At 72.4% G+C, this 52,366-nt stretch carries 52 protein-coding genes and 1 pseudogene; 20 read left to right on the forward strand and 33 right to left on the reverse strand.

Annotated features, from left to right (window positions below; translation table 11 throughout):
- Positions 1-702 (forward strand): annotated as a pseudogene (locus ACFC0G_RS36770) (DEAD/DEAH box helicase); the annotation flags it as partial.
- A gap of 113 nt (positions 703-815) precedes the next feature.
- On the forward strand, positions 816-1,706 hold the full coding sequence (locus ACFC0G_RS36775; RefSeq protein WP_376412553.1) for an alpha/beta fold hydrolase: 891 nt from the start codon (positions 816-818) through the stop codon (positions 1,704-1,706).
- Between the two features lie 31 nt (positions 1,707-1,737).
- Here the strand turns inward: ACFC0G_RS36775 and ACFC0G_RS36780 are convergent, their stop codons facing one another.
- Positions 1,738-2,571, reverse strand: a complete 834-nt coding sequence (locus ACFC0G_RS36780; protein WP_376412680.1) for an NYN domain-containing protein — start codon at positions 2,569-2,571, stop codon at positions 1,738-1,740.
- A gap of 361 nt (positions 2,572-2,932) precedes the next feature.
- On the opposite strand from ACFC0G_RS36780, the gene ACFC0G_RS36785 reads away from it, so the two are divergent.
- On the forward strand, positions 2,933-3,085 hold the full coding sequence (locus ACFC0G_RS36785) for a hypothetical protein (RefSeq protein WP_086823662.1): 153 nt from the start codon (positions 2,933-2,935) through the stop codon (positions 3,083-3,085).
- Positions 3,086-3,217: 132 nt separating this feature from the next.
- On the opposite strand, the gene ACFC0G_RS36790 is transcribed toward ACFC0G_RS36785, so the two are convergent.
- From ACFC0G_RS36790 to ACFC0G_RS36805, 4 genes are all read right to left on the reverse strand, one after another.
- Positions 3,218-3,823 (reverse strand): MarC family protein, encoded by a 606-nt coding sequence (locus tag ACFC0G_RS36790; protein WP_351823479.1) that lies wholly within the window; start codon positions 3,821-3,823, stop codon positions 3,218-3,220.
- A 367-nt stretch (positions 3,824-4,190) separates the two neighbouring features.
- The gene (locus tag ACFC0G_RS36795) at positions 4,191-5,051 is read right to left on the reverse strand and encodes a PHP domain-containing protein (RefSeq protein ID WP_376412558.1); all 861 of its coding nucleotides are present in this window, start codon (positions 5,049-5,051) and stop codon (positions 4,191-4,193) included.
- Positions 5,052-5,147: 96 nt separating this feature from the next.
- Entirely contained in the window at positions 5,148-5,786 is a 639-nt protein-coding gene (locus tag ACFC0G_RS36800) for a DUF6758 family protein (protein ID WP_376412561.1), read from the reverse strand.
- 135 nt (positions 5,787-5,921) lie between these two features.
- Positions 5,922-6,506: a suppressor of fused domain protein gene (locus tag ACFC0G_RS36805; protein ID WP_376412564.1), complete on the reverse strand. Its 585-nt coding sequence runs from the start codon at positions 6,504-6,506 to the stop codon at positions 5,922-5,924.
- A 440-nt stretch (positions 6,507-6,946) separates the two neighbouring features.
- Between ACFC0G_RS36805 and ACFC0G_RS36810 the strand changes: the two genes are divergently transcribed.
- Together ACFC0G_RS36810 and ACFC0G_RS36815 are read left to right on the forward strand one after the other, a co-directional pair.
- Entirely contained in the window at positions 6,947-8,074 is a 1,128-nt protein-coding gene (locus ACFC0G_RS36810) for a magnesium and cobalt transport protein CorA (protein WP_376412568.1), read from the forward strand.
- A 59-nt stretch (positions 8,075-8,133) separates the two neighbouring features.
- Positions 8,134-8,646 carry a hypothetical protein gene (locus tag ACFC0G_RS36815; RefSeq protein WP_376412570.1) on the forward strand — a complete coding sequence of 171 codons (513 nt, stop codon included), beginning with the start codon at positions 8,134-8,136 and terminating at the stop codon, positions 8,644-8,646.
- Here ACFC0G_RS36815 and ACFC0G_RS36820 read toward each other — a convergent pair whose 3' ends face one another.
- Complete coding sequence (locus ACFC0G_RS36820; protein WP_376412573.1) at positions 8,647-9,405, reverse strand: hypothetical protein; 759 nt, start codon at positions 9,403-9,405, stop codon at positions 8,647-8,649.
- A 294-nt stretch (positions 9,406-9,699) separates the two neighbouring features.
- Between ACFC0G_RS36820 and ACFC0G_RS36825 the strand changes: the two genes are divergently transcribed.
- The 3 genes from ACFC0G_RS36825 to ACFC0G_RS36835 are packed head-to-tail and all read left to right on the forward strand — an operon-like array spanning position 9,700 to position 12,723.
- Positions 9,700-10,983 carry a magnesium transporter MgtE N-terminal domain-containing protein gene (locus ACFC0G_RS36825; RefSeq protein ID WP_376412576.1) on the forward strand — a complete coding sequence of 428 codons (1,284 nt, stop codon included), beginning with the start codon at positions 9,700-9,702 and terminating at the stop codon, positions 10,981-10,983.
- Positions 10,973-11,545 (forward strand): DUF1003 domain-containing protein, encoded by a 573-nt coding sequence (locus ACFC0G_RS36830; protein ID WP_376412579.1) that lies wholly within the window; start codon positions 10,973-10,975, stop codon positions 11,543-11,545. The genes ACFC0G_RS36825 and ACFC0G_RS36830 overlap by 11 nt, the downstream gene beginning before the upstream one ends.
- 44 nt (positions 11,546-11,589) lie before the next feature.
- Positions 11,590-12,723, forward strand: a complete 1,134-nt coding sequence (locus tag ACFC0G_RS36835; protein WP_376412581.1) for an Mrp/NBP35 family ATP-binding protein — start codon at positions 11,590-11,592, stop codon at positions 12,721-12,723.
- Between the two features lie 46 nt (positions 12,724-12,769).
- Here the strand turns inward: ACFC0G_RS36835 and ACFC0G_RS36840 are convergent, their stop codons facing one another.
- From ACFC0G_RS36840 to sigE, 5 genes are all read right to left on the reverse strand, one after another.
- Positions 12,770-13,396 carry a hypothetical protein gene (locus tag ACFC0G_RS36840; RefSeq protein WP_376412584.1) on the reverse strand — a complete coding sequence of 209 codons (627 nt, stop codon included), beginning with the start codon at positions 13,394-13,396 and terminating at the stop codon, positions 12,770-12,772.
- Positions 13,397-13,470: 74 nt separating this feature from the next.
- Entirely contained in the window at positions 13,471-13,914 is a 444-nt protein-coding gene (locus tag ACFC0G_RS36845; protein ID WP_376412587.1) for a sec-independent translocase, read from the reverse strand.
- Positions 13,915-14,005: 91 nt separating this feature from the next.
- Positions 14,006-15,781, reverse strand: coding sequence for a S1C family serine protease (locus ACFC0G_RS36850; protein WP_376412590.1), 1,776 nt, complete (start codon positions 15,779-15,781; stop codon positions 14,006-14,008).
- Positions 15,782-15,856: 75 nt separating this feature from the next.
- Positions 15,857-16,792, reverse strand: a complete 936-nt coding sequence (locus ACFC0G_RS36855; RefSeq protein WP_376412593.1) for an anti-sigma factor family protein — start codon at positions 16,790-16,792, stop codon at positions 15,857-15,859.
- Positions 16,789-17,547 (reverse strand): RNA polymerase sigma factor SigE, encoded by a 759-nt coding sequence (gene sigE / locus ACFC0G_RS36860; RefSeq protein ID WP_125745465.1) that lies wholly within the window; start codon positions 17,545-17,547, stop codon positions 16,789-16,791. Before sigE ends, ACFC0G_RS36855 begins: the two co-directional genes overlap by 4 nt.
- A gap of 142 nt (positions 17,548-17,689) precedes the next feature.
- Here sigE and ACFC0G_RS36865 point away from each other — a divergent pair, with 142 nt between their 5' ends.
- A complete protein-coding gene (locus tag ACFC0G_RS36865; RefSeq protein WP_024759307.1) occupies positions 17,690-18,355 on the forward strand; it encodes an O-methyltransferase in 666 nt (221 codons plus the stop codon).
- Between the two features lie 136 nt (positions 18,356-18,491).
- Here the strand turns inward: ACFC0G_RS36865 and ACFC0G_RS36870 are convergent, their stop codons facing one another.
- Positions 18,492-18,659, reverse strand: a complete 168-nt coding sequence (locus ACFC0G_RS36870; RefSeq protein WP_017239934.1) for a DUF3117 domain-containing protein — start codon at positions 18,657-18,659, stop codon at positions 18,492-18,494.
- A 312-nt stretch (positions 18,660-18,971) separates the two neighbouring features.
- Between ACFC0G_RS36870 and ACFC0G_RS36875 the strand changes: the two genes are divergently transcribed.
- The 3 genes from ACFC0G_RS36875 to ACFC0G_RS36885 all read left to right on the forward strand — a co-directional run bounded on the left by ACFC0G_RS36875 (position 18,972) and on the right by ACFC0G_RS36885 (position 22,110).
- Positions 18,972-19,775, forward strand: a complete 804-nt coding sequence (locus ACFC0G_RS36875; protein WP_376412599.1) for an enoyl-CoA hydratase/isomerase family protein — start codon at positions 18,972-18,974, stop codon at positions 19,773-19,775.
- 110 nt (positions 19,776-19,885) lie between these two features.
- Positions 19,886-21,127, forward strand: a complete 1,242-nt coding sequence (locus ACFC0G_RS36880; protein WP_376412602.1) for an FG-GAP-like repeat-containing protein — start codon at positions 19,886-19,888, stop codon at positions 21,125-21,127.
- A gap of 41 nt (positions 21,128-21,168) precedes the next feature.
- Complete coding sequence (locus ACFC0G_RS36885) at positions 21,169-22,110, forward strand: FG-GAP repeat domain-containing protein (RefSeq protein WP_376412604.1); 942 nt, start codon at positions 21,169-21,171, stop codon at positions 22,108-22,110.
- Between the two features lie 34 nt (positions 22,111-22,144).
- Here the strand turns inward: ACFC0G_RS36885 and ACFC0G_RS36890 are convergent, their stop codons facing one another.
- Together ACFC0G_RS36890 and ACFC0G_RS36895 are read right to left on the reverse strand one after the other, a co-directional pair.
- Entirely contained in the window at positions 22,145-22,732 is a 588-nt protein-coding gene (locus tag ACFC0G_RS36890) for a DNA-3-methyladenine glycosylase I (RefSeq protein WP_376412607.1), read from the reverse strand.
- The gene (locus ACFC0G_RS36895) at positions 22,729-23,052 is read right to left on the reverse strand and encodes a hypothetical protein (protein ID WP_317598843.1); all 324 of its coding nucleotides are present in this window, start codon (positions 23,050-23,052) and stop codon (positions 22,729-22,731) included. The genes ACFC0G_RS36890 and ACFC0G_RS36895 overlap by 4 nt, the downstream gene beginning before the upstream one ends.
- A 102-nt stretch (positions 23,053-23,154) precedes the next feature.
- On the opposite strand from ACFC0G_RS36895, the gene folP reads away from it, so the two are divergent.
- Positions 23,155-24,015 (forward strand): dihydropteroate synthase, encoded by an 861-nt coding sequence (folP, locus tag ACFC0G_RS36900; RefSeq protein WP_376412610.1) that lies wholly within the window; start codon positions 23,155-23,157, stop codon positions 24,013-24,015.
- Positions 24,016-24,168: 153 nt separating this feature from the next.
- Here folP and ACFC0G_RS36905 read toward each other — a convergent pair whose 3' ends face one another.
- A complete protein-coding gene (locus ACFC0G_RS36905; RefSeq protein ID WP_376412613.1) occupies positions 24,169-24,918 on the reverse strand; it encodes a TIGR00730 family Rossman fold protein in 750 nt (249 codons plus the stop codon).
- An 85-nt stretch (positions 24,919-25,003) separates the two neighbouring features.
- Positions 25,004-26,098: a succinyl-diaminopimelate desuccinylase gene (gene dapE, locus ACFC0G_RS36910; protein ID WP_376412615.1), complete on the reverse strand. Its 1,095-nt coding sequence runs from the start codon at positions 26,096-26,098 to the stop codon at positions 25,004-25,006.
- A gap of 37 nt (positions 26,099-26,135) precedes the next feature.
- On the opposite strand from dapE, the gene ACFC0G_RS36915 reads away from it, so the two are divergent.
- Positions 26,136-27,125: a hypothetical protein gene (locus ACFC0G_RS36915; protein WP_376412618.1), complete on the forward strand. Its 990-nt coding sequence runs from the start codon at positions 26,136-26,138 to the stop codon at positions 27,123-27,125.
- Positions 27,126-27,428: 303 nt separating this feature from the next.
- A complete protein-coding gene (locus ACFC0G_RS36920; protein WP_376412620.1) occupies positions 27,429-27,878 on the forward strand; it encodes an ATP-binding protein in 450 nt (149 codons plus the stop codon).
- A gap of 134 nt (positions 27,879-28,012) precedes the next feature.
- Here the strand turns inward: ACFC0G_RS36920 and ACFC0G_RS36925 are convergent, their stop codons facing one another.
- Together ACFC0G_RS36925 and fdxA are read right to left on the reverse strand one after the other, a co-directional pair.
- Complete coding sequence (locus ACFC0G_RS36925; RefSeq protein WP_376412623.1) at positions 28,013-29,107, reverse strand: bifunctional succinyldiaminopimelate transaminase/glutamate-prephenate aminotransferase; 1,095 nt, start codon at positions 29,105-29,107, stop codon at positions 28,013-28,015.
- Positions 29,108-29,192: 85 nt separating this feature from the next.
- Positions 29,193-29,513 carry a ferredoxin gene (gene fdxA, locus ACFC0G_RS36930; protein ID WP_015035968.1) on the reverse strand — a complete coding sequence of 107 codons (321 nt, stop codon included), beginning with the start codon at positions 29,511-29,513 and terminating at the stop codon, positions 29,193-29,195.
- Positions 29,514-29,625: 112 nt separating this feature from the next.
- On the opposite strand from fdxA, the gene ACFC0G_RS36935 reads away from it, so the two are divergent.
- From ACFC0G_RS36935 to ACFC0G_RS36950, 4 genes are all read left to right on the forward strand, one after another.
- Complete coding sequence (locus ACFC0G_RS36935) at positions 29,626-30,627, forward strand: GNAT family N-acetyltransferase (RefSeq protein ID WP_376412626.1); 1,002 nt, start codon at positions 29,626-29,628, stop codon at positions 30,625-30,627.
- A 64-nt stretch (positions 30,628-30,691) separates the two neighbouring features.
- Positions 30,692-31,519 (forward strand): transglutaminase-like domain-containing protein, encoded by an 828-nt coding sequence (locus ACFC0G_RS36940; RefSeq protein WP_376412683.1) that lies wholly within the window; start codon positions 30,692-30,694, stop codon positions 31,517-31,519.
- 100 nt (positions 31,520-31,619) lie between these two features.
- On the forward strand, positions 31,620-33,188 hold the full coding sequence (locus ACFC0G_RS36945) for a serine/threonine-protein kinase (protein ID WP_376412629.1): 1,569 nt from the start codon (positions 31,620-31,622) through the stop codon (positions 33,186-33,188).
- The gene (locus tag ACFC0G_RS36950; protein WP_376412631.1) at positions 33,185-34,759 is read left to right on the forward strand and encodes a protein kinase; all 1,575 of its coding nucleotides are present in this window, start codon (positions 33,185-33,187) and stop codon (positions 34,757-34,759) included. Before ACFC0G_RS36945 ends, ACFC0G_RS36950 begins: the two co-directional genes overlap by 4 nt.
- Before the next feature lie 73 nt (positions 34,760-34,832).
- On the opposite strand, the gene ACFC0G_RS36955 is transcribed toward ACFC0G_RS36950, so the two are convergent.
- The 4 genes from ACFC0G_RS36955 to ACFC0G_RS36970 all read right to left on the reverse strand — a co-directional run bounded on the left by ACFC0G_RS36955 (position 34,833) and on the right by ACFC0G_RS36970 (position 38,763).
- Positions 34,833-37,145: a hypothetical protein gene (locus ACFC0G_RS36955; protein WP_376412634.1), complete on the reverse strand. Its 2,313-nt coding sequence runs from the start codon at positions 37,143-37,145 to the stop codon at positions 34,833-34,835.
- Between the two features lie 73 nt (positions 37,146-37,218).
- Complete coding sequence (locus ACFC0G_RS36960) at positions 37,219-37,644, reverse strand: DUF6113 family protein (protein WP_376412636.1); 426 nt, start codon at positions 37,642-37,644, stop codon at positions 37,219-37,221.
- Positions 37,641-38,531 carry an N-acetyl-1-D-myo-inositol-2-amino-2-deoxy-alpha-D-glucopyranoside deacetylase gene (gene mshB, locus ACFC0G_RS36965; RefSeq protein WP_376412639.1) on the reverse strand — a complete coding sequence of 297 codons (891 nt, stop codon included), beginning with the start codon at positions 38,529-38,531 and terminating at the stop codon, positions 37,641-37,643. Before mshB ends, ACFC0G_RS36960 begins: the two co-directional genes overlap by 4 nt.
- A gap of 37 nt (positions 38,532-38,568) precedes the next feature.
- Complete coding sequence (locus ACFC0G_RS36970) at positions 38,569-38,763, reverse strand: hypothetical protein (RefSeq protein WP_024756440.1); 195 nt, start codon at positions 38,761-38,763, stop codon at positions 38,569-38,571.
- Positions 38,764-38,932: 169 nt separating this feature from the next.
- Between ACFC0G_RS36970 and ACFC0G_RS36975 the strand changes: the two genes are divergently transcribed.
- Positions 38,933-41,122 (forward strand): prolyl oligopeptidase family serine peptidase, encoded by a 2,190-nt coding sequence (locus tag ACFC0G_RS36975; protein WP_376412642.1) that lies wholly within the window; start codon positions 38,933-38,935, stop codon positions 41,120-41,122.
- Position 41,123: 1 nt separating this feature from the next.
- Here the strand turns inward: ACFC0G_RS36975 and ACFC0G_RS36980 are convergent, their stop codons facing one another.
- The 11 genes from ACFC0G_RS36980 to ACFC0G_RS37030 all read right to left on the reverse strand — a co-directional run bounded on the left by ACFC0G_RS36980 (position 41,124) and on the right by ACFC0G_RS37030 (position 52,210).
- Positions 41,124-42,086, reverse strand: coding sequence for a hypothetical protein (locus tag ACFC0G_RS36980; RefSeq protein WP_376412645.1), 963 nt, complete (start codon positions 42,084-42,086; stop codon positions 41,124-41,126).
- Positions 42,087-42,277: 191 nt separating this feature from the next.
- Positions 42,278-43,366, reverse strand: coding sequence for an ABC transporter ATP-binding protein (locus tag ACFC0G_RS36985; RefSeq protein WP_376412648.1), 1,089 nt, complete (start codon positions 43,364-43,366; stop codon positions 42,278-42,280).
- On the reverse strand, positions 43,359-44,342 hold the full coding sequence (locus tag ACFC0G_RS36990) for an ABC transporter ATP-binding protein (RefSeq protein WP_376412651.1): 984 nt from the start codon (positions 44,340-44,342) through the stop codon (positions 43,359-43,361). The genes ACFC0G_RS36985 and ACFC0G_RS36990 overlap by 8 nt, the downstream gene beginning before the upstream one ends.
- 6 nt (positions 44,343-44,348) lie before the next feature.
- Positions 44,349-45,335, reverse strand: a complete 987-nt coding sequence (locus ACFC0G_RS36995) for an ABC transporter permease (protein ID WP_376412654.1) — start codon at positions 45,333-45,335, stop codon at positions 44,349-44,351.
- Entirely contained in the window at positions 45,328-46,251 is a 924-nt protein-coding gene (locus ACFC0G_RS37000) for an ABC transporter permease (RefSeq protein WP_376412657.1), read from the reverse strand. Before ACFC0G_RS37000 ends, ACFC0G_RS36995 begins: the two co-directional genes overlap by 8 nt.
- 122 nt (positions 46,252-46,373) lie before the next feature.
- Positions 46,374-48,002 carry an ABC transporter substrate-binding protein gene (locus tag ACFC0G_RS37005; RefSeq protein ID WP_376412660.1) on the reverse strand — a complete coding sequence of 543 codons (1,629 nt, stop codon included), beginning with the start codon at positions 48,000-48,002 and terminating at the stop codon, positions 46,374-46,376.
- 245 nt (positions 48,003-48,247) lie between these two features.
- Positions 48,248-49,153 carry a peptidoglycan-binding protein gene (locus ACFC0G_RS37010; protein ID WP_376412663.1) on the reverse strand — a complete coding sequence of 302 codons (906 nt, stop codon included), beginning with the start codon at positions 49,151-49,153 and terminating at the stop codon, positions 48,248-48,250.
- 61 nt (positions 49,154-49,214) lie between these two features.
- The gene (locus ACFC0G_RS37015) at positions 49,215-50,204 is read right to left on the reverse strand and encodes a penicillin-insensitive murein endopeptidase (protein WP_376412666.1); all 990 of its coding nucleotides are present in this window, start codon (positions 50,202-50,204) and stop codon (positions 49,215-49,217) included.
- A 47-nt stretch (positions 50,205-50,251) separates the two neighbouring features.
- The gene (locus ACFC0G_RS37020; RefSeq protein WP_376412669.1) at positions 50,252-51,328 is read right to left on the reverse strand and encodes an N-acetylmuramoyl-L-alanine amidase; all 1,077 of its coding nucleotides are present in this window, start codon (positions 51,326-51,328) and stop codon (positions 50,252-50,254) included.
- 12 nt (positions 51,329-51,340) lie between these two features.
- Positions 51,341-51,766, reverse strand: a complete 426-nt coding sequence (locus tag ACFC0G_RS37025) for a DUF2690 domain-containing protein (protein ID WP_376412672.1) — start codon at positions 51,764-51,766, stop codon at positions 51,341-51,343.
- Positions 51,767-51,796: 30 nt separating this feature from the next.
- Entirely contained in the window at positions 51,797-52,210 is a 414-nt protein-coding gene (locus tag ACFC0G_RS37030; protein WP_376412674.1) for a DUF2690 domain-containing protein, read from the reverse strand.
- Positions 52,211-52,366 lie beyond the last annotated feature (156 nt).

The following is a 52,366-nucleotide window of genomic DNA, read 5'->3' on the forward strand; positions in this document are numbered from 1 at the left end:
GAGCCGGTCGCCGAGCCGGTCGTCGAGGAGGCCCCCAAGGCCCCTCGTGCCCGCCGCACGGCCCGCAGGCCCGCCGGATCGCCGGTGACCGCCGAGGCGCCGGTGGCCGAGGCCCCCGTCGCCGAGCCGGTCGCCGAGCCGGTCGTCGAGGAGGCCCCCAAGGCCCCTCGTGCCCGCCGCACGGCCCGCAGGCCCGCCGGATCGCCGGTGACCGCCGAAGCACCGGTGGCCGAGGCCCCGGTCGCCGAGCCGGTCGTCGAGGAAGCCCCCAAGGCCCCCCGCGCCCGCCGCACCGCCCGCAGGCCCGCAGGCTCCCCGGTCACCGCCGAAACGCCGGTGGCCGAGGCCCCCGTCGCCGAGCCGGCCGCCGAGCCGGTCGTCGAGGAAGCCCCCAAGGCCGCCAAGGCCCCCGCGCGTCGCCGTACGACCAAGAAGGCCGCGGCCGCCGAGGCCGTCGTCGAGGCCGTCGAGGCTCCGGTCGCCGAGGAGGCCCCGAAGGCTCCGCGTCGCCGCGCCACGAAGAAGGCGGTCGCCGCCGAGGCGCCCGACGCCTCGGAGCCGAAGACGCCGACGCGTCGCCGTACGACGAAGAAGGCCGCGGCCGCCGAGGCTCCGGCCGTCGACGCCCCGGCCGTCGAGGAGGCCCCCAAGGCTCCGCGTCGCCGCACCACGAAGAAGGCGGCGGCTCAGCCCGAGAGCTGATCCCCGCCCCGTCACACAGCCGTGCGGCCCGGTCCCTCCCCAGGGACCGGGCCGCACGGCTGTCGGGGCAAGGCCCCCGGGCCGGGCCCCGCTCACGCCGTTACAGTCCAGATATGAGCAAGCCCCGTTCCCTCGCACTGCCGCCCCGCACCCGAGCCCGCCGCCTGACGACCGCGCGGGGCGACTTCGCCGTCCTCGACGCGATACCCGAGGGCGAGCGGCGCGGGACGGTGCTGCTGCTGCCCGGGTACACCGGCAGCAAGGAGGACTTCCTGGCGCTGCTCGGCCCGCTGAGCGAGGCCGGCTACCGGGCCGTGGCGGTGGACGGACGGGGACAGAACGAGACCCCGGGCCCCCGCGGCCGGGCCGCCTACCGGCGCAGGCCGCTCGCGCTCGACGCGGTCGCTCAGGCCGCCGCCCTCGGCGACGGACCCGTCCATCTGCTCGGCCACTCCTTCGGCGGCCTCGTGGCCCGCGCCGCGGCCACGCTCGCGCCGGGCGCCTTCCGCTCGCTCACCCTGCTCTCCTCGGGGCCCGGCCGGGTCGCGCGACCGCAGCGGATCCGGATCCGGGTGCTGCGCGGCGCGCTGGCGCTGCTGCCGAAGGAGCGGGTCTGGCAGGCGATGTGCTGGCTGGACAGCCGGGGCGAGGAACCGGACACGGACGACGCTCCGGCCCTCGCGGGCTTCCTGCGGCGGCGCTGGATGCGGACCCGGATCGCCCAGCTCGCGGGCGCCGGGCGGCTCCTCCTGAACGACCCGGACGGCACGCCGGAGCTGCGTGGGCTGCGGATGCCGCTGCACATCGCGTACGGGGCCGACGAGATGGTCTGGCCGCCGGCGGAGCTGGCCGCGGCGGCGGCCCGCACCGGCGCGCACCGCACGGTGGTCGAGGGCGCGGGTCACTCTCCGAACGTGTCGCACCCGCGCGAGCTGGCGGACCGGCTCACCGGCTTCTGGGAGCGGGTCGCCGCCGGCAGCGAGGCCGGTGCGGCAGCCTCGTAGGACCGTCGGTCGCGGCAGCCCCGCGAGCCCGTCAGTACTGCGTCTTGAGGTGCTGCCAGAAGCCGTCCCGCAGGGCGCGCCGCAGGGCGGCGTGTCCGCGCAGGGAGCGGCTGAGCAGGCGTTCCGCCTCGACGAGCAGGTCCTGGTCGACGGGCCCGGGGAGGTAGGGCGCGCCGGGCAGGAGCTCGGCGAGCCGGTCCCGGCCGCGCTCGGCGAGCCAGGTCGCGGCGATCTGGGCGCCGACGAAGCGGACCTCCTCGCGGGAGGGCGGCGGCTCGCCCTCGTTCTCGTACGTCGTGACCGGGCGGCGGGTGACGTACGGGCGGCAGAAGTCGAGCTCGAAGGTGCGCTGGCTGTCGACCTCCCAGAGGAGCGCCTCGGCCTGGTTGCGGCCCTCGGCGGCCTCGATGCCCCAGAGGTGGACGCGGGCGCCGTAGCCCTGGGCCGCCTCGACGGCCGAGACGAGGTCCTCGTCGCCGCCGACGAGGGCGGCGTCGCTGATGGCGCGGTGGCGGGCGAGGGACTCCAGATCGGTGCGGATCAGGGAGTCGACGCCCTTCTGCTGGTTGTTGGCGTTGAGGTTGCCGAGGCGCACCTTGACGTCGGGGAGCTCGGCGATGGCCTGCTGTTCGGGGGTGTGGATGCGGCGCCTGGCGCCGTCGTACCAGTAGACGCGGAGCAGTCTGCTGTCCGCGAAGATCGTGCGGGCCTTGTCGATGAAGGCCTCGATCAGGCCCTCGGCGTCGAGGTCGAAGGAGCGCCGGTCCTCGGTGCCCGTCACCAGCAACCCGGCCGCAGCATGGACGTAACCTGCGTCGACGAAGATGGCGTGGGTGGAAGGGGTTTTGGCTACCTCGGCCAGCATCCGCTGGAGGAGCTCATTGGTGCGCTCCACGCGGGCGTCGAGCGCGCTCAGGCGGGCGTCGAGCGACTGCGCGTCGGCTTCGGTGGCGGCGTCCGTGCTCGCTTCGGCGGTCGCTTCGGTGGCGGCGTCCGTGCTCGCTTCGGCGGGCGCTTCGGTGGGTGCGTCGGTGGTCTCTGCGTCGTTCATACGGGGCTCATTCTCCGCCGCCGGCGACCGTGCCGCCACACCCCCCTACCCGCCGGTAGTTAGACATCCGAAAATTTTCCTTAGCGTAAGGAATGTTTGCAGGATGCACTTCGTTGGACAGCTACGTAACCCAGTTCTCCTTCAGGAGGATCAACTCAGACGAAGGGAGAAGCCCATGCGCTTCGAAATCCTGCGCCTCGACGACATCGACGGAACGCCCGTCGACCGTACGGTCGTGGACGCCGCCTCCGTCAATCGGATCGTGCAGCAGGCCGCCGCGATCGGCCAGCGCATCTGGATCCGCCCCGCCGAGACCTCGGCCTCGTAACAGGTCAGGTCCACACCACGCACCGCGCCCCCGCACGGACTTCGCAGAGCGGAATCCGTACGGGGGCGCAGTGGTGTCCGGAGCCGGGACTGCAGAGCCCTGGACACCAGGCCGGCAGGACACCTCTGAGGGTCAAGCTCCCTGGATCACCTGGGTGACGCCGTTGATGATCTGCTGCACCGCGATGGCGGAGAGCATCATGCCGGCGAGGCGGGTCACGAGGACCACGCCGCCGTCCTTGATGACCCGGATGATCAGCAGCGAGTAGCGCATGGTCAGCCAGAGCACGACGTGCATGGCGACGATGGCGGCCCAGACGGAGACCTGCGCGGCGGCGCTGTCGGCGTGCTGCACCGCGAGGATGACCGAGACGATCGCACCCGGCCCGGCGAGCAGCGGCATGCCGAGCGGCACCAGGGCGACGTTCACGTCCTTGGTCTGCTTCGGCTCGTCGGTCTTGCCGGTGAGCAGGTCGAGCGCGATGAGCAGCAGGAGCAGACCGCCCGCGATCATCAGCGCGGGCACGGAGACGTGCAGATACGCGAGGATCTGCTGCCCCAGGATGCCGAAGACGGTGATGACGCCGAAGGCCACGGCGACGGCCTGCCAGGCCATCCGGCGCTGGACCTTGGCCGGGCGGCCGGAGGTGAGGGCGAGGAAGATCGGCGTGATCCCGGGGGGATCCATGATCACGAAGAGGGTCAGGAACAGCGAGCCGAAGACGGCGACGTCGAACACGGTGGGGTGCCTTGCGGGAGAGTCGAACGGTGGGGTGTGGGCTCGCGCTGCCGGAATGTGGAGTTCCGCCAGCGGGCCGACGTGGGTACGTCCCCCGCGCGGCGCGGAGCCGCGCGGGGTGACGTGGACGGATGCGGGTGGGGGCGGGCCGTACGGGTGCGGTCCCGCCGACGGAGACCGGCAGGATTCCCTGCCGCCCTGCGCGCGCGGGACGAGCACGGGTGCGGATCGGCGGATCGCGGTGTCCGTCCCGGCCGGTTCGGCCGCTGCGGCTCCCTCCGTCCCGTCCGCTCCGGACGGCCGCCGAAGGGCCGTGGGCGTCGGGCCTCGGGCGTCGCGCCTCGGGCCTCGGGCCGCCCCCCAGGGGCTAGACGGCTCCCCCCGTGCCGGGGACCGCGAAGGCCCCTGTGGCACGGCGGATGATCTCGCCGTAGATCTCGGGGTCGGTGGTGCAGTCGCCGAGGCGACAGGTCTTGCGGCTGCCGTGGTAGTCGCTGGAGCCCGTGGCGAGCAGCCCGAGCTCCTTCGCGAGCCCGCGCAGCCGTGCGCGCGTCGCCTCGTCGTGGTCCATGTGGTCGACCTCGATGCCGTCGAGTCCGGCGTCGGCCAGCCGGGCTATCGCCGCCTCCGGCACGACCTCGCCGCGCTTGACGGCGAGCGGGTGCGCGAAGACGGTGACCCCGCCGGCGGCCTTGACCAGGCGGATCGCCTCGACGGGATCCAGCTCGTGCTTCCCGACGTACGCGCGGCCGCCGTCGGCGAGCCAGTCGGGCGTGAAGGCCCCGGACACGTCCGGTACGACCCCGAGCTCGACGAGTGCCTCGGCGACGTGCGGGCGGCCGAGGGAGCCGTCGCCGGCGATCCGGGCGACCTGGTCCCAGGTGACGGGGACGCCGAGCTCCTGGAGCTTGCCGACCATGGCCCGGGCGCGCGGCACGCGGTCGTCCCGGACGAGCTCCCGCTCGGCGAGGAGCGTGGGCTCCGCCGGATCGAAGAGGTAGGCGAGCATGTGCAGGCCGACGCCGTCGAGCCGGCAGGACAGCTCGGCGCCGGTGACGAGGGTCAGCCCCTCGGGCAGCGCGGCGATCGCCTCGGCGTGGCCCCGGGTGGTGTCGTGGTCCGTCAGCGCGACGACGTCGAGCCCGGCCGCGGCCGCGTTCCTGACGAGTTCGGCCGGCGAGTCCGTGCCGTCGGACGCCGTGGAGTGGGTGTGCAGATCGATGCGCACGACGCGGTACTCCGGGGGCTCGACACGGACGAGGGACGCTTCAGCATAACGGGCGAATCGAACAGTCCTGTACGGATCCGGTCGCCCGGTCGCCCGTTACTTCAGCAGCCTCGGGGTGAGCGCGCCGCACGGCAGGAGCTCGACCTCGGCGCCCGCGTCCCGGAGGTCCGTCAGGACCAGCTCGTCGTACATCAGGAGGCCGGACTGCTCGGGCCAGACGATCGCCCAGAGCCAGAGGCCGCGCGCCTCCCCCGCGAAGACCGCCCGGTCCTGCGGGGCGCCGGTGACGTGCCACAGCGGCGTGGGACGCCCGGCGGCGAGGACCTTCGTCTGGGGCGGCTTCTCGATGGCCATGCCGGAGCCGGGATCGAGGCCGTCGATGCCGGCGTACCGCGCGCCGAGGCCGACGCCGAGCTCCTCGGCGACCAGGATCAGCTCGCCGAGCCCGCCGAGCGGGCCGGGACCGGAGCACGCGACGGCCGTCGCACGGCCGCCGCTGCGATCGTCGCCGGCGCACGCGATACCGGTGAAGAGCCAGCCGACGGGCAGGGGCCACGGCATCCACACCGGCACCTGGGACCGGTGCACCACGACACCGAGAGCCTCGACGCTGGGGGGGATGACGGGCTGGAGCGGGTGCACCGAGCCGTGCACGTCACACTGCCAGGAGTCGGCGAAGAGACCGGGCGCTCTGACCCTGCCACCGCACTTCGGACAACTGGGTTCGCCCCTCATAGGGCTCAACGGTCCTACCCCTCGGGCCCCGCGTCAAGGACGGCCGCCGACGATCACCCGTCCGGCCCGGGCCGTTCACCCGGGGTGCGCGGCCACGCCACCGAACCGACCCCCGATCCGGGCCCCGGCGGGCCCTCAGTCCAGGCTCACGGACCTGCGCAGCGGATCGCGCAGATCCGTCCCCCGGGCCAGCCAGCGCTCCTCCAGCGCCTGCGCCCCGTGCACCCGCTTCCACGCCGCCTCGTTCGAGGTCATCGGGAGCAGCGGCAGGAAGCGGACCGGGTCGAGCGGCGCGTCCAGCTCCAGGTCCTCCACCAGACCGCCGGACTCGGCGACCAGGACCGAGCTGAAGCCGGCGCCGGGCCAGAGGGGCTCGCCGACGTCGAGCGAGGCGCCGGGGGCCACGACGAGGCCCTCGACCTGCGGGGTGGCGGCGAGCACGGCGAGCGGGCGCAGCACCTTGTCGGTGTCGGCGAGGCCGGCCCGCACGGTGAGGACGAGCTCCGCGCGCGGGCCCTTCACGGGGTCCGCGAGGGCGGCGGTCGGATCGGCCATCGGCGAGGCGGACATCCCGAGGGTCGCGTACCGCACGAGGTCGCCGTCGACGAAGCGGAGCACCTCGATCCGGTCGGTGCCGAGGAACGTCACCGCGGCCCGCGCGTCCGGTTCACCGAGCGCCGTCCGCAGCCGGGCCTCGACCAGAGCAAGAACTTCTCCCATGAGCTGAGCATAAAGCGCGTACGGAACGGGCAAAGTCAGGGATTGACCCTCTGTCGGCTGATAGTCTTGGCCGCTGGTCGGGAGTCACGAACTCCTGATTACTCGTCACACGTCATCCCCCACGGGGGACCGGCCGGAGGAGGTGGGGCTGCGATGGACCGAAGTCGGTCGGGCAGTACCAGTCGCTCTTCCGCCCCGCACCCGAGCCCGGTGCGTCTCACTCTCCGGTGATCCCAGGTCCCGTACGGGACCGGCCTTCTCCGGCACCGGGCATCCGGCATCTCGCACGACGGAAGAGCATTTCGCCTTTGCCTGTCTGTAGCGAACGCCGCCGCCGCGATTCCCCGGTGCCGCCCGCTTTGTGGACGACGTAGCTCCACGTCCCCATTCCGGGCTGTGCCACGCATCGCACCGACGGCCTCTCCGTGAGGAGCATGCCCATGTCGATGATCCGTGACCTGCGCGCCGCCGTCCGGCCGAGCCTGCGGCACACCCTGCGCAAGACCCCCACCACGTACACCTCGTACGACCCCACCCGCGACCACTCGGCCTCCAGCGCCGTCGTCGACTGCGCCGTCTACCGCGACGGGCGCCGGGTCGACGACCGCGACTGCCTCACGCCCCGCGGCGCGATGAGCCAGGTGCGGGAGAGCGGCGGCTTCGCCTGGATCGGGCTCCACGAGCCGACCGAGGCCGAATTCGCCGGTATCGCCGCCGAGTTCGGGCTGCACCCGCTCGCCGTCGAGGACGCCGTCCACGCCCACCAGCGACCCAAGCTGGAGCGGTACGACGACACCCTCTTCACCGTCTTCAAGACGATCCACTACGTCGAGCACGCCGAGCTCACCGCGACCAGCGAGGTCGTCGAGACCGGCGAGGTCATGTGCTTCACCGGCCCCGACTTCGTCATCACCGTCCGGCACGGCGGCCAGGGCTCCCTGCGCAACCTCCGCCACCGCCTCCAGGGCGAGCCCGAACTCCTCGCCAAGGGCCCCTCGGCCGTGCTGCACGCCATCGCCGACCACGTCGTCGACGGCTACATCGCGGTGGCCGACGCCGTCGAACTGGACATCGACCAGCTGGAGATCGACGTCTTCTCGCCCACCGCGAAGGGCTCCACGCGCGGCACGGACACCGGCCGGATCTACCAGCTCAAGCGCGAGGTACTGGAGTTCAAGCGGGCCGTCACCCCGCTCCTGCGCCCCCTGACACTGCTCAGCGAGCGCCCGATGCGGCTCGTCGACCCCGACATCCAGAAGTACTTCCGGGACGTCGCCGACCACCTCGCCCGGGTCCAGGAGCAGGTCGTCGGCTTCGACGAGCTCCTCAACTCGATCCTCCAGGCCAACCTGGCGCAGGCGACCGTCGCGCAGAACGAGGACATGCGCAAGATCACCTCGTGGGCGGCGATCATCGCCGTCCCCACGGCGGTCTGCGGCGTCTACGGCATGAACTTCGACCACATGCCCGAGCTGCACTGGCGGTACGGCTACCCGATGGTGCTCACCGGCATCATCGCCGCCTGCTTCAGCATCCACCGCATGCTCAAGCGCAACGGCTGGCTCTGAGGACGAAGGCAGGGCGCGAGCCCGGCCTGACCGACAGGACGTCCCCTAAGCTTCGGGCCATGACTGAAGAGCTGCCCGGGTCCGCCCTCGTCGAGGAGGCCACCAAGAAGTCCGGCCTCGTCTGGGTGCGCGGGACCGGTCCCGCCCGCGCGCTCTGGCACGTCTGGCACGACGGCGCCGCGCACGTCGTCGGCGACGGTCCCGGCGAGCAGCCCCTGCCGGGCCTCGCGGACGGCGGGACGGCCGAGGTCACGGTCCGCAGCAAGGACAAGGGCGGGCGGCTCGTCTCCTGGACGGCCGCGGTACGCGAGCTCTCCCCCGGCACGGACGAGTGGGAGGCCGCGGTCGCCGAGCTGAAGGGCAAGCGGCTCAACGCCTCGGACGGCGAGGCCATGCCGGGGCGCTGGGCGCGCGAGTGCCGCGTGCTGCGGCTCGACCCCCGCTCCTCGACGACGGAGCTGCCGGACGGCTCCCTGGCGGCCGTACCGCTGCCCTCGGAGGCCACGACCCGCCGGCCGGTGCCGGCCGCGCTCCCGAAGCTGCTGTTCGGGAAGCGCCGCAGGAACCGGTAGCTACCTTCGCGGCAGCTGCTTGCCGTAGTCGAGGGTCTCTTCCTTCGACGGCTCCGCGAGCGGGAAGTCCTTGTTCCACTCGGAGAGCACCACGACGCCCGCTCCCCCGCCCCGCGCGAACTGGAGCGGGTAGGGGAAGCCCTCCAGGGCCACGTCGAGCGTGCCGCCCTCGCCCTCCGCGCCGCCCTTGACCTTGATCGTGCGGACCCCGCCGATCTGGTCGCGGTCGCCCTTGACCTTCTCCCCGTGCAGGCCGATCAGCCCGGCGAGGAGCACGTCCATGTCGGTGAAGCCGCGGAACTGCTTGTACGAGGGGTCGCCCTGCGGCACCTTCACGTACATGTCGTCGAGCTTGTCGGCGGCCTCGGTGTCCGCCTCGGTGGGCTCCTCGGTCGCCTTGTCGTCGTGCGCCCAGAAGCCCGCGTCCGCCTTCAGATAGAGCGCGTCGCCGACCCGCAGCAGCTCGAAGGTGCTGTTCTTCGTCGTCACCGAGCCGGCGGCGCCGTCCTGCTTGAGCCGCATGTTGAGCTTGAAGGTGCCGCCCTTGCTGACGAGCGTGCCCGCGAGCCGTACCGCCTTCGCCGTGTCCGCCGCCGACTGCGCCTTCCGCTCGATCTCGGGCGCGGAGAGCTTCCCGACCCCGTTGGTCCCCTCGTCCGGATCGGCGCCGCAGGCGGTGAGTCCGGCTGTCAGCCCGGCGCAGAGCGCCAGGGGCACGACGGCCCTGCGGATACGCGATGACGGGGTACGAACGGCCATCTGCGCTGCCTCTCGTGTCGTGGGGGAGTACGCCGGGCCGTGGCCCGTACGGGGCGCCGCCGGAGGCCGTGGGCCGGACCGGTGGAATGACCGGGTCCGGTGCCGGGGCCGAGTGGGGGGACGGCAGACCGCAGCGTACCCGGGCCGGGTGACGCGCCCCGCAGGCAGCCGTACGGAGTCCTTGCCGGAGCGGGGCGGAACGTCACGGGCTAGCCTGAACCAGGCAAAGCTCTGCAATCACCGGCAAAGTTCTTGCCACGACTCGAATCGTGCGGCACCGAGGAGGCGCGTGGCATGGCGGCAGGCGCCCCCCGGATCTTCGTCTCCCATCTCGCGGGAGTCCCCGTCTTCGACCCCGTCGGCGACCAGGTCGGCCGGGTCAGCGACCTCGTCGCGATGCTCCGCGTCGGCCGCCGACCGCCCCGGCTGCTCGGCATGGTCGTCGAGGTGCTGAGCCGCCGCCGGGTCTTCGTCCCGATGACCCGCATCACCGGCGTCGAGTCCGGCCAGGTCATCACCACCGGCGTCGTCAACATGCGCCGCTTCGAGCGGCGCCCCACCGAGCGGCTCGTCCTCGGCGAGCTCCTCGACCGGCGCGTCCGGCTCGTCGGGCCCGGCGGGCAGGAGGGCGAGGAGGTCACCGTCCTCGACGTCGCCATCCAGCAGCTGCCCGCCCGCCGCGACTGGGAGATCGACAAGGTCTTCGTCCGCAAGGGCAAGGGCGGGGTGCTGAGCCGCAAGGGCGAGACGCTGACCGTCGAGTGGTCGGCCGTCACCGGCTTCTCCCTGGAGGAGGAGGGACAGGGCGCGGAGAGCCTGGTCGCCACCTTCGAGAAGCTGCGCCCAGCCGACCTGGCCAACGTCCTGCACCACCTCTCCCCCAAGCGGCGCGCCGAGGTCGCCGCGGCCCTCGACGACGACCGGCTCGCCGACGTCCTCGAAGAGCTGCCGGAGGACGACCAGATCGAGATCCTCGGCAAGCTGAAGGAGGAGCGCGCGGCCGACGTCCTGGAGGCGATGGACCCGGACGACGCGGCCGACCTGCTGTCCGAGCTGCCCGAGGAGGACCAGGAGCGGCTGCTGACCCTGATGCAGCCGGACGACGCCGCCGACGTACGCCGCCTCCTGTCGTACGAGGAGCGCACGGCAGGCGGTCTGATGACGACCGAGCCGATCGTGCTGCGGCCGGACGCCACGGTCGCGGACGCGCTCGCCCGGGTGCGCCAGCAGGACCTGTCGCCGGCGCTCGCCGCGCAGGTGTACGTGTGCCGGCCGCCGGACGAGACGCCGACCGGGAAGTACCTCGGGACCGTGCACTTCCAGCGGCTGCTGCGGGACCCGCCGTTCACACTGGTCAGTTCGCTCGTCGACAGCGACCTGCCGCCGCTCGGCCCGGACACCCCGCTGCCCGCCGTCACCAGCTATCTCGCCGCGTACAACATGGTCGCCGCGCCCGTCGTGGACGAGAGCGGTTCGCTGCTCGGCGCGGTCACCGTCGACGACGTGCTCGACCATCTGCTGCCGGAGGACTGGCGGGAGACGGAGTTCCACGAGGAGGGGACCGGGCATGGCCGCTGAGCGGGGGCAGGAGAGGGAACGGGAGCGGGAACGGGACCGGCCGATGGTGGCCCGCATCCGGCTCGACCTGCCGCGCGAGCGCCGGCCCAGGTTCCTGCCGGAGTACGACCCGGAGGCCTTCGGGCGGATGTCCGAGCGGATCGCCCGCTTCCTGGGCACCGGGCGCTTCCTCGTCTGGATGACCCTGACGATCATCGTCTGGGTCGTGTGGAACATCTTCGCCCCGGCGACGCTGAGGTTCGACGAGTACCCGTTCATCTTCCTGACGCTCGCCCTGTCCCTCCAGGCCTCGTACGCGGCCCCGCTGATCCTGCTCGCCCAGAACCGGCAGGACGACCGGGACCGGGTCAACCTGGAACAGGACCGGAAGCAGAACGAGCGGTCGATCGCGGACACCGAATACCTGACCCGGGAGATCGCGGCGCTCCGCATGGGCCTCGGCGAGGTCGCGACGCGCGACTGGATCCGCTCGGAGCTCCAGGACCTGATCAGGGAGCTGGAGGAGCGCCGGGATCTATTCCCGTCCGGCGAAGGTCACGGAAGTGACGTACCCGACCGTTGACAGCCCTTTCATGCGCCGGTGGTCGGCGCCGTACCATCGTCGGTATGGCTATGGAAGACGCGGTGCTCGAAGCACTGGCGACGGTGAACGACCCCGAGATCAACAAGCCCATCACTGAGCTCGGCATGGTCAAGTCGGTGGAGATCGAACCGGACGGCAGGGTCGCCGTCACGGTCTACCTGACCGTCTCCGGCTGCCCGATGCGCGACACGATCACGCAGCGCGTGACCGAGGCCGTCTCCCGCGTCGAGGGCGTCACCGCCGTCGACGTCACGCTCGACGTGATGAGCGACGAGCAGCGCAAGGAGCTGGCCGCGGCGCTGCGCGGGACGGGCGCGGAGCGCGAGGTGCCGTTCGCGAAGCCGGGCTCGCTGACCCGGGTGTACGCGGTCGCCTCCGGCAAGGGCGGCGTAGGCAAGTCCTCCGTGACCGTGAACCTGGCCGCGGCGATGGCCGCGGACGGTCTGAAGGTCGGTGTCGTCGACGCCGACATCTACGGCCACAGCGTGCCGCGGATGCTGGGCGCGGACGGCCGTCCGACCCAGGTCGAGAACATGATCATGCCGCCGTCGGCGAACGGCGTGAAGGTCATCTCCATCGGCATGTTCACCCCGGGCAACGCCCCGGTGGTGTGGCGCGGCCCCATGCTGCACCGCGCGCTCCAGCAGTTCCTCGCGGACGTGTACTGGGGCGACCTGGACGTCCTCCTGCTCGACCTGCCCCCGGGTACCGGCGACATCGCGATCTCGGTCGCGCAGCTCGTCCCGAACGCGGAGATCCTCGTCGTCACCACCCCGCAGCAGGCGGCGGCCGAGGTCGCCGAGCGGGCCGGCTCGATCGCCGTGCAGACGCACCAGAAGATCGTCGGCGTCGTCGAGAACATGGCGGGCCTGCCGTGTCCGCACTGCGACGAGATCGTCGACGTGTTCGGCACGGGCGGCGGCCAGCGGGTCGCGGACGGCCTGACGCAGACGACGGGCACGAACGTCCCGGTCCTCGGCTCGATCCCGATCGACGTGCGGCTGCGCGAGGGCGGCGACGAGGGCAAGCCCGTCGTCCTCTCCGACCCGGACTCCCCGGCGGGCGCGGCGCTGCGCGCGATCGCCGGCAAGCTGGGCGGCCGTCAGCGCGGCCTGTCGGGCATGAGCCTGGGCATCACGCCCCGCAACAAGTTCTGAGCATCGGAAAAGGGGCACCCCTCGTGGGGTGCCCCTTTCGCCGTTCCTAGGCGTACGCCTCCAGGTCGGGGATCTGCGAGAACCCCAGCCCGTACGCGCTCATCCCCCGCCCGTACGCCCCGAGGTGCACCCCCGCGGCCGACCCGGCGAGCACCCAGCCGAACTCGGACTCGCGGTAGTGGAAGGGCATCGGCACCCCGTCCACGGGGAGCGAGAGCGTCGACCAGGCGGGCCCGTCGAGGTCGTCGGCGAGCTCGAAGGCCGTCTCCGTCTGCTGGTCCAGCCAGTTGTCGCGCAGCCCGTGGTCGAGCGACGCGGGCCAGGTGTGGACCAGGAGCCCCGAGCCGGCCAGCCAGGCCGCGGACGAGACCGTCGTGGCGTCGAGGACGCCCGTGCCGTCGCCGGTCCGCCGGACCGGGCTCGCCGCGACCGTCACCACGACGGCGAAACGCTCCTTCTCCGCGGCCCGCGCGTCCGACTTTATGGACGGCTCGTCACCGTGCCCCGTCGAACCGTGCTGCACACTGCCGTCCGCCGCCGTGCCGACCTGCATCAGCCAGCGCGGCCCGGTGAAGGCCTCGTCGAGGCCGTACCAGGCGAAGGGCGCGCGCAGATAGCCCTCGGGCGTACGCCGGGCCGTCGGTACGCCCTCCACCCGACTGGTGGTCTCCATCTCGGCCGCCTCCTCGTTCCGTCAACAGAGGGAGGATAGCCACCGGGACGCGTCGGGTCGGTGACAGCCCGTCGTCAGGTCGCGTCGGAGTCGTACGGCGGACGCTCGTTGTTGTCCGGCTTGTCCTGCTTCTTGAGGAGGTCGGGCGTGCCCGCGCCGGCGGAACCGTTGACCGCCGAGGGCTGCGGCTCACGGCCGTGGACCGCGTCGGCGACGTCGTTCATCTCCTTCTTGAGGTCGAACGAGCCGCGCAGCTCCTTGAGCTCCTTGAGGTCGTCGTTCCCCTCCATCTGCTTGCGGAGGAACGTCTTCGGGTTGAGGTCCTCGAACTCGAAGTCCTTGAACTCCGGCCCCAGCTCGCTGCGGATGTCCTCCTTCGCGCTGTCCGAGAAGTCACGGACCTTCTTGATGAAGCGCGAGACGTCCTGGATGACCTTCGGGAGCTTGTCAGGCCCGAAGACGAGCACGGCGAGGACCACGAGGGCCACCAGCTCGAGTGCGCCTATGTCGCTGAACACCTAGTAGCTCCTTCACGCCGGTCCAGGGCCCGGTCCACGGTACCCGCCGAAACTGTCGGACGGGTACCTCCCGGTGTCCACCACATGGCACTCATGTGCCCTGCGACGATCCAAGTGTCAGCGTCTTCGTCAGTTCCTTGCCGCCGCGGGTGAGGGTGAGCCGCAGTTTGTCGCCGGGGCGGTGGGCGCGGATCTTCACGATCAACTCCTCGCCGTTGTGCACCCGCTGGCCGTCGACCTTGGTGATGACGTCGCCGGGGCGGAGCCCCGCAGCGGCGGCCGGGCCACCGGGGGTGACGGAGGCGGCGCCGTCCTTGCCCTTCTCGCCGACCCGGGCGCCGTCGCCGTTGAACTGCATGTCGAGGCTCACACCGATGACGGGGTGGGTGGCCTTGCCGGTGTTGATGAGCTCCTCGGCGACGCGCTTGCCCTGGTTGATCGGTATGGCGAAGCCGAGGCCGATGGAGCCGGGCTGGCCGGCGCCGCCTCCGTCGCCGTCGCCGGAACCGCCGGTGGAGCGGATCGCGCTGTTGATGCCGATGACCCGGGCCTTGGAGTCGAGCAGCGGTCCGCCGGAGTTGCCGGGGTTGATCGGGGCGTCGGTCTGGAGGGCGTCGACGTAGCTGATGTCGGTGCCGTCGCCCTTCTCGCCGCCGGCGGTGATCGGGCGCTCCTTGGCGCTGATGATCCCGGAGGTCACGGTGTTGGAGAGGTCGAAGGGGGCGCCGATGGCGACGACGGGGTCGCCGACGCGGACGTTGTCGGAGTTGCCGAGGGGCAGCGGCTTGAGGCCGGAGACGCCGGTGACCTGGACGACGGCGAGGTCGTAGCCGGTGTCCTTGCCGACGATCTTCGCGCGGGCGGTCTCGCCGCTGGAGAAGGTCACGGTGATGTCCCCGGAGGACTCGGCCGCGTCGACCACGTGGTTGTTGGTGAGGATGTGGCCCTTGGTGTCCAGGACGAAGCCGGTGCCGGTGCCGGAGGAGCCGCCGCCGCTGACGTGCAGGGTGACGACGCCGGGCAGCGCGCTGGCGGCGATCCCGGCCACGCTCTCGGGGGCGCGGTCGGTGTCCCCGGAATCGGCCTGGGGCAGCTCGACGGTGGTGAGCCCGGCGTTCCGCTCGACGTAGGCGCCGATGCCGCCGCCGATGACGCCGGTGACGAGGGCGAAGACCAGCGCCCCGGCGAGCGCGAGGCCCTTCCGGGACTTCTTCGCGGGCGGCGGCAGGACCCCTACGCCGCCGACGGCCCCGCCCCAGGGGTCGTACTGCATCCACGGGGCGGTCCCGCCCTGCTGCGGCGGTACGGGGGGCACGGCGGCCTGCTGAGGCGGTACGGGGGCCACGGGGGCCTGTGCCTGCGGCGGTACGGGGCCCTGCGGCGGCGCGGGGGCCGCCGGGTGCTGCACGGGCGGCGCGGGCGCCCACGGGCCGGGCTCGCCGTAGGGCGGCGTCCGGTACTCGTCGGGCGCGTGCAGGGGCTGGGGGGCGGGCTGGGCGGCCGCCACCGGGGCGTCGGCCACCGGAGCGTCCGCCGGCTCGTCCTTCGTCAGCAGCACGGTGGGTGCCGGCTCGGGCTGTTGCTCGGGCTCGGGCTCGGGCTCGGGCTGGGACACGACGGAGATCTCCGCGGTCCCGTCCTCGGCCCCGGCCCGGGTCCCGTCCTCGGCCCCGGCCCGGGTCCCGTCCTCGGCCACGACCACGGCCTCGGTCTCCGCCTCGACCGGCGGCTGGGGCGCGGGCAGGGGGAAGTCACCGTCACCGTCGTCACCGTCGTCACCGCCGTCGGTCGGAGGCGGCGAGGGTATCCGCGCCGCCTCCGGTGCCGTCGAAGGCCGGCTCCACCAGTTCGGCTTCCCGTCGTTCATGCTCTCCCCGCAACCGCTGACCCGTCCGCGCCCCCGCTCGGGCGCCCCTGTCCCTGGATTCAACCAGGTCGCGGGTCAGCGGTGGGAGCCGAGCGGTGCGTTCGTCGGGCTCGCCGCCGGGCTGGGACCGGGGGCGAAGGCCAGATCGAGGGCCGGGCCCGTCGGGCGTATGAACGGCGAGAGGGCGAAGAACGACTGCGTGGCCTGGTTCTGGAGGCGCACCGCCACCAGCGGAGCCGCGCCGGAGCGCACCGCGTCCGGCGGAACCGCACCCGAGGGGACGGTGCCCGCGGGAGCCCGGCCGTCCGTACGCGCCACGAGGGGCGTGAGCGGGGTGAGCGGCTCCTCGGCGACGGACTGGGCGCCCGTCCGTTCCCCGGAGCGCGTACCGCGCACGGCACCCGTACCCGGGGCGCCGCCCGTGGCCGTGGTGCGCAGCGGGGTGACCGCGCTGCCCGTGCCCTGTCCGCCGCGTCCGCTCGCGCTCACGGAGGTCTCCATCGGCATGGTGCCGCCGAGGGCGATCGCGGCGAACGAGACCGCGCTGGCCGCCGCGAAGGCGAAGCGCCGGCCGCGCCCGGACGTGCCGGAGGTGCGGTCGCCGACCTCGTGGATCCGGAAGCCGGTGCCGTGGTGCGGGGAGCCCGGGGTGACGACCGCGGCGGTGGCGAAGCCGTCGGACTTCAGCGCCGCCGAGCCGAGCAGCTCCTCCAGGGGCCCTCGCGGTGCTCCGGGCCCGCCGGAGCCGCCCGAGGGGTCACCTGGTCCCCCGGGGAGCCCCTGGAGCCGGGCGAGGAAGCCCTCCGAGGGCGGCGGGGGCGCCGCGGAGGCGAAGACGCTCTTGACGGTGCGCTGGGCGTCGGCCTCGGCCTTGCAGCGCGCGCAGGTCGCGAGGTGCGCGAGCACCCGCTCCCGGGCGTCGTGGCCGAGCTCGCCGTCGACGAGCGCGGCGAGCCGGTCCCCGAGGTGGTGTTCCGCGGGGGTCGGCGACGAGGGACGTGTGCCGCTCACGCTGTCCCTGCCTCCCATCCGACGGAGGCGAGCGCACGCTCCGCCCGGGCCTCGGGCGAGCGGTGCTTGAGCGCCTTGCGCAGGTGGGAGCGCCCGCGGTGGATCCGGCTGCGGACGGTGCCGAGCTTCACGCCGAGGGTCGCGGCGATCTCCTCGTACGACAGTCCTTCGATGTCGCAGAGGACGACCGCGGCGCGGAACTCGGGCGCGAGGGTGTCGAGGGCCTGCTGGACGTCGGCGTCGAAGTGGGTGTCGTTGAACACCTGCTGCGGCGACGGCTCACGGCTGGGCAGCCGCTCGGCGGCGTCGTCGGCGAGCGCGTCGAAACGGATGCGCTGCTTGCGACGGACCATGTCGAGGAAGAGATTGGTGGTGATGCGGTGGAGCCAGCCCTCGAAGGTGCCCGGCGTGTACGTCGACAGCGAGCGGAAAACGCGGACGAAGACCTCCTGGGTGAGGTCCTCGGCGTCGTGCTGGTTGCCGGTGAGGCGGTAGGCGAGGCGGTAGACCCGGCCACTGTGCGTGCTGACGATCTCCTCCCAGGTGGGCGGAGTCCACGCCTGCGATTCCGCATCCGATGCGAAGGTCGCGGTGGTGGGAGCGGAGTCGGTGGTGCGGATTCGGTCAGCGGTGTCGGTCACGGATTTCGGCTCACCCGCCGACCTGAGAAGACGCCGAAGCACTCCTCCCCGATCCACAGGCGCAGCCGCACCTCCCCTGTCGGCTCTGGTGGTGTCCAGTGGAGCCCCTACCATAGCCACCTCGCCCGTTAGCTCCGGATAAGAATCTTTACGCGAATTTGGAACCGGCTCGCCCGACTGCCGCCGGGCGCGTCCTGCCTCCAGTGAACGCGCGGTCCCATCTGCGGGTTCCCGCTGACAGCGGATACAGTCACCGTTGCGTCAACTACGGGGACAGGAGAGGGCCATTACCGCCAACCGGCAGACGAGCTGGTCGTTCGCCGACGCCTTTGTCGCCGAGGACGAAGCTCTGCGCTGGGCCCGGGACCGGGCCCGGGAGGCAGGGCTGCCCTCGGTGTCGCCCGGCACCGGTGGCGCGCTGCGCCTGCTCGCGGCCACGGCGGACGCCAAGGCGGTGGCGGAGATCGGTACCGGCACGGGCGTGTCGGGCATCTACCTGCTGCTCGGGATGCGGCCCGACGGTGTCCTGACCACGGTGGACCTCCAGCCGGAGCGCCAGCAGTTCGCGAAGACGGCGTTCCGCGCGGCGGGCTTCGCCGGCAACCGGGCCCGGTTCATCCCCGGCCGCGCCCTCGACGTCCTGCCGCGTCTCGCGGACGGCGGATACGACCTCGTCTTCTGCGACGGGGACCGTCTGGAGTACCTGGACTACCTCGCTGAATCGTTGCGCCTGCTCCGACCTGGCGGTCTCGTCTGCTTCGAGGGCGTCTTCGCGGACGGCCGTACGGTCGACTCGGCGGCCCAGCCGGCGGAGGTCCTGCGGGTCCGCGAGCTGCTGCGCACGGTGCGGGAGAGCCAGGAGCTGCTGCCCTCGCTGCTGCCGGTGGGCGACGGCCTGCTCTGCGCCGTACGCCGGGGCTGACGCCTCGCATCCGCCGACGCGCGTCCCCTGACGCCCGGCATCTCCTCAGGGCCCTGGCGCCCGCCCCCGGACACACCGCTGCCCCGGCACGGTGAAACCGTCCCGGGGCAGTGGCGAGGAATCGTCGAGGGTCAGGTCAGCCGACGACCTTCTTCAGGGCGTCGCCCAGCGCCTCGGCCTCACCCGGGGTCAGCTCGACGACAAGCCGACCGCCGCCTTCGAGCGGAACGCGCATGACGATGCCCCGCCCCTCCTTGGTCACCTCGAGCGGGCCGTCACCCGTCCGCGGCTTCATGGCCGCCATGCTTGTTCCCCTTCCTGAAACCAGCTCATCGTCAGCCGGGCAGCTCTTTGATGCGGAGCACGCTTCACCGGCTTCGAACACATTGCTTCCAGGTCATTATCCCGCATCGCAGGACCCGATGACCAACATCGATCTGCATCGCTTGCGCAACGCGCTCTCGCAAAACCCCACATTTCGGCGATCGGGCTGCGATACTGCGCCGCCCCGGATCGCCTCGACGGCCGGAATTGTTTGACGCAGCTCACATGTGCGGTGCGGGTGATCTCCGCCATGCTGAGCAGGTCAACCACGCAAAGAGGCGAAGGGAACCCCATGGCCGACACGGTGCTGTACGAGGTGAGCGACGGGCTCGCCACCATCACGCTCAACCGGCCCGAGGCCATGAACGCGATGAACGTGGCGGCGAAGGTCGCCCTCCGGGACGCCGTGGAAACGGCCGCGGCGGACACCGCCGTACGGGCCGTCCTGCTCACGGCGGCGGGCGACCGGGCGTTCTGCGTCGGCCAGGACCTCAAGGAGCACGTGGGTCTGCTGATGGCGGACAAGGAGTCCGGCACGCGCGACACCATGAACACGGTCCGGGACCACTACAACCCGATCGTCAGGGCGCTCACCGGCATGCGGAAGCCGGTCGTGGCGGGCGTGAACGGCGTCGCGGCGGGGGCGGGCTTCGGCTTCGCGCTGGCGGCGGACTACCGGGTCGTCGCGGACACGGCCGCGTTCAACACGTCCTTCGCGGGCGTCGCGCTCACCTCGGACTCGGGCATGTCCTGGACGCTGCCCCGGCTGATCGGCGCGAGCCGGGCGTCGGACCTGCTGCTCTTCCCGCGCTCGATCACCGCCCAGGAGGCGTACGAGCTCGGCATCGTGAACCGCCTGGTCCCGGCCGCCGACCTCACCGCCGAGGCCACGAAGGTCGCCCGCGCCCTCGCGGAGGGCCCCACGGTGGCCTACGCGGCCCTGAAGGAGTCCCTGGCCTACGGCGCGGACCACTCCCTCGCCGAGGCCCTGGAGAAGGAGGACGAACTCCAGTCCCTCGCGGGCGCCTCGGAGGACCACACGATCGCCGTCCGCGCCTTCATCGCCAAGGAGAAGCCGAAGTACCTGGGCAGGTGACGGACTCCTGAACCCCCTGCGTACCGAGCGGTGGGCGCGTCTATAAGATCCGCCCACCGTTTCGTACGCACTTGCCTGGGGGGTTCGTGCGTCCATACCTGGGGGTTTCCGTGCGTCCTTCCTCTTCGGCGCGCCTTCTTCGCGGAGCGCTCACGGCGGGCCTGGCTCTCGGCCTGTCCGCGACCGCGCTCTCCTCGCCCGCTTCGGCGGAGACCGGCGCTGCCCGTTGCCCGGAGGGCGAGGTGTGCGTCTTCGACCAGCCCCTGTACGAGGGCGACATGATGATCGTCAAGGGGGCGATACTGTCGCTGGGGGCCTGGGACAACCGCATCCGGTCCTTCGTCAACAACCGGTGGGACGTCACCGCCGTGTGCTTCTACCCCGAGCCCGGACTCGACCCCCAGGGATCCCGCTGGTTGTACAACTCGGGGTCCTTCGACGAGAGCGAGTACCCCGAACTCGACAGGGTCGTGAGCTCCCTGGAGACCGGCCCCGCGGCGGACGACATGTGCATCGGGGAGAGCCGCTACCCGATCTTCGCCTACGAGGCCCTGGAGTCCCGGAACACGGTGCCCGCCTCGGGCTCCTTCGGCGACATCGACCGCGACGCATTCGCCGACGTCCTCGCTCGCAACCCCTTCGGACAGCTGTGGTCCGCCCACCACCGGAAGAGCCTGGAGCCCAGTTCGCTCGTGGGCAGCGGCTGGAACGCCATGACGAAGCTGGTCCGCCACGGCGACCAGGACGGCGACGGCCACGAGGACGTCTACGCCCGCGACCGGAACGGCGCGCTCTGGCTCTACCCCGGCGACGGCAAGGGCGCCTTCAAGCCCCGCCGTCTGGTCGGCGGCGGCTGGAACTCGCTGCGAGACCTGGCAGCGGTCGGTGACCTGACCGGTGACGGCAAGGGCGACCTTCTCGCCACCGACGCCGACGGTGTCCTGTGGACGTACCCGGGCAACGGCAAGGGCTGGTTCAGCCCGCGCAAGAAGGTCGGCGGCGGCTGGGGGGCCATGAACGAGCTCGTCGGCGCCGGGGACATGAACTCCGACCGGAAGGCCGACCTGGTGGCCCGCGACACGTCGGGCAAGCTCTGGCTCTACCCCGGCAACGGCCGCGGCTGGTTCACCACGCGCAAGCTCATCGGCACCGGCGGCTGGAACACCCACCAAGAGCTGGCGGGTCTCGGCGACATCACCGGTGACGGCCGCCCCGACCTGGTGGCGCACACCCCGGGCGACCTCTACCAGGACGGCGTCGACGCCCTGACCCTGTACCCCGGCGTCGGCGACGGCCGCCTGGGCGCCCCGGTGGACCTCGGCGACATCCGCATCGGTTCCTTCGTCTTCTGACCCCGAGGATCCCGACACCCGTCCGCCTACCGACACTCCTCATGAACGGACCCCGTGCCATGAAGCGCACCTCCGGACTCCGGCGTGCCCTGGCCGCCGCCGTGACCACCACGGCCTCCCTGACCGCCCTGTTGCTCCCCGCACCCGCCGCGTCGGCCGCCGGCACCACGGGGACCATCGACTGGATCTCCAGCGACACCCCGCGCCCTTCCGGCCTGCCCGCCGCGGCCCGGTTCGGCGACCTCGACACCGACGGCAACGCCGACCTGCTGGAACGCACCGCCGACGGCCGCCTCTGGTTCCTCAGCGGCGAGCGCGGTTCTACGGAGGGCGTCCTGATCGGCGGCGGCTGGAACGGCATGACCCAGCTCGTCCGCCACGGCGACTACGACGGCGACGGCCACGAGGACGTCTACGCCCGCGACCGGGACGGCGCGCTGTGGTTCTACCCCGGCAACGGCAGGGGCTGGTTCAAGCCCCGCCTGAAGGTCGGCGGCGGATGGAACGCGATGAGGGAGATCGAGGCGGTCGGCGACCTCACCGGCGACGGCCGCCGGGACCTGATCGCCCGCGACACGGTCGGCGTCCTGTGGACGTATCCGGGCAACGGCCACGGCTGGTTCGGCGCGCGTCAGCGGGTCGGCGGCGGCTGGAACGGCATGAACGCGCTCGCCGCACCCGGTGACATGAACCGGGACGGGCGGTCCGACCTGCTCGCGCGGGACGGCTCCCGGGCCCTCTGGCTCTACCCGGGCAACGGCCGGGGCACCTTCGGCGCCCGCGTCCGGATGCCGTACGCCTGGCCGTCGGACACCCCCCTCATCGCGACCGGGGACGTGACCGGCGACGGCCTCGGCGACGTCATGCGCACCATCCAGCCGTCGTGGCTGTACGTCTACGCGAACGACGGCTCGGGTGGTCTCGGCCTCCCGGAGTACAAGACCTCGTACGACGACACGTCCGACTACGTCCGGCTCTTCTGAGCCGGTACGCGGCCGGAAGCGCAGGGTCCGGTGCCTACCGGCCGCCCCGGGCCACGCAGCCCTCCACGTGGTCGTCGACCAGGCCGCAGGCCTGCATCAGGGCGTAGGCCGTGGTGGGGCCGACGAAGCGGATGCCGCGCTTCTTGAGGGCCTTGGCGAGGGCCGTGGACTCGTCCGTGACCGCCGGGACGTCGGAGACCGAGCGCGGGGCGGGGCGGCCGGCGGGGTCGGGGGCGTGGGACCAGATCAGGGCGTCGAGCTCGCCCGGGGACCAGGTGGCCAGCAGCTTGGCGTTGGCCAGGGTCGCGTCGACCTTGGCGCGGTTGCGGATGATGCCCTCGTCGGCGAGGAGGCGCTCCCGGTCGGCCTCGCCGAAGCCGGCGACGGAGGCGATGCGGAAGCCGTCGAAGGCCCGCCGGAAGCCCTCGCGGCGGCGCAGGATCGTGATCCAGGACAGGCCCGACTGGAAGGCCTCCAGGCAGAGCCGCTCGAAGAGCTCGTCGTCGCCGTGGACCGGGCGGCCCCACTCCTCGTCGTGGTACGCCACGTAGTCCTCGGCCGACAGGCCCCAGGGGCAGCGCAGCCGTCCGTCGGGACCCGGGACCGGTCCGCCGTCCGTCATGAGCGGTCGTCCTCTCCGTCGCCGGCGGACGCGCCCGCGAGTGCCTCCTCCAGCTCGGCGATCCGGGAGTCCCGCTCGGCGAGTTCGGCGCCGAGGCGGACGAGGACGTCGTCCACGTCAGCCATCCGGTAGCCGCGGACCGCGACGGGGAGGCGGAGCGCCTCGACGTCGGCGCGGTCGACCGGGCGGGCCGCCGGGAGGGGGTCGACGAGCTGCTCGGGCGCCACCTCCGGCAGCACCTCGCTGTCGCCTCCGCCGACCACCGCCAGAGTCACCGCGGCCACGACCACGACCATCGTGATGAGCAGAAACCAGAACACCTGCGCGCCTCTTCCCGGAGTGGAATTCGTCCCGTGCCGATCGTGCCATGCGCCACTGACGGTTAGGGTCGCAGCGAACGTACGCGAGGGAGGACAAAAGGGATGCTGCGCTTGGGACGGCGTGAATTCGGGCCGCACGAGCCGGTGATCATGGCGATCGTGAACCGGACCCCGGATTCTTTCTACGACCAGGGCGCCACCTTCCGGGACGAGCCGGCGCTCGCCCGCGTGGAGCGGGCCGTGGCCGAGGGCGCGGCGATCATCGACATCGGCGGGGTGAAGGCGGGCCCCGGCGAGGAGGTCACGGCCGAGGAGGAGGCCCGGCGGACGGTCGGTTTCGTCGCGGAGGTCCGCAGGCGTCACCCCGACGTGGTGATCAGCGTGGACACCTGGCGGGCGGATGTCGGCGCGGCGGTCTGCGAGGCCGGGGCGGACGTCCTGAACGACGCGTGGGGCGGGGTCGACCCCGGGCTCGCGGAGGTGGCCGCCAAGTACGGCGCGGGGCTGGTCTGTACGCACGCGGGCGGCGCGGAGCCGCGGACGCGGCCGCACCGGGTCGCGTACGAGGACGTGATGGCCGACATCCTGCGGGTGACCGTGGGGCTCGCGGAGCGGGCGGTGGCCCTGGGGGTGCGGCGCGACGGGATCATGATCGACCCGGGGCACGACTTCGGGAAGAACACCCGGCACAGCCTGGAGGCGACGCGGCGGCTCGGCGAGATGGCGGAGACCGGTTGGCCGGTGCTGGTTTCCCTTTCCAACAAGGACTTCGTCGGCGAGACGCTCGACCGGCCGGTCAAGGAGCGGGTGCTCGGAACGCTGGCGACGACGGCCGTGTCGGCGTGGCTGGGGGCGCAGGTCTACCGGGTGCACGAGGTCGCCGAGACCCGCCAGGTGCTCGACATGGTGGCGTCCATCGCCGGGCACCGGCCGCCGGCCGTCGCGCGGCGCGGGCTGGCGTAGGCGGGCCGGGTGCGGGAGGGGGTGGGGGCGCCTGCGGCGGGCTCTCCCCCACCCCGCCCCTTCCCGAAACCGGGGCTCTGCCCCGGGCCCCGGTCCTCGAACTCCCCCTACGCCCGGACGGCGCGGGGGGACCCCCGGACGGGCTGGGTTTCCCTACTTGCCGGTCTCCTTGGTCACCAGCGCGACCGCCTCTTCCACGTCGTCCGTGACGTGGAAGAGGAGCAGGTCGCGCTCCGAGGCCTTGCCGCCCGCGACGACCGAGTCGCGCAGCCAGTCGACGAGGCCCTTCCAGTACTCCGTGCCGAAGAGGACGATCGGGAAGCGGGTGACCTTGCGGGTCTGGACCAGGGTCAGCGCCTCGAAGAGCTCGTCGAGGGTGCCGAGGCCGCCGGGCAGGACGACGAAGCCCTGCGCGTACTTCACGAACATCGTCTTGCGGACGAAGAAGTAGCGGAAGTTCACGCCGATGTCGACGTGCGGGTTGAGCCCCTGCTCGAAGGGGAGCTCGATCCCGAGGCCCACCGAGACGCCCTTGGCCTCGCGGGCCCCCTTGTTGGCCGCCTCCATGGCGCCCGGGCCGCCACCCGTGATGACCGCGAAACCGGCCTCGACGAGCGCCCGGCCGATCCGCACGCCCGCCTCGTACTCCGGCGAGTCCGGCTTCGTGCGGGCCGAGCCGAAGACGCTGATCGCGCTCGGCAGTTCGGCGAGTGCTCCGAAGCCCTCGACGAACTCGGACTGGATGCGCATGACCCTCCAGGGGTCCGTGTGCACCCACTCCGAGTCGCCCTCGGTGTCGAGCAGCCGCTGGTCCGTGGTGCCCGACTGGACCTGGTCCCTGCGCCTCAGCACCGGCCCCAGACGCTGCTCCTCGGGCTTCGCCATTCCCTCGGGAATGCCCATGGCCTGCTCCCTCCGCCGATCCACTGATCTTCTTGGTCCGGTCAGCGTAGGACGACAGAGGTGACGAAACGCGAAATTACGGAAGTCAGGCGGTCAGCCAGTCGCGGAGACGTGCCTCGCAGTGGTGGATCCTGTCGACGGGGACGTGCTCGTCGCGCTTGTGCGCGTAGATCGGGTCGCCGGGACCGTAGTTGACGGCGGGCACTCCGAGGGCGCTGAAGCGCGACACGTCGGTCCAGCCGAACTTGGGCTGGGCGCTGCCGCCGACGGCCTTCATGAAGGCCTCGGCGGCCGGGTGGGAGAGACCGGGCAGCGCGCCGGGGCTCTCGTCGTCGACGACGAACTCGGAGATCTCGCAGTCGGCGAAGAACTCACGGACGTACGCCAGCGCCTCGGCCGGGGAGCGGTCGGGGGCGTACCGGTAGTTGACGGTGACCGTGCACGCGTCGGGGATGACGTTGGTGGCGACGCCGCCCTGGATCGCGACCGCGTTGAGGCCCTCGTGGTACTCCAGGCCGTCGATGACCGGCTTGCGCGGCTCGTACGCGGCGAGGCGGGCGAGGATCGGGGCGGCGGTGTGGATGGCGTTGGAGCCCATCCAGGAGCGCGCGGAGTGGGCGCGCTCGCCCGCGGTGTGCAGGATGACGCGCAGGGTGCCCTGGCAGCCGCCCTCGACCTGGGCGTCGGAGGGCTCCAGGAGGACGGCGAAGTCGCCCTCCAGCCAGTCGGGGTGCGCGGCGGCGATCTTCCCGAGGCCGTTGAGGTCGGCGGCGACCTCCTCGTTGTCGTAGAAGACGAAGGTGAGGTCGCGGTTGGGCTCGGGCACGGTGGCGGCGATCCGGAGCTGGACGGCGACGCCGGACTTCATGTCGCTCGTGCCGCAGCCCCAGAGGATGCCGTCCTCGTCGAGGCGCGAGGGGACGTTGTCGGCGATCGGCACGGTGTCGATGTGGCCGGCGAGGACGACCCGCTCGGCGCGGCCGAGGCGCGTCCGGGCGACGACGTTGTTGCCGTAACGGTCGACGGTGAGGTGCGGCAGGGCCCGCAGGGCCTCCTCGATGGCATCCGCGAGGGGCTGCTCCGTCCCGCTCACGGACGGGAAGTCGACGAGGGCGGCGGTGAGCGCGGCCCCGTCCTGGGAGAGGTCCAGCCGGGTCTCGCGAGGAGTGATGTCAGCCATGTGCCGACCCTAACCCGGCCTCCAGTACGGTGGGCCCGTGTCCGAGCCCACCCGCCCCGCACGTCGCGGCCGCCCCGCCCGCCGCGGCCGTCTCGCCCGTTCCGCGGCCACCCTCGCCGCGCTCCTCGGCCTGGCCTCGTACGTGGCCTTCCACCAGGTGACAGGGAGCAAGGGCACGCCTCGGTGCAGTGTCGGCACCGGCGAGAGCCGGTACGAGTTCACGCCGGAGCAGGCGTCGAACGCGGCGACGATCTCGGCGGTCGGCACCACCCGGGGGCTGCCGGAGCGGGCGGTGACGATCGCGCTCGCGACGGCGCTCCAGGAGTCGGCGCTGCGGAACATCCAGCACGGTGACCGGGACTCGCTCGGCCTGTTCCAGCAGCGGCCCTCGCAGGGCTGGGGGACGCCGGCGCAGATCATGGACCCGGTGTACTCGGCGGGGAAGTTCTACGAGGGTCTGGAGAAGGTCCCGGGGTACTCGCGGCTGCCGCTGACGGTGGCGGCGCAGAAGGTGCAGCGGAGCGGTTTCCCGCAGGCGTACGCCAAGCACGAACCGGACGCCACCCTGCTCTCGGCGGCACTGACGGGCCGGGCGCCGGCCGCGCTGACCTGTACGGCGAGCGACCTGGAGGGCCCGCCGGGCGATCCGGAGCGGGTGCGTACGGAGCTGGTGCGGGCCTTCGGCGAGAAGGCGGCGCCGAAGGCGGTCACGGGCGGGGCGAGCGCGGGCCGGTCGGCCGCGGAGCCGCCGGTGCTCGTGGTGCCGGTCCGGACGGCGCCGGGCGCGGACAAGGCCCCGGGGGTCGGGTCGGACGAGCGGCGCGGCTGGGAAGTGGCGCAGTGGGCGGTGGCGCGGGCGGACGAGCTGCGCGTCACGGAGGTCGCGTACGGAAGCCGGGTGTGGCGCGCGAGCGACTCGTCCGGCGGCTGGGAGAAGACCTCGTCGGGCGCCTCCGAGGCGGGCTCCGACGGGGCTTCCGGCGCCTCGTCCGATGCGGGTTCGGTCCGTCTCCGGCTCGCTCGGTAGCCGGTCGCCCGTACGGTCGTTCACTCCTTCGTGGCATTCGCCCGGACGGAATGCCGGGGAATTCGGGCGCAGTTCGGGGGCGCATTTCCGCGTCGGGCCGTGACACCTCAACTCCCTTGTGGCGCAAGGGAAGTGACGGTTCGGCAGGCGACCACACAATGAGACGTTCGTCCGTTTTCCTCCCCACCCGACAATACGACGCATTGCCAATCCTTTACCTTCGACCGCCGCAACCTCTCCCACCCCGGAGCCGGTTGTCACTGCGTCCGAACACCACTCGTCGCACCCCGTCGAAGGAGCACCATGTCCCTCCCCCTGACCCGTCGGATCGCCCGCGCCGCCCTCCTCATCGCGGCCGGAGCAGCCCCCGTGGTCGGTGCGGCCGGTTCCGCGAGCGCCCTGGACCACGGCATCGCGCCGACCAACGCCCTCGGCGGCGTCACCGCCCTGGACGCCGCCGGTGCGGGCGACGCCGTCGACAGCGGCGCGCAGGCCGCCACCGGCGTCGTCGGCGCGACCGGCAGCCAGGCCGTCGGCACGGCCGTCCCGGCCGTCGGCAAGACCGCGGGCGCGGCGGGCAAGACCGCCACCCCGGCCGCGCAGGAGCTGGCCGGCGAGGCCGCCGGCAGCACCGGAGAGGTCGTCGGCAAGACCGCCGGCGCCGCCGGCGAGAGCGCGCAGGGCCCGGCCGCCGGCGCCCTGGGCGGTGGCCTCCCGGCCGCCCCGTCCCTGGGCGGCCTGCCGATCGGCTGATCCCGCACGGAAGCACGGAAACGCGAGAACGCGAGAACGCAGGAACGCGAGAACGCGAGAACGCAGAAACGAGGGAGGGCCCGGGGAGCAGGTGATGCTCCCCGGGCCCTCCCGCATGTCCCGCCGGACAGGCCCTAGCCGAGCCGCTTGACCGCCGCCTCGACCCGCTCGTCCGTCGCCGTGAACGCCACCCGCACGAACCGCTCCCCGGCCTCGCCGTAGAAGTCGCCGGGCGCCACGAGGATGCCCTTGTCCGCCAGGTACGCCACGGTCTCCCAGCACGGCTCGTCCCGGGTCGCCCACAGGTACAGGCTCGCCTCGCTGTGCTCGATCCGGAAGCCGTGCGCCTCCAGGGCCGCCCGCAGCGACGCCCGGCGGGCCGCGTACCGCGCCCGCTGCTCGGCCACGTGCGCGTCGTCGCCGAGCGCCGCGACCGTCGCCGCCTGCACCGGGGCCGCGGTCATCATGCCGCCGTGCTTGCGGATCAGGAGCAGCTCGCCGAGCACGGCCGCGTCGCCCGCGATGAACGCGGCGCGGTAGCCGGCCAGGTTGGAGCGCTTGGAGAGCGAGTGGACGGCGACGATCCCCTCGTACGAACCGCCGCAGACGTCCGGGTGCAGGACGGAGACCGGGTCGGCCTCCCAGCCCAGCTCCAGGTAGCACTCGTCGGAGAAGACGAGCACGCCGTGCTCGCGCGCCCAGGCCACGATCCGGGTCAGCTCGTCCTTGCCCAGGACCTTGCCGGTCGGGTTGGACGGGGAGTTCAGCCAGAGCAGCTTCAGACCCGCCGGGTCGAGCTCCGTCGGGTCGTCGTAGACGACCGGCTCCGCGCCGCAGAGCCGCGCGCCGACCTCGTACGTCGGGTAGGCGAGGCGCGGGTACGCGACCCGGTCGCCGGCGCCGAGCCCGAGCTGCGTCGGCAGCCAGGCGACGAGCTCCTTGGAGCCGACCACCGGCAGGACGTTCTCGTGGGCGAAGTCCACGGCGCCGAGACGGCGTTCGCACCATCCGGTGAGCGCGTCCCGCAGCTCTTTCGTCCCCCACACCGTGGGATAGCCCGGCGAGTCCGCCGCCGCGACCAGGGCGTCCTGGATCAGCGCGGGGACCGGGTCGACGGGCGTGCCGACCGAGAGGTCCACGATTCCGTCCGGGTGCGCCACGGCCGTCTTCTTGTACGGCTCCAGCTTGTCCCAGGGGAAGACGGGCAGGCGCGAAGAGACTGCGCTCACGGGTTGGCTCTCACTTCCTGTACGTACGGGAAAACGCCTCGGTCCCGCACGGCGACCGACGCCGTACGGGACCGGATGCGGTCGATCAGCCGTTCTGCGGCGGCAGGGCGGCGATGAAGGGGTGGTCGCGCTCGATCTCGCCGAGCTTGGAGGCACCACCGGGCGAACCGAGCTCGTCGAAGAACTCGACGTTCGCCTTGTAGTAGTCCTTCCACTCCTCCGGGGTGTCGTCCTCGTAGAAGATCGCCTCAACCGGGCAGACCGGCTCACAGGCCCCGCAGTCGACGCATTCGTCCGGGTGGATGTACAAGGACCGCTTGCCCTCGTAGATGCAGTCGACGGGGCACTCCTCGATGCACGCCTTGTCCTTCACGTCGACACAAGGCTGCGCGATGACGTAGGTCACGCTGTCGTTCCTCCTCGATAGGGCTGGTCTGCGCGGGAGCGCGGCGTCGTCGATGCCCGCACCTAGTATCTCCGTTCTTGGGGGCGATCCGAACAGGAGGGGCGGAGAAGCTGTGGAATTGATCGGCGGAGGACTCGTCGAGGTGCGAATCACCAGCGCTGACGTGGGAAAACGTGTCTCCGTTCGGTACGTGACAGACTCGGCCGCAGCGGGCGAGAAGTTCACCGACGCGGTCGGAGTTCTCACATCATGGGATTCCGGTGTGCTGCTGATCACACGAAAGAGCGGTGAAACCGTCCGGATCGCGGAAACCGCTCTGGTCGCGGGCAAGGTCGTACCCCCCGCTCCGGCCCGCCGCAGGGGCCCGTCGGCCACCTTCCCGGAGCTGGCCCGGGCCACCGCGCGCGCCTGGCAGCCGGTCGAGAGCGAGCCGCTCGGCGAGTGGACACTGCGGGCCGCCGACGGATTCACCCGCCGGGCCAACTCCGCGCTGCCGCTCGGCGATCCGGGGCTCCCGGTGGAGGACGCGCTGACCCGCGTACGGGACTGGTACGCGGCCCGGAAACTCCCCGCGTACATCCAGACCGCGACCGGCGCCGAGGGCACCCAGGAGCTGCTGTGCGCGGCGCTCGACCGGCACGGCTGGCGGCGCGAGGTCTCCGCCCAGGTCCGGATCGGAGCGCTCGCCCCGATCGGCGACCTGGACGCCGACGTCTCCGCCGTACGCCTCTCCCGCACGGTCGACGAGGCCTGGCTGGGCCGCTACCAGCGCTTCGGGGAACCGAGCCCCGCGGTGCGGCCCGTCCTCACCTCCGGCCCCAGTGTGTGGTTCGCGTCCGTGGCGGGCACGGGAGAGGTACCGGCGGCGATCGGACGCTGCGTCGTCGACGGCCGCTGGGCGGGCTTCATGGCCGTCGAGGTCGACCCCGCCCTCCGGCGGCAGGGCCTGGCGACGACCGTCATGACGGCACTCGCCCGGCAGGCGCTCGACGAGGGCGCGTCGGCGGCCTGGCTCCAGGTGGAGGCGGACAACGACGGCGCCCTGGCGTTGTACGACCGGATGGGCTTCGCGGTCCACCACCACTACCACCACTACCGATGGTCGGAGGCGTGACGGAGGCGTGACGGAGCACGGAGCCGGGTCCGACGGACCGGACGAAGGGGCGGGCGACGAACCGCTGGAGGACGTGCCCGACTGGCGGCGCGAATTCGCGGAGGAGGCCCGGGCCGAGCGGCCCGACCTCGCCCGGCTCTGTCTGCTCGTCGGAGCGGTCGCCGACCCGACCGTCACCCGGCACGCCATCGACGAGGCCGAGATCGAGCTGGACCGCCTCGCCGGACTCGTCCCCTACGCGACCCGCACCACCGGCGACTGGGCCGGCGAGCTCGCCGCGCTCCTCGGTGACCGCGAGGGCTTCGAGGGGGTGCCCGCCGACTACCAGCGTCTGGAGTCCTCGCTCCTGCACGAGGTGCTGCGCCGCCGCCGGGGCCTGCCGATCCTGCTCTCCGTCGTGTGGATGGAGGTCGCCCGCCGGGCCGGTGCCCCCGTGTACGGACTCGGCCTCCCCGGCCACTTCGTCGTCGGCTTCGGCGACCCCGCCGACCTGAACCTCGCCGACCCCTTCGCCGGCGGCCGGGCGATGACGGGCGCGGACGCGGAGCTGCTCGTGGCGAGCGCGACGGGCGAGTCCCTCGACCGCTCCATGCTCCGGCCGGCCGAGCCCGGCGCGATCGTGCTGCGGGTCCTCAACAACATCCGCGCCTGGGCGGCCCCCCGCCCCGAGCGCTCCGACGTGGGCCTGTGGGCCGTGGAGCTCGCGCTGCTGCTGCCCTCCCACCCGGCGCGGCTGCGCTACGAGCGCGCGGAGCTGCTCGTCCAGCGCGGTGAGTTCCTCGCGGGGGCGGTGGAGATGGAGGCGTACGCGCGGGTGATGGACGCGGTGGACCCGGAGGCGGCGACGACCATCCGCCGCCGGGCCCTGGCGGCGAGAGCGCGCCTGAACTGACCCTGCTCGTGGATGTCTTGTGGATCACGCGGGGAATCCGGAGTGATCCGCCGCCGCCCCGATTAGGATCCCTTCCGCATTCACGGGGGAGGGTGATCACATGCGTCCCTGGACGCCGAACGACCCGACAGAGGTGGGGCCGTTCCGTACGGTCGCGGTGCTCGGGCAGGGCGGGATGGGCCGGGTGCTGCTCGGCGTCGCGCCGAACGGCAGCCTGGTGGCCGTCAAGCAGGTGCACGCCGACCTGGCCGACGACGAGGGCTTCCGGTCGCGGTTCCGCCGCGAGGTGGACGCCTCGCGGCGGGTGTCCGGTGCCTACACGGCACCCGTGGTCGACGCCGACCCGGACGCCCCGACACCGTGGCTCGCGTCGCTCTTCCTCCCCGGGCTCCCGCTGAGCGACGTCCTCGCGGAGGGCTTCCTGCCGGAGCAGGCGGTACGGCAGCTGGCCGCGGGCCTCGCCCAGGCGCTGGCCGACATCCACCGGGTGGGCCTCGTCCACCGGGACCTGAAGCCGTCGAACGTGATGCTCACCGGCGACGGCGTCCGGGTGATCGACTTCGGCATCGCCCGCGCGGGCGACCACCTGACGAAGCTCACGCACACGGGCGCGCTCATCGGCTCCCCCGCGTTCATGGCGCCCGAGCAGATCACGGGCGGGGCGCCGGCCCTCGCGGCCGACGTCTTCGCGCTCGGCGCGACCCTGGTCGTGGCCTGTACGGGGAAGACCCCGTTCAACGGCGCCTCTGCGCCCGCGCTGATGTACAGCATCGCCCACGAGGAACCCGACCTCGGCGCCGTACCGCCGGGGCTGCGCGGGCTCCTCGCGGCCTGCCTCGCCAAGGACCCCGCTCTGCGCCCGTCCCCGCAGGACATCCTCGCCCTCATCGGGCCGGTGCCGCCGTCGGCGCGGCCGTGGCCGGAGGCCGTGCACCGGCGGATCGCGGAGCAGTCGGCGGAGATCGACCGGCTGGTGGGCGCGGCACCGGCGCCGGTGGCGCCGCCGGCGCCCGCGCCCCTCCCTCGGGTACGGATCCGGCGCCGCCGGCTCTGGACGGCCGCCGCCGTCGCCGCGGGGGTCCTGGTGGTCACCGGGGCGCTGGTCGCGGTGAACGGCTGGGCGGACGACGTGTACTACGCGTTCGCGGACGAGCCCGTCCCGACGCCGGGGAACGTCCCGCTGAGCCAGGTGGCCGACACGTACGCGGGGCCCCTCCCCTCCTGCGTACAGCTGCGCCCGAAGGTGAAGGTGCCGGCCGGGTTCACCCAGCAGCGGGTCCAGGACGGCGGGCCCCCGCACACCCAGTACGACGGCGCCACGTCGAACCAGTGCACCTGGAACACCCGCTCCGGCGACCAGATCGTCCTGGTCTGGGACCTCTACCGCAGCAAGCCGGGCGGCCCCACCGGCGCCGAAGGCGCGAAGAAGCGCTACGAGGGCATGTACATCCGCGGCGCCACCGAGCGGGTCTCCACGCTCGACTTCGCCGAGGAGGCCCTCTGGTACAAACACGACGGCCACTGCGTGCTGTACGCCCGGGACGTCAACCTGGAGCTCTTCGTCCAGGTGAAGGGCCCCAACTACCCGCTGGGCACGTGCGAGGCCCTGACCGAGGAGAGCGCGAGGCAGGCCTTCGCGCTCGTCAAGACGAAGGCGGCGGCACAGTGACGAGACCCCTGGGCCCCACCGACCCCCGCGAGGCCGGGCCGTACCGGCTCCTCGCCGAGCTCGGACGCGGCGGCATGGGCCGCGTCTACCTCGGCGCCGCGCCCGACGGGCGGCTCGCCGCCGTGAAGCAGGTGCACGCCCGGTTCGCCCACGACGAGGACTTCCGCGCCCGGTTCCGGCGCGAGGTCGACGCCTCGCGGAAGGTGTCCGGCGCCTGCACGGCGGCCGTGCTGGCCGCCGACGCGGACGCCCCCGTGCCCTGGCTGGCCTCCGTGTTCGTCGCGGGCCCCTCGCTCGGAGCGGCGGTGGAACGGTCCGGCACCCTGCCCGCCGAGACGGTGCGGCGGCTGGCCGTACAGCTGGCGACGGCCCTGGAGGAGATCCACCGGGCGGGGATCGTGCACCGCGACCTGAAGCCGGAGAACGTCCTGCTCTCGGGAGACGGCGCCAGGGTCATCGACTTCGGCATCGCCCGGATCGCCGAGGCGGGGAACGTCACCGAGCTGACCGGGACCGGTCTGGTCGTCGGCTCGCCCGCGTTCATGTCGCCCGAACAGGCCGAGGGGAAGGAGCTCACCCCGGCGAGCGACGTCTTCTCGCTCGGCTCGGTCCTGGCCATGGCCGCGACGGGTACGAGCCCGTTCGCGGGCCCTTCGACGCTCCAGTCCCTCTACAACGTCGTCCACACGGAACCCGACCTCGCCGCCGTACCGCCGGAGCTGACCGGCCTCCTGGCCTGGTGCCTGGCCAAGGACCCGGCGGCCCGCCCCACCCCCGGCCGGCTCCTCGCCGCGCTCGGCCCGGCGGCCCCGACGGCCCGGCCGTGGCCGCCGGCCGTCCACGCGATGATCACCGACCAGCAGCGGGCCGTCGACCACCTGCTCAGCCCGCTCGACGGGGACCCCGAACGCACGATGGTGGTACCGCCCGGAAGGGCCCACACGGCCCCGACGGCCGCGGTCACCCAGTTCTCCCCCGCCGCTCCGCCGGTCCGCCGCCGCCGGGGCCCCATGGCCGTCGCCGCAGCCGTCGCCCTGTGCGTCCTCGGCGCCGGCGGGTGGTGGGCCCTGAAGGACGGCGGACTGGCGGACGGCCCGCCGGACGCCTACGTGACGATGCCGGTCTGCGCGGACGTGGCCCCGAAGCTCCCGCTCCCGGGACGGAACCCGGCCCGGGACGCGTACACCGAGTACTCGGACACGGCCACGACCAGCTGCTCCTGGAACGACAAGGACGAGCCGCAGGCCGACGGCTGGAACTTCTACTCCCACGCCATGATCCGCTGGGAACTGCGCCGCAGCGCGGGCACCGACGAGAACGCCACGGACCGCCAGGAGAACGAGTTCGCCGACGACGCGGAGGGCGAACGCCAGGCACCCGGCCTCGCCTTCGCCGACGAGGCCTTCTGGAGCGCCCCGAGCGACGAACAGACCACCTGCACACTCTACGCCCGCAAGGGCAACCTGGTGGTCGTCGTCTCCCTGGGCGGCAAGAGACACCCGGCCGCCACCTGCGAACAGGAGGCCACCTCCCTCTCCTCGGCGGCCTTCACGGCGATGCCGAGCGCCTGAGGAGTCCTTGACGCGGTGAACGGAACACCCCCGCCCGACGGTCGTCGGACGGGGGTGCCGGGGTCCCTGAACGTCAGCCGTTGCCGCTCAGGTTGATGACCTTGGTGCGTTCGGCCTTCGTCTTGCCCATCAGGGCGTCGCGCATCACGAAGGCCACGTCGTCGGCGGAGACCTGGTGCTTGGCGCCGTCGCCCTTGGTGATCATGACGCCGTCGAAGGCGCCGTCGAGGAGCCGCTCGATCGCCTTCTTGTCGTAGACCTCGATCAGGCGGCCGTCGACGGCCTTCATGGAGAGGATCTGCGGCAGCGAGCGCGCGGGGCCGAACTGGATCTGCTTGCCGCCCGCGATGATCGTGATCCGGTCGGACATGGCCGGCTCGGCGAACTCCCTCATCGCCCGGTCCAGCTCGGCCTTCGTGACCGACGGACGGAGGGTGGTGACGGGGAGGTCGACGACCTTGCCCTGGCCCGTCTCGACCTGGGCGCGGTACGCGTCCCGGACGGAGATCATCGAGCGCTGGACGTCCATGCCGGCGCCGGGCTTGCCCTCGATGGGGGTGACCTTGTTCGGCGCGAAGCGGATCGTGGCCTCGGTCGCGGAGGCGGAGGCGCCCGCCAGGTCCCGCAGGGCGACGGCGAGCTTCTCCTCGTCGACCGGGAAGACCGGCTTGGCGACCCGCTCGCCGCCGAAGAGGGAGCCGATGACGGAGACCGGGTTGTAGTCGCTGCCGGCGGCCCCGCGGACGGTCTCCTGGCTGTCGAGGGCCAGGCCCGCCTTCTCGGGCGGCATCTGGACCTTCTTGCCGCCGATGCTGAGCTGGAGCGGCGCGGCGGCGCGCTTGCCGAGGGCGGCCTCCAGCTTGTTGACGCCCTCCTCCTTCGTACCGCCGCCGATGTCCACGCCGAGCACCGTGGTGCCCTTGGGGACGTCGGAGTGGTTGAGGAGCAGTCCGGCGCCGTAGGCGACGCCCGCGAGGCCGACGACGCCCACGGCGACGAGGACCAGCTTGGAGCGGCCCTTCTTCGCCTGGGCGCGGCTCGGGGCCGGGGCGGGCCGGGGCGCGGCGGGCGCGGGGGCCTGGGCCGGGGTCTCCTCGATGCGCGGGGTGAGGTTCGGGCGGGCCGCCGACGGCGGGACGACCGGGATGCCGCTCGTGAGGGTGTCGCCGGAGATGTGGCCGGCGCCGTCGGCCGCCATGCCCTGGCCGGGCGCCTGCGGGCGCATCGGTCCCGGTCCCTGGGCCGGGCCCTGGCCCTGTCCCTGGGGGGGCTTCGGGGCGGGCGGCTGCGGGGTCAGGATCGCCGTGTCGTCGGACATGCGCGGGGCCCCGCCCTGCGCACCGGGCGCACCGGGCGTGCCGGGGAACGGCGCCGTCGGTGCCGGGCCGCCGAGCGAGGCGATGCCGGTGACCGGGCCGGTGGTGGGGCCGGTCGGGCCCCCGGCCGGGCCTCGGTACGCGGGCGTGCCGCCCGAGGGCGTCCCGTCGTACAGGGGCGTGCCCGCTGCCGGGGTGCCGTCGTACGCCGGCGTCCCGCCCGAAGGGGTGCCGTCGTACATCGGTGTCCCGCCCGAGGGCGTCCCGTCGTACATCGGCGTCGCGTCGTAGCCCGGGGTCCCTTCGTACCGGGGCGTGCCGCCCGCCGGTGTGCCGCTCTCGTAGAGCGGGTTGCCGGCGCCCGGGTTCGACGCCACCGGGCGGCTCGACGGGGTCGTGCCGACCGTCGGGACGCCGGAGGTCGCCGAGCCCGCGAAGCCCGTGCCGGGGGCGTCCGGCGCGGCGGTGAGCGGGCCGGGTGCCGCCGGGGCGGACGGCAGCGCGGGTGCCGGGGTCGGGGCGGGGGCGGGCGACGCCTTGCGCGGGGCGAACCAGTCGCTCGTCTCCTTCGCCTTCGGCGCCTCCTCGGCGCCCACCGGCTCCGGAGCCGCGACCGGCTCGGGCACCGGCGCGGGCACCGGCTCCGCGACGGGCGCTGGTGCGCGCCTCGGCTCCGGTTCCCTCTCCGCCGCGGGCGCCTCGGCGACCGGCGTACGGACCACGACCGGCGGGATCGGACGCGAACCCGGGATGTTGATCCGGATGCGGGTCGTCAGCGTCGTCTCGGTCTTGGGCTCCTCCGGCGGCGCGGGCGCGACGGGGGTCTCCTCCGGCGCGTCCTGCGAGGGGTGGAGCGACGGATACTGGCGGGATCCGTACGGCGGTGTACCCGAGGGGTACGCGGCTCCACCGCGCCCCTGGGCGCCGGAGGACGAACTGTCAGTCTCTCGACCAGTTTCACGACTCAAAGCAGGATCTCCCGGTTGGCTCCACCGCCCGCTCTTGCAGATGCTCGTGTAACCCGGGCGGTTCGGCGGCGCGCACCACCATACTGGGCAGCGCCGCCGCATACCCGACCCATGGGCGGCGGACGACGGGCAATCCGGCCGAAGTCAGGGCGTCTCCGGTATCAAGTCGTCCTGTTCACGGGGCCGGTCGCGGCAGCCGGGACAGCGTGGCGCAGATCACAGCGACCGCCATGCCGCCGAAGAGGAACAGCAGCTCGCCGCCGCCTCCGCCGAACACCCCGTCGCCCTCGGGGCGTCCGAAGCTGAGCAGGACGACGGCGAGGAGCCAGCCGCAGCCGGCGGCGACGACGCCGACCTGGGTGCCGGTGGCGCGGAGTCCGCCGTAGAAGACGGCGGCGGTCGCGAGGAGCGCGAGAAGCAAGCCGCCGGGGAACCAGGCGGCTTGGACGAGCGCTCCGGCGGTCCCGACGAGGACTCCGAGGACGACCAGGACGCCGTACCAGGCGTACCGGGCGCCGCGGGAGGTCGGGAGGGCGGCCGGGGCCGTCGCGGCGGGCGGACGGGGCGAGGGGCCCGAGGAGGCCCGGGAGGCGGCGCTCACGCGGTCACCCCCGCGAAGAGGTCCGTCTCGCGGACGCCCGCGGGGGCGCCCGGGGTGCCCTGGACCAACTCGTAGTACTCGGTGGTGAAGATCGGCTGGCCCAGGTCGTTGGAGAGGGCGAAGAAGGGGCCGTCGACGGCGACTTGGGTGACGTGCGCGGCCATCGCCGCGCTCTTGCGGGCCGTGTGCTCCGGTCCGGCGTCGATCTCGGTGGTGATCCGGTCCTCGTCGACGACGCCGGGGACGTCGTCGATCGCGGCGACGGCGGGGAAGGCGGAGCCCTCGGCGCGCAGCCGGGCGAATCCGGCCTCGGCGACCGGGCGGGGCACGCGGTTCCAGTAGATCTTGGCGATCGCGTGGGCGGGTCCGAGGTCGGGGCGGTAGGCCGGGTCGGCGGCGAGTTCGGCGGCGCGCGTCGCGACCCGGTGGGCCTGGATGTGGTCGGGGTGGCCGTAGCCGCCGTCGGGGTCGTAGGTGACGAGGACCTGCGGGCGGGTCTCGCGGATCACGGCGACGAGGTGGGGCGCGGCGGTGTCGACGTCCGTGTTCCAGAACGCGTTCTCCCGCTTGTTCTGCTCGGCGCCCATCATTCCGGAGTCGCGGAAGCGGCCGGGGCCGCCGAGGAAGCGGTGGTCGGTGACGCCCAGCTCGGTCATCGCGGCGGCGAGTTCGCCGACGCGGTGCGGGCCGAGGCGGTCCTCCCGGTCGGGTGCCAGATGGGCGAGCCCGGGCGGGATGACCTCGCCCTCCTCGCCGAGCGTGCAGGTGACCAGCGTGACAAGGGCGCCCTCGGCCGCGTACCTGGCCATGGTGGCGCCGTTGTTGATCGACTCGTCGTCCGGGTGCGCGTGCACGAGGAGCAGACGACGGGCGGGGAGATCGGTCATGTCCCCACCCTACGAGACCCCTCCCGCTACGGCGGGGTCAGAACTTGAGGCCGCCGATCATGCTCGCCACGTTGGTGGTGAGGGTGCTGATGGACGGGGCGATGGACGAGCTCGCCAGGTAGAAGCCCAGGAGCGCGCAGATCGCCGCGTGTCCCGCCCTGAGTCCGGATTTCCGGATCAGCAGGAAGACGACGATCGCCAGCAGCACCACCACCGAAATCGAGAGTGCCACGGCGGTCCACCTCCACACTTCTTCGGTCGGATATTCGAACGGATCGGGCAGGGAGCATGTGCCATGCGAGTACATACCCACCTAGCGCTACGGATCATAACTATCCGTGCCATCGCATCGATCGGCGGACGGAGGCACGAGGGGGGCGCACGGCACTAGTTTCAGCCGCATGACCTCGTCTCGACAGCCGTCCCGCCAGCCGTCCCCACAGCCGTCGGCCGCACCCCGGGCCGCGCTCTCCTTCCCCCGCCAGCACGCCAGGACCCAGCGGTTCACGCTGGGCGTTCCGCGCGGTTTCTCGGTCTCCCCCGACGGGGAGCGCGTCGTCTTCGTCAGATCGGCTTCCGGGACCGACCGTTCGCACCGGCTGTGGGTCCTCGACCTGCCGGCGGAGGGCCCGCCGGTGGAGCGGGTGGCCGCCGATCCGGAGACGCTGCTCGCGGGCGCGGCGGAGGAGCTGTCGCCGGAGGAGCGGGCGCGCCGGGAACGGAGCCGGGAGGGCTCCGGCGGGATCGTGGCGTACGCGGTGGACTCGGCCGTGGAGCTGGCGGCGTTCGCCCTGTCGGGGCGGCTGTTCGCGGCGGAGCTGCGGGCGGGGACGGCGCGGGAGCTCGCGGTGCCGGGGCCGGTGATCGACCCGCGTCCCTCGCCGGACGGGCGGCTCGTCGCGTATGTGGCGGAGGGCGCGCTGCGGGTGGTCGGAGCGGACGGTTCCGGGGATCGGGGGCTCGCCGTTCCGGAGGACGGTCACATCTCCTACGGATTGGCCGAATTCATCGCCTCGGAGGAGATGGGCCGGGACAGGGGTTACTGGTGGTCCCCGGGTTCCGACCGGCTGCTGGTCGCCCGCGCGGACGACCGGGCCGTACGCCGCTGGTGGATCGCCGATCCGGCGCATCCCGGGCGGGCGCCGCAGGAGGTCGGGTACCCGGCGGCGGGGACGGCCAACGCGGAGGTGCGGCTCTTCCTCGTGGGCCTCGACGGGGCCCGCACGGAGGTGGTGTGGGACCGCGAGCGGTATCCGTACGTCGCGCGGGTGCACTGGTCGGCGGCCGGGGCGCCGCTGCTGCTCGTCCAGGCGCGGGACCAGCGGTCCCAGCTGAACCTGGCGGTGGACACGGAGTCCGGGGCGACCTCGACCGTGCGGGCGGAGGAGGACCCGGCGTGGCTGGAGCTGCTGCCGGGGGTGCCGGCGTGGTCTCCGGACGGGCGGCTCGTCCGGGTCACGGACGAGAGCGGGGCCAGGGCTCTCGCCGTCGGCGAGCGGCTCCTCACGGACGGGGCGCTGCACGTCCGGGCGGTGCTCGGCCTCGGGGAGGACGACGTCCTCGTATCGGCGTCGGCGGGTGCGGAGGCGGCGGAGCCGGAGACCGGCGAGGTCCATGTGTACCGGGTGTCCGAGCGGGGTGCGGAGCGGCTCTCCGAGGGCGTCGGGGTGCACGGGGCGGTGCGCTCGGGGCCGGTGACGGTCCTCGTCTCGGCGCGGCCGGGGACGCCGGGGAGCGTGGCGCGGGTGCTGCGGGACGGCGAGCAGGTCGCGGTGGTGGGCTCGTACGCGCAGGAGCCGGTGATCTCCGCCGGGGTGCGGCTGACGGAGGCGGGGGCCCGGCGGATCCCGTGCGCGGTGCTGCTGCCCTCCGGGTACGCGGAGGGGGACGGGCCACTGCCGGTCCTGATGGATCCGTACGGCGGTCCGCACGGGCAGCGCGTGGTCGCCGCCCACAACCCGTATCTGACGTCCCAGTGGTTCGCCGACCAGGGCTTCGCGGTGATCGTGGCGGACGGGCGCGGCATGCCCGGCCGCTCCCCCGCCTGGGAGAAGGCGCTCCTGCGCGATCTGACGCCGACGCTCGACGACCAGGTGGAGGCGCTGCGGGCGCTGGCCGGGAGCTTCCCGCTGGACCTGGGGCGGGTGGCGATCCGCGGCTGGTCGTACGGCGGCTACCTCGCCGCCCGGGCGGTGCTCCAGCGGCCTGACGTCTTCCACGCGGCCGTCGTCGGGGCGCCGGTGACGGACTGGCGGCTGTACGACACGCACTACACGGAGCGGTACCTCGGCACCCCGCAGGGCGATCCGGAGGTGTACGCGGCGCAGTCGCTGCTCACCGACGACGGCCTGACGGCGCCGGAGGAGCCCGCGCGGCCGATGATGGTCGTGCACGGTCTCGCCGACGACAACGTGGTGTTCGCGCACGCGCTGCGGCTCTCCTCGGCGCTGCTCGCGGCGGGCCGGCCGCACGAGGTGCTGCCGCTGTCCGGGGTCACGCACATGACCCCGCAGGAGCAGGTGGCGGAGAACCTGCTCCTGCTCCAGGTGGACTTCCTGAGGAGGTCGCTCGGGATGACCGTGCCGGAGTGAGTCACCAGCCGGGCGGCGGCGGGTAGGGCGGGGCCGGGGGCGGTCCGTACGAGCTGTACGAGTTGTACGGGCCGTAGCGCGCGGGCGCGGCGGGCGCGGGCGGCGGGACGCCGCGCCCGGCGAGGAGGACCAGGACCGCGAGGCCGCCGGCCAGCCCGAAGACGGCGCTGAGGACCTGCGCCTGCTCGACGGTGGAGCCGTCCACGACGTACGTGAGCAGCCCGAAGCGGACGACGCGCACGAACTCGGTGAGGCCGTCGGCCGCCAGGCACGCCCCGGCGAGGAGTCCGAAGGACCGGGTGTGGCGGGCGCGGGCGAAGGCGGAGACGGCGGCGGTCCCGTACAGCCCGATGAGGGTCACCGACAGCCAGCCGGGCGGGGGCGCGAGGGCCGGGGTGAGGATGGACCGGCCGCCGAGGAACCGGTCGACGGTGATCTCCAGGGGCAGTTCGACGGCCCAGTACGCCTCCCACAGGACGAAGGCGAGGACGCCGAACGCGAGGAGGACACCGGCGGCGACGGCGGGGCCGGTGCGGGGGCGGGTGGGGAGCTGCTCGTGCGGGCCGTCGGAGCGGCGGCGGCCCGCGGCGGCGGTGACGACGAGGCCGGTGGCGAGGGCGAGTTCGAGGAGGGCGGTGACGAGCGCGCCGCTTCCGGGCGCCCAGAGGCCGGGCAGGCGCACGGCGAGGGTGACGGCGCCGGTGGCGACGAGCGCGGAAGCGGCGTGGCGGGAGCGCAGGGCGGCGACGGCGGTTGCGGCGGAGACGGCGAGGAGCAGGGGGTCGACGAACGACGTGGCGGTCCGTCCCCTCACCAGGAAGAGGTGGTCCCCGGTCCAGGCCAGCGCGAGGTCGGCGGGTGAGCCGACCACGGCGAGGTCCTTGAGGATCCACACGGCGGCCATGAGGGCGAGCGCGGCGCATAACGCGGCGCCCGTGAGACGTGCCGGTCGTGTCACAGTCACGGACCCGATACTCACGGTCGTGACCGACCGAAACAAGCGGTTCCGCATGGACGGGGGTGACGAGGGGGACCACAAAAGCCGGCCGGGGCGACATTGCGCGCCCCGGCCGGCTCACGGCACCCGCACGGCCGTACGTGGATGATCCTGACGTGTCCGTATATCGGAGCCGAGTCGGTCGAGTTGCCTGCGGGTTAAAGCGACTTGGGCTCTTCCCCGCCGTTCGTCTGCTCGTCCGTCTCGCCGTTCGTGCCGTTCTCCGGCGGGACCACCTGCTTCTCCTCCGCGAAGTGGCAGGCCGAGTCGTGCTTCGCCGGGCTGTCCGTGAGGCGGAAGACCGCCGGGACGGCGAGGAGGGGGACTTCCAGGGTGCAGCGTTCCTGGGCCTTCCAGCAGCGGGTGCGGAAGCGGCAGCCGGAGGGGATGTTGGCCGGGGAGGGGACGTCGCCGGTGAGGATGATGCGCTCGCGGTGGGCGCGCGCCTCCGGGTCCGGGACCGGGACGGCCGAGAGCAGCGCCTGCGTGTACGGGTGGGTCGGGTGGTCGTAGATCTGGGCGTCGCTGCCGATCTCGACGATCCGGCCGAGGTACATGACGCCGACCCGGTCGGAGATGTGCCGCACGATCGACAGGTCGTGGGCGATGAACACGTACGAGAGGGAGAACTCGGACTGGAGCTGGTCCAGGAGGTTGACGACCTGTGCCTGGACGGAGACGTCGAGGGCGGAGACCGGTTCGTCCGCCACGATGATCTCGGGCTGGAGCGCGAGGCCGCGGGCGATGCCGATGCGCTGGCGCTGGCCGCCGGAGAACTGGTGCGGATAGCGGTTGATGTACTCGGGGTTGAGGCCGACGACGTCGAGGAGGTCCTGGACCTTGCGGCGCCGGTCCCCCTTGGGGGCGACCTCGGGGTGGATCTCGTACGGCTCGCCGATGATGTCGCCGACCGTCATGCGCGGGTTGAGCGAGGTGTACGGGTCCTGGAAGACCATCTGGATGTTGCGGCGGACGGCCTTGAGGGCGCGGGGGGACAGCTTGGTGATGTCCTCGCCCTTGTAGCGGATGGTGCCGGACGTCGGCCGCTCCAGGTTGACCAGCATCTTCGCGACGGTCGACTTGCCGCAGCCGGACTCGCCGACGATGCCGAGGGTCTCGCCGGCGGCGAGGTCGAAGTCGACGCCGTCGACGGCCTTGACGGCGCCGACCTGCTTCTTGAAGAGGATGCCCTGGGTCAGCGGGTAGTGCTTGTGGAGGTCCCGGACTTCGAGAATCGCCTCAGCCATGGAGGCACTCCTTCCAGAAGTGGCAGGCGCTGGCGCGGGGCACCGGGGACTCGGTCACGTCGTACAGCGGGGGTACGTCGGTCCGGCACACGTCCTGGGCCATGGGGCAGCGGGGGTTGAAGGCGCAGCCGGGCGGGATGTTCAGGAGGTTGGGCGGCAGGCCCTTGATCGCGTACAGCTCCCGGCCCTTCTGGTCCAGGCGCGGGATCGATTCGAGGAGGCCCTTGGTGTAGGGGTGGGCGGGGGCCTTGTAGATCTCGTGGACGGGGGCCTGTTCGACGATCCGGCCCGCGTACATGACGGCGATCTTGTCGGCGACGTCGGCGACGACGCCGAGGTCGTGGGTGATGAGGATGAGCCCCATGTTGAGCTCGCGCTGGAGCTCGGCGAGGAGGTCCATGACCTGGGCCTGGACGGTGACGTCGAGGGCGGTGGTCGGCTCGTCGGCGATGATCAGCTCGGGTTCGAGGGCGAGCGCCATCGCGATCATGATGCGCTGGCGCATGCCGCCGGAGAACTGGTGGGGGTACTGGCCGACGCGTTCCTTGGCGGCGGGGATGCGGACCCGGTCCATCAATTCGACGGCCTTGGCCTTGGAGTCCTTCCGCGACATCCCCTTGTGGACCTGGAACATCTCGCCGAGCTGTTCGCCGACGCTGATGACGGGGTTGAGGGAGGACAGCGCGTCCTGGAAGACCATCGCCATCTTGGCGCCGCGGATCTTGCGCCGTTCGGCCTCCGAGAGCTTCAGGAGGTCCTGGCCCTGGAAGAGGATCTCGCCCTGGGTGATCTTTCCCGGGGGGATGTCGAGGATGCCCATGACGGCCTGGGCGGTGACGGACTTGCCGGAGCCGGACTCGCCGAGGACGGCGAGGGTCTCCCCCGCGTCGACGGAGTAGTCGACGCCGTTGACCGCCTTGGCCACCCCCTCCCTGGTGTGGAACTCCACGTGCAGGTCACGCACTTCGAGCAGCATGGGTCCCTACCTCAGCTTGGGGTCGAGGGCGTCGCGGACGGCGTCGCCGAGCATGATGAAGGCGAGCACCGTGATGGCGAGCGCGCCGGAGGGCCAGAGCAGCATCTGCGGTGCGTTGCGCACGTAGGGGGCGGCCGAGGAGATGTCGATGCCCCAGGAGACGGTCGGGGGCTTGAGGCCGACGCCGAGGAAGGAGAGCGTGGCTTCGAGCGAGATGTACGTGCCGAGGGCGATCGTCGCGACCACGATGACGGGCGCGAGGGCGTTGGGCGCGATGTGGCGGAGCAGCATCCGGTTGTTGGAGGCCCCGAGCGCGCGGGCGGCGTGGACGTAGTCGTTCTGCTTGGCGGTGATGACGGAGCCGCGGGCGATGCGGGAGATCTGCGGCCAGCCGAGGAGCACCATGAAGCCGATGACGGGCCAGACGCTGTTGTTGCTGACGACGGAGAGCAGGACGAGGCCGCCGAGGACGACGGGGATCGCGAAGAACACGTCCGTGATGCGGGAGAGGAAGCCGTCCCAGGCGCCGCCGTAGAAGCCGGCGAGGCCGCCGAGGACGGAGCCGAGGAGGGTCACGCCGACGGTGGCGAAGAGACCGACCTCCAGGGAGGCCCTGGCTCCGTAGACGGTACGGGTGTAGACGTCGCAGCCCTGGCCGTTGAAGCCGAAGGGGTGGCCGGGCTGAGAGCCCTCCTGCGCCTTGGAGAGGTCGCAGTCGAGCGGGTTGCCGCTGGCGATGAGCTGGGGCCAGATCGAGATGATCACCAGGAAGATGATGATCAGCCCGGAGATGATGAAGATCGGGTTGCGGCGCAGGTCGAGCCAGGCGTCGGACCAGAGGGAGCGGGGCTTCTTGTCGGCACCGGTGCCCTTGGGTCCGCCCGGCGTCTTCTCCAGCGTCTCGCCCTCGTCCATCGCGAGGTCGGTGCCGCCGCCGGCGCCGGTGTGGTTGATCGCGCGGCCGTCGTCGAACGGCTGAGGCTGCTCAGGCATAGCGGATCCTCGGGTCAAGGACGGCGTACAGGAGGTCGACGAGCAGGTTCGCCACCAGGAAGACCAGGACGAGGACGGTCACGAAGCCGACCACGGTCTGGGTGTTCTGGCGGAGGATGCCCTGGTAGAGCTGGTAGCCGACACCGTGGATGTTGAAGATCCGCTCGGTGACGATGGCTCCGCCCATGAGCGCGCCGATGTCGGTGCCGATGAAGGTCACCACCGGGATGAGGCTGTTGCGCAGCAGGTGGCGGGTAATGACCCGGTGGCGGGGCAGGCCCTTGGCGACGGCGGTGCGGACGTAGTCGGCCCGCTTGTTCTCGGCGATCGAGGTCCGGGTGAGCCGGGTGACGTACGCGAGGGAGACCGAGGCGAGGACGAGGCCCGGGACGATCAGCTCGTTCAGTGGGGCGTCGCTGGAGACGGCCGGCTTGATCCAGCCCCAGTTCACGCCCAGGAGGAGCTGGAGGAGGAGGCCGGTGACGAAGGTCGGGATGGAGATGACGACCAGGGTCAGCAGCAGCACGGTGGTGTCGACGGGGCGGCCGCGCTTGAGGCCGGTGAGGACACCGAGGCTGATGCCGATGATGATCTCGAAGAAGATGGCGACGAGGGTGAGACGGATGGTGACCGGGAAGGCGCTGGCCATCAGCTCGGTGACTTCCTGACCGTTGAAGGCCGTGCCGAAGTCGCCGGTGAAGACGTTGCCCATGTAGATCAGGTACTGCTGCCAGACGGGCTTGTCGAGTCCGTACTCCTTCTCGAGCTGCGCCGCGGTCGCCGGGTCGCACTGGCGGTCGCCGCACAGACCGGCGATGGGATCGCCCATCACGTTCACCATCAGGAAGATCAGCAGCGTGGCGCCGAAGAAGACCGGGATCATCTGCAGCAGTCGCCGGATCACATAACGACCCATGGGGGGCTCCGGGGGTTGGCTCCGGGTAGGGGGATGGCTCCGGGGAGGTGTGCGGGGAAGGCGTACGGCCCGGCGCGGTGGTGTCCGCGGGCCGGGCCGTACGCCGCCGACCTCCTACGACGTCAGTTGACCTTGATCTGGTCGTAGACCGGGACGCTGAACGGGTTGAGGGTCACGTTGGTGACCTTCTCCGAGTAGCCGGCGCTGCCGTTCTGGTACCAGAGCGGGATGGCGCCCATGTCGTCGCGGAGGACGCCTTCGGCCTGCTGGAAGAGACCGACGGCCTTGGCGATGTCGGGCTCGGCGTTGGCCTGGTTGACGAGCTTGTCGAACTCGGGGCTCGACCACTTGCCGTCGTTGGACGAGGCGTTCGTGTAGTACAGCGGCTGCAGGAAGTTCTGGATGAGCGGGTAGTCCATCTGCCAGCCGGCACGGAAGGGGCCCGTGAGCTTCTGCGAGGTGACCTGGTTGCGGTAGTCGGCGAAGGTGCCGACGGGGTTGCCGACGCAGGCCTTGTCATTGCCGAGGGCGCGGTTGATGGAGTTGCAGACCGCGTCGACCCATTCCTTGTGGGAGCCCGTGTCGGCGTTGTACGAGATCTTCATGGTGCCGCCGGGGATGCCGCCGCCCTCGGCGACGAGCTTCTTCGCCTCGGCCGCGTCGTACTTGCAGAAGTCGCCGCAGATGTCCTTGAAGCCGCCCTCCTCGCCGAGGACCGGGGAGGTCCAGTCGACGGCGGGGGTGCGGGTCTTCTGGAAGATCGTCTCGGTGATCTGGTCGCGGTCGATCGCCATGGAGAGGCCCTGGCGGAGCTTCTCCTGGCCGGGCTTGTCCCAGGCGGGGTCGTAGAAGGGGAACGACAGGGTCTGGATGATGCCGGCGGGGACGTTGATGTACCGGTCGCCGAGGTCGGCGGAGACGTTCTTGAGCTGGGCGGCGGGGATGTCGTCGACGAGGTCGAGGTTCCCGGCCGTCAGGTCGGTGTAGGCCGTGTTGTTGTCGGTGTAGACCTTGAGGGTGATGCCACCGTTCTGGGCCTTGTCGGTGCCGGGGTAGCCGTCCCAGCGCTTGAGGGCCATCTCGGAGCCCTTGGAGTACGAGTTGACCGTGTACGGGCCGTTGCCGACCGGCTTCGAGAGCCAGGCGGCGTGGTCGTCGAAGAAGGACTGGGGCAACGGTGAGAAGGCCGCGTAGCCGAGGGTGATGGGCCAGGTGGAGAACTTCTGGGTGAGCTTCACCGTGAAGGTCTGGCCGCCGGTGACCTTGAGGCCGGACATGGTCTCGGCCGTGGGCTCGCCCTTCTCGGGGTGAACCTGGTCGTACCCCTGGATCTGGCCGAAGAAGTAGGCGTTCTTCTGGTTGTTCTTCAGGTGGGCGCCGTAGTTCCAGGCGTCGACGAAGGACTTGGCGGTGACCGCCTCGCCGTTGGAGAAGGTCCAGCCGTCCTTGACCGTGATGGTGAAGTTGGTCGAGTCGGTGGTCTCGATCTTCTCGGCGAGCATGTCCTTGGCCTCGCCGGTCTTCGGGTCGTACTGCTTGAGCCCCCGGAAGATCATGGAGAGGACCTTGCCGCCCTGCACCTCGTTGGTGTTGGCCGGCTCCAGTGGGTTCTGCGGGTCTCCCCACGAGGAGGTCACGATGCCGTCGGCCCCTCCGCCGCCGCCGCTGTCGTCGCCGCCGCCACAAGCGGTCGCCGCGAGGGCGACTGCGGTGGCCAGTGCGGCCCACTTGGCGTGCGTGGCTCCGCGCATGGAGTGCCTCCCATATGTCCCTAAGTGTGACTTAGAGCTCAATATGACCCGAAATCAGAAGGCATGCATGTTCTCGGCACCCGTTGGTGGGGCGAAGGCGGCGCGGAGGCGGTACGGGAGACGCGGTACGGGAGACATGGCGCGACGGCGGCCGGCCGCGGCATGCTGCGCCGCGGCCGCCCGCCGTCGCCGGAATCGCTGGGGATCGCTCGGAATCGCTGGGGATCGCTCGGGATGAGGTGACGTCAGTTGAGGAAGGTCACGTCCCAGTGGTCCCTCTCACGGGCGTAGATGTTGCCCGAGGGGGCGGTGTAGAGCGCCGCGCCGTCGACCGCGCGAGTCCCGGTCCTGGGGAAGGTGCCGGTGATGTAGTTGCTCAGGCAGGCGGTCGGGCTGAAGTCGATCTTGTAGCCGTTCCAGTGGCTGTACGTGCCGCTCATGTGCCCGGCCTCCGTACCGCCGGTGATGGTCAGGGCGCAGCCGCTCGCCCTGCGCAGGGTGACGGTGCCGTCGGCGGAGGACCGGCGCAGGCCGTCGAACGAGGTGCAGGTGGTGCTGTTGCGGTTGGAGCAGTTACCGGAGGAGGTCCAGTTGATGCCGCCGGCCGAGGTGAAGATCGCGGCCGCCCCGGAGTGGGTCAGCAGGCCGCTGTTGCCGCCGCTGCCGCCGGAGGTGCCGGTGACCAGGGCGCGCCAGGTGTCGGGGCCGACGATGCCGTCCGCGTCGAGACCCTTGGAGCCCTGGAAGCTCTTGACCTTGCCGTCGGTGCCGTCGCCGAAGTCGCCGTCGACGGCGAGGCCCGCTCCGTACCGGTTGAGCTGCGTCTGCACGGCCTTGACGGCGGATCCGTTGTCGCCCTTGCGGACGGTGACGATCAGCTTGGACCAGGTGTCCGCGCCGACGATGCCGTCCACCGGGGAGAGACCGGAGGCGCTCTGGAAGCTCTTCACCTTGGCCTCCGTGCCGTCGCCGAAGGCGCCGTCGGCGCCGGTGACGTGGCCGCGGGCCGTCAGCAGATGCTGGACGGTCGTCACCTGGACGCCGGAGTCGCCCTTGCGGACGAGGGGCCAGTCGGCGGCGAGGGCCGGGCCCGCCGAGAGCAGCCCGGCCGTCAGCGCGGCCATCAGGGTGGCGAGCAGCGTGGCCGCCAAGCCCGGGATCCTTCTCATCGTGTCGTCTTCCTCGGGGTCACGGCTGCCGTGGCGGCAGCGGTCAGCACTGGTAGGAGGCGTTCGGGTGGACCGGCTCGCAGTACCGGATGTGCAGGTGGTTGTCGTGGTTGGGGTACTGGACCGTCAGCCCCTCCGCGATCAGCTGCGGGTCGTTGAAGTACACGAACTTCACGTGGCCGGGAGCCGCCGCGAGCAGGGCCTTGACCAGCTCGCGGGTCGCGCCGCGGTCGTAGGCGGCCGACTGCCAGGTGATCCGGGAACCGCCGCACTGGGCCGAGTCCGTACGGACGGGCCAGAGGTCGGCGTCGAGCCCGACCTGGTGGCTGGCGTGGCCGTTGATGGTGCCGCCGTGCTCGAAGCCCACGTCGCCGACGGGCACCTTGCCGCGGCCGAGGGCCGAGAAGCTGCGGGCGGCGGCTTCGAGCTGGGCGACGGCGGCCGCGGTGCCCCAGTCGGCGGAGGCGTTGCCGTCGGGGCTCTGGTTGCAGAGCGTGCCGGCGTTGTAGGCGTAGTCGATGGCTTCGTAATGCCAGAGCAGGTTGGTCCAGGTGTCCGGGCCCACGACGCCGTCCGCGCCCAGGCCCGCGTGGCCCTGGAAGGTCCGTACGGCCGAGGCGGTGCCGGGGCCGAAGGCGCCGTCGACGGTGAGGCCGGCTCCGCGCTTGGCGTTGAGCAGGTGCTGGAGGGCCTTCACCGCCTCGCCCTGGTTCCCCTCCCGCACGGTGGGCGTGAGCGCCTTCCAGGTGTTGGGGCCGACGATCCCGTCGGCGTCGAGGCTCTTGGCCGTCTGGAAGGAGCGGACCGCCGAGTCGGTGCCGGCGCCGAAGACGCCGTCGGCGGTGAGCCCGGCGCCCTGGGCGTTGAGCAGGTACTGGAGTGCGGCGACGTCCGAGCCGCGGTTGCCCTTGCTCTGGGTCGGGGCGAAGGCGCCGCCCAGGGCCTGGGCCGGGGAGACGAGGCCGACGAGCAGGGCGACGACGGCGGCGAGGAGCACCGCCCATCGGCCGGCGGGGAGAGTGTGCGAGGGCATGACTGAGTGCTCCTCCTGCGAGGTGGGAAGTCCGGCTGTCGCTTGGGTCAGCCGAGCAGGCGGCCGAAGGTACGGGCGTCGACGAGACCGTCGGCGGGAAGTCCCGCGCCCGTCTGGAAGGTGGTGACCGCCGCCTGGGTGCCGGCTCCGAAGACGCCGTCCACCGTGGTGGGGACCCCGCGCGCGCCGAGCAGGACCTGGACGGCCTTGACGGCCTCCCCCGACTCGTCCCGCCGTACGGGCGCGACGAGTTGGTGCCAGGTCTGGTTGCCGACCAGGCCGTCGGCCGTCGCCCGCGTCAGGCTCTGGACGTCGCGTACGGCCTTCTCGGTGGCCGGGCCGAACGACCCGTCGGCGGTGAGCACGGCGCCCCGCCCGATCAGGAGGTGCTGGAGCGCCCGCACCCGGTCGCCGGTGTCGCCCGTGCGCAGCAGCGGCCAGACGGGGGCCGTCGGGTCGCCGCCGATCCGCGCGGCGACGTCCCGCCGGAGCTGCGGGAGCAGCGCGTACAGGCGGTCACCGGGGCATTCGGTCGCGTTGAAGTCCCGGTGTCCGTAGATCTGGTAGGCCCGCAGGCCGTACTGGCGGCAGATGTGGGCGCAGAGGTCGACCAGCGCCGCGTACTGCGCGCCGCGCGGGTCGACCGAGGTGTAGGTGCCCTCGTTCTCGATGCCGATGGCGACGGTGTTCTGGCCGGTGCAGTGCGCGGACTCGACGGTCCGGGTGCCGCGCTGGAGTTCGGCGAGGCTGCTGTGGCGGCCCTCGGTGATGTACGCGCCGCGGCTGACGGTGAAGTGCTGCCCGGTGTCGATCCAACTCCGGTCGTCCATCGCCCAGTTCTGCATGGAGCGGGCGAGCTGGAAGGCCTGACCCTGCGAGTAGTCGGTGACGTTGGGCGTGGCCGTGTGGTGCACGATGATCTTGACGGGCGGGGTGGGCAGGATGGTGAGGGGGCTGCTCGCGGGGCGGGCGCCCCAGGCGGCGCAGTCCGCGATCACCGGGACGCCGGCGGCGGCCCGCGCCCGGTCGGCGAGGCCTACGGGCAGGACGGTGGCGGCGCCGAGGGCGAAGGCGCCGGTGAGGAGGGTACGGCGGCGGGGGTTCGGTCCGGTGACCGTGGTCATGGGCGCTCGTCCTTAGTAACTGCCGGTGCAGTGGGTCTGGAGGGTCTCGTAGGCGCGCACCTCGCACGCCCAGGCGAGGATGTCCTTGTCGCTGACCATCGCGGTGTACGCCGTTCCGTTGCCGCCGTAATAGACACTCTCCGAGGCCCCTTGGGAGTTGTGCACCCGGATGACCGTGTCGAAGGAGGCGCCGGAGGTCTTGCGCGCCCAGGCGGCCCGGCAGGTGGGGCTGTAGCGCAGCTCGACACCCCAGTCGGCGGTCCGTACCGTGCGGGCGTCGCTCTGGCAGACGGTGGTGGCGGGGTCGAGGCCGGCGCAGCCGCTCCCCTGACAGGGGATGGCGGCGGAGGCCGGGGATGCGCCCGAGATCAGGGCGGTCGCGGCGAGGACCGACGCCGAGGCGAACGCGCCCAGCCGGGAGACGACGGAGGTGCGCATGAGGGCTCCTGGGTGCGGGATGACGAGGGGTCAGTACCTGTTCGTGCAGCCGTACTGCCCGTCGGTCCAGTTCCCGCAGGCCCAGGCGGTGATGTTCTTGTCGTTCACCATCCGGGTCCACACGGGGTTCATGCCGACGTAGTCCGCCGCGAAGACGGCTCCCTGGGAGTTGTTGACCGTGATCCGGCCCGCCCCGCCGAACGCCTGCCGGGCCCAGGCGGTCCGGCACTGCGGGCTGTACCGCAGTTCGACCCTGCCAGTGCGGTCCCACAGCACCGTCCGGGCGTCGTCGGCGCAGATCGTCGTCGCCGGGTCGCGACCGTGGCAGGTCTCCGCGTGGCAGATCTCGGCGGCGGAGGCGGGGGACGAGGCGAACAGCAGGCCGCTCGCGGCCATGGCCAGCGCCGAACCGACGGTGGCGAGCTTGCGGGTGAGCGCCTTCATGGCGGGTGCTCCTTCTGAGGGGTCTAGGGGGTGTCTTGTCGATCAGGCCGGATCAGGGAGCGCCCTAGGGGGTGTCTTGTCGATCAGGCCGGATCAGGGAGCGGCGTCTGGTGCCGTGCATCGCAAGGCGGAGGAGGGAGTCAACGCGGAGCGTTG

It is taken from the genome of Streptomyces sp. NPDC056169 (assembly GCF_042268445.1).
Taxonomy (GTDB): domain Bacteria; phylum Actinomycetota; class Actinomycetes; order Streptomycetales; family Streptomycetaceae; genus Streptomyces.

Coding starts and splice junctions, on each gene's coding strand:
- ACFC0G_RS36775 (WP_376412553.1), top strand. CDS start 816: ATGAGCAAGCCCCGTTCCCTCGCACTGCCGCCCCGCACCCGAGCCCGC.
- ACFC0G_RS36780 (WP_376412680.1), bottom strand. CDS start 2,571: ATGCTGGCCGAGGTAGCCAAAACCCCTTCCACCCACGCCATCTTCGTC.
- ACFC0G_RS36785 (WP_086823662.1), top strand. CDS start 2,933: ATGCGCTTCGAAATCCTGCGCCTCGACGACATCGACGGAACGCCCGTC.
- ACFC0G_RS36800 (WP_376412561.1), bottom strand. CDS start 5,786: ATGAGGGGCGAACCCAGTTGTCCGAAGTGCGGTGGCAGGGTCAGAGCG.
- ACFC0G_RS36805 (WP_376412564.1), bottom strand. CDS start 6,506: ATGGGAGAAGTTCTTGCTCTGGTCGAGGCCCGGCTGCGGACGGCGCTC.
- ACFC0G_RS36810 (WP_376412568.1), top strand. CDS start 6,947: ATGTCGATGATCCGTGACCTGCGCGCCGCCGTCCGGCCGAGCCTGCGG.
- ACFC0G_RS36815 (WP_376412570.1), top strand. CDS start 8,134: ATGACTGAAGAGCTGCCCGGGTCCGCCCTCGTCGAGGAGGCCACCAAG.
- ACFC0G_RS36820 (WP_376412573.1), bottom strand. CDS start 9,405: ATGGCCGTTCGTACCCCGTCATCGCGTATCCGCAGGGCCGTCGTGCCC.
- ACFC0G_RS36825 (WP_376412576.1), top strand. CDS start 9,700: ATGGCGGCAGGCGCCCCCCGGATCTTCGTCTCCCATCTCGCGGGAGTC.
- ACFC0G_RS36830 (WP_376412579.1), top strand. CDS start 10,973: ATGGCCGCTGAGCGGGGGCAGGAGAGGGAACGGGAGCGGGAACGGGAC.
- ACFC0G_RS36835 (WP_376412581.1), top strand. CDS start 11,590: ATGGCTATGGAAGACGCGGTGCTCGAAGCACTGGCGACGGTGAACGAC.
- ACFC0G_RS36840 (WP_376412584.1), bottom strand. CDS start 13,396: ATGGAGACCACCAGTCGGGTGGAGGGCGTACCGACGGCCCGGCGTACG.
- ACFC0G_RS36850 (WP_376412590.1), bottom strand. CDS start 15,781: ATGAACGACGGGAAGCCGAACTGGTGGAGCCGGCCTTCGACGGCACCG.
- sigE (WP_125745465.1), bottom strand. CDS start 17,547: ATGGTAGGGGCTCCACTGGACACCACCAGAGCCGACAGGGGAGGTGCG.
- ACFC0G_RS36870 (WP_017239934.1), bottom strand. CDS start 18,659: ATGGCGGCCATGAAGCCGCGGACGGGTGACGGCCCGCTCGAGGTGACC.
- ACFC0G_RS36875 (WP_376412599.1), top strand. CDS start 18,972: ATGGCCGACACGGTGCTGTACGAGGTGAGCGACGGGCTCGCCACCATC.
- ACFC0G_RS36885 (WP_376412604.1), top strand. CDS start 21,169: ATGAACGGACCCCGTGCCATGAAGCGCACCTCCGGACTCCGGCGTGCC.
- ACFC0G_RS36890 (WP_376412607.1), bottom strand. CDS start 22,732: ATGACGGACGGCGGACCGGTCCCGGGTCCCGACGGACGGCTGCGCTGC.
- folP (WP_376412610.1), top strand. CDS start 23,155: ATGCTGCGCTTGGGACGGCGTGAATTCGGGCCGCACGAGCCGGTGATC.
- ACFC0G_RS36905 (WP_376412613.1), bottom strand. CDS start 24,918: ATGGGCATTCCCGAGGGAATGGCGAAGCCCGAGGAGCAGCGTCTGGGG.
- dapE (WP_376412615.1), bottom strand. CDS start 26,098: ATGGCTGACATCACTCCTCGCGAGACCCGGCTGGACCTCTCCCAGGAC.
- ACFC0G_RS36920 (WP_376412620.1), top strand. CDS start 27,429: ATGTCCCTCCCCCTGACCCGTCGGATCGCCCGCGCCGCCCTCCTCATC.
- ACFC0G_RS36945 (WP_376412629.1), top strand. CDS start 31,620: ATGCGTCCCTGGACGCCGAACGACCCGACAGAGGTGGGGCCGTTCCGT.
- ACFC0G_RS36955 (WP_376412634.1), bottom strand. CDS start 37,145: ATGCGGCGGCGCTGCCCAGTATGGTGGTGCGCGCCGCCGAACCGCCCG.
- mshB (WP_376412639.1), bottom strand. CDS start 38,531: ATGACCGATCTCCCCGCCCGTCGTCTGCTCCTCGTGCACGCGCACCCG.
- ACFC0G_RS36975 (WP_376412642.1), top strand. CDS start 38,933: ATGACCTCGTCTCGACAGCCGTCCCGCCAGCCGTCCCCACAGCCGTCG.
- ACFC0G_RS36985 (WP_376412648.1), bottom strand. CDS start 43,366: ATGGCTGAGGCGATTCTCGAAGTCCGGGACCTCCACAAGCACTACCCG.
- ACFC0G_RS36990 (WP_376412651.1), bottom strand. CDS start 44,342: ATGCTGCTCGAAGTGCGTGACCTGCACGTGGAGTTCCACACCAGGGAG.
- ACFC0G_RS36995 (WP_376412654.1), bottom strand. CDS start 45,335: ATGCCTGAGCAGCCTCAGCCGTTCGACGACGGCCGCGCGATCAACCAC.
- ACFC0G_RS37000 (WP_376412657.1), bottom strand. CDS start 46,251: ATGGGTCGTTATGTGATCCGGCGACTGCTGCAGATGATCCCGGTCTTC.
- ACFC0G_RS37005 (WP_376412660.1), bottom strand. CDS start 48,002: ATGCGCGGAGCCACGCACGCCAAGTGGGCCGCACTGGCCACCGCAGTC.
- ACFC0G_RS37015 (WP_376412666.1), bottom strand. CDS start 50,204: ATGCCCTCGCACACTCTCCCCGCCGGCCGATGGGCGGTGCTCCTCGCC.
- ACFC0G_RS37020 (WP_376412669.1), bottom strand. CDS start 51,328: ATGACCACGGTCACCGGACCGAACCCCCGCCGCCGTACCCTCCTCACC.
- ACFC0G_RS37025 (WP_376412672.1), bottom strand. CDS start 51,766: ATGCGCACCTCCGTCGTCTCCCGGCTGGGCGCGTTCGCCTCGGCGTCG.
- ACFC0G_RS37030 (WP_376412674.1), bottom strand. CDS start 52,210: ATGAAGGCGCTCACCCGCAAGCTCGCCACCGTCGGTTCGGCGCTGGCC.